The 54,966-nt window shown below is 72.6% G+C and carries 54 protein-coding genes, 1 tRNA gene and 1 pseudogene (2 of these 56 cut by a window edge); 19 read left to right on the top strand and 37 right to left on the bottom strand.

The window, feature by feature from the left end:
• The 4 genes in view from AC1UE4_RS07940 to AC1UE4_RS07925 are tightly spaced (at most 11 nt apart) and all read left to right on the top strand, a layout consistent with a single transcriptional unit that may run on beyond the window.
• Nucleotides 1–1,175, top strand: the 3' portion of a protein-coding gene (locus AC1UE4_RS07940; protein ID WP_482916681.1) for an amino acid permease. The gene continues 823 nt to the left of window position 1, outside the view; the window shows 1,175 of its 1,998 coding nt (coding positions 824–1,998); its start codon lies beyond the left edge, outside the window; it ends in the stop codon at nucleotides 1,173–1,175.
• Between the two features lie 11 nt (nucleotides 1,176–1,186).
• Nucleotides 1,187–1,621, top strand: a complete 435-nt coding sequence (locus tag AC1UE4_RS07935; RefSeq protein ID WP_482916680.1) for a potassium channel family protein — start codon at nucleotides 1,187–1,189, stop codon at nucleotides 1,619–1,621.
• On the top strand, nucleotides 1,621–2,295 hold the full coding sequence (locus AC1UE4_RS07930) for a potassium channel family protein (RefSeq protein WP_482916679.1): 675 nt from the start codon (nucleotides 1,621–1,623) through the stop codon (nucleotides 2,293–2,295). Before AC1UE4_RS07935 ends, AC1UE4_RS07930 begins: the two co-directional genes overlap by 1 nt.
• Nucleotides 2,296–2,301: 6 nt before the next feature.
• Nucleotides 2,302–3,504, top strand: coding sequence for an NAD(P)/FAD-dependent oxidoreductase (locus tag AC1UE4_RS07925; protein WP_482916678.1), 1,203 nt, complete (start codon nucleotides 2,302–2,304; stop codon nucleotides 3,502–3,504).
• 45 nt (nucleotides 3,505–3,549) lie between these two features.
• Here the strand turns inward: AC1UE4_RS07925 and AC1UE4_RS07920 are convergent, their stop codons facing one another.
• The 7 genes from AC1UE4_RS07920 to AC1UE4_RS07890 form a co-directional block, all read right to left on the bottom strand.
• The gene (locus AC1UE4_RS07920) at nucleotides 3,550–3,978 is read right to left on the bottom strand and encodes a hypothetical protein (protein ID WP_482916677.1); all 429 of its coding nucleotides are present in this window, start codon (nucleotides 3,976–3,978) and stop codon (nucleotides 3,550–3,552) included.
• Complete coding sequence (locus AC1UE4_RS07915; protein ID WP_482916676.1) at nucleotides 3,975–5,549, bottom strand: MFS transporter; 1,575 nt, start codon at nucleotides 5,547–5,549, stop codon at nucleotides 3,975–3,977. Before AC1UE4_RS07915 ends, AC1UE4_RS07920 begins: the two co-directional genes overlap by 4 nt.
• Before the next feature lie 399 nt (nucleotides 5,550–5,948).
• Nucleotides 5,949–6,245: a GlsB/YeaQ/YmgE family stress response membrane protein gene (locus AC1UE4_RS07910; protein ID WP_482916675.1), complete on the bottom strand. Its 297-nt coding sequence runs from the start codon at nucleotides 6,243–6,245 to the stop codon at nucleotides 5,949–5,951.
• Nucleotides 6,246–6,364: 119 nt separating this feature from the next.
• On the bottom strand, nucleotides 6,365–6,727 hold the full coding sequence (locus AC1UE4_RS07905) for a DoxX family protein (protein ID WP_482916674.1): 363 nt from the start codon (nucleotides 6,725–6,727) through the stop codon (nucleotides 6,365–6,367).
• Between the two features lie 141 nt (nucleotides 6,728–6,868).
• Nucleotides 6,869–6,939 (bottom strand) — tRNA-Gln (locus AC1UE4_RS07900).
• 72 nt (nucleotides 6,940–7,011) lie between these two features.
• Entirely contained in the window at nucleotides 7,012–8,820 is a 1,809-nt protein-coding gene (locus AC1UE4_RS07895) for an ABC transporter ATP-binding protein (RefSeq protein ID WP_482916673.1), read from the bottom strand.
• Nucleotides 8,821–8,866: 46 nt separating this feature from the next.
• A complete protein-coding gene (locus tag AC1UE4_RS07890) occupies nucleotides 8,867–10,636 on the bottom strand; it encodes an ABC transporter ATP-binding protein (RefSeq protein ID WP_482916672.1) in 1,770 nt (589 codons plus the stop codon).
• A gap of 25 nt (nucleotides 10,637–10,661) precedes the next feature.
• On the opposite strand from AC1UE4_RS07890, the gene AC1UE4_RS07885 reads away from it, so the two are divergent.
• On the top strand, nucleotides 10,662–10,835 hold the full coding sequence (locus AC1UE4_RS07885) for a hypothetical protein (RefSeq protein ID WP_482916671.1): 174 nt from the start codon (nucleotides 10,662–10,664) through the stop codon (nucleotides 10,833–10,835).
• Here the strand turns inward: AC1UE4_RS07885 and AC1UE4_RS07880 are convergent, their stop codons facing one another.
• The 4 genes from AC1UE4_RS07880 to AC1UE4_RS07865 all read right to left on the bottom strand — a co-directional run bounded on the left by AC1UE4_RS07880 (nucleotide 10,836) and on the right by AC1UE4_RS07865 (nucleotide 15,876).
• A complete protein-coding gene (locus AC1UE4_RS07880) occupies nucleotides 10,836–12,011 on the bottom strand; it encodes a hypothetical protein (protein WP_482916670.1) in 1,176 nt (391 codons plus the stop codon).
• A complete protein-coding gene (locus AC1UE4_RS07875; RefSeq protein WP_482916669.1) occupies nucleotides 12,008–14,401 on the bottom strand; it encodes an AAA family ATPase in 2,394 nt (797 codons plus the stop codon). The genes AC1UE4_RS07880 and AC1UE4_RS07875 overlap by 4 nt, the downstream gene beginning before the upstream one ends.
• Nucleotides 14,402–14,490: 89 nt before the next feature.
• On the bottom strand, nucleotides 14,491–14,709 hold the full coding sequence (locus tag AC1UE4_RS07870; RefSeq protein WP_482916668.1) for a hypothetical protein: 219 nt from the start codon (nucleotides 14,707–14,709) through the stop codon (nucleotides 14,491–14,493).
• Nucleotides 14,710–14,796: 87 nt separating this feature from the next.
• Entirely contained in the window at nucleotides 14,797–15,876 is a 1,080-nt protein-coding gene (locus AC1UE4_RS07865) for an SDR family oxidoreductase (protein WP_482916667.1), read from the bottom strand.
• An 83-nt stretch (nucleotides 15,877–15,959) separates the two neighbouring features.
• Here AC1UE4_RS07865 and AC1UE4_RS07860 point away from each other — a divergent pair, with 83 nt between their 5' ends.
• Entirely contained in the window at nucleotides 15,960–16,472 is a 513-nt protein-coding gene (locus AC1UE4_RS07860) for a hypothetical protein (protein ID WP_482916666.1), read from the top strand.
• A 68-nt stretch (nucleotides 16,473–16,540) separates the two neighbouring features.
• Here AC1UE4_RS07860 and AC1UE4_RS07855 read toward each other — a convergent pair whose 3' ends face one another.
• From AC1UE4_RS07855 to AC1UE4_RS07835, 5 genes are read right to left on the bottom strand one after another with little or no spacing between them, the layout of a single operon-like run.
• Entirely contained in the window at nucleotides 16,541–17,167 is a 627-nt protein-coding gene (locus AC1UE4_RS07855; protein WP_482916665.1) for a hypothetical protein, read from the bottom strand.
• Nucleotides 17,168–17,180: 13 nt separating this feature from the next.
• Nucleotides 17,181–18,584 (bottom strand): selenium-binding protein SBP56-related protein, encoded by a 1,404-nt coding sequence (locus AC1UE4_RS07850; RefSeq protein WP_482916664.1) that lies wholly within the window; start codon nucleotides 18,582–18,584, stop codon nucleotides 17,181–17,183.
• A 10-nt stretch (nucleotides 18,585–18,594) separates the two neighbouring features.
• Nucleotides 18,595–20,076 (bottom strand): DUF5005 domain-containing protein, encoded by a 1,482-nt coding sequence (locus AC1UE4_RS07845; RefSeq protein WP_482916663.1) that lies wholly within the window; start codon nucleotides 20,074–20,076, stop codon nucleotides 18,595–18,597.
• Between the two features lie 21 nt (nucleotides 20,077–20,097).
• The gene (locus tag AC1UE4_RS07840) at nucleotides 20,098–20,298 is read right to left on the bottom strand and encodes a hypothetical protein (RefSeq protein WP_482916662.1); all 201 of its coding nucleotides are present in this window, start codon (nucleotides 20,296–20,298) and stop codon (nucleotides 20,098–20,100) included.
• Between the two features lie 55 nt (nucleotides 20,299–20,353).
• Nucleotides 20,354–21,724 carry a dihydrolipoyl dehydrogenase family protein gene (locus tag AC1UE4_RS07835; RefSeq protein ID WP_482916661.1) on the bottom strand — a complete coding sequence of 457 codons (1,371 nt, stop codon included), beginning with the start codon at nucleotides 21,722–21,724 and terminating at the stop codon, nucleotides 20,354–20,356.
• 69 nt (nucleotides 21,725–21,793) lie between these two features.
• On the opposite strand from AC1UE4_RS07835, the gene AC1UE4_RS07830 reads away from it, so the two are divergent.
• Nucleotides 21,794–22,888 (top strand): SUMF1/EgtB/PvdO family nonheme iron enzyme, encoded by a 1,095-nt coding sequence (locus AC1UE4_RS07830; RefSeq protein WP_482916660.1) that lies wholly within the window; start codon nucleotides 21,794–21,796, stop codon nucleotides 22,886–22,888.
• A complete protein-coding gene (gene egtD, locus AC1UE4_RS07825; RefSeq protein WP_482916659.1) occupies nucleotides 22,885–23,862 on the top strand; it encodes an L-histidine N(alpha)-methyltransferase in 978 nt (325 codons plus the stop codon). The genes AC1UE4_RS07830 and egtD overlap by 4 nt, the downstream gene beginning before the upstream one ends.
• Here egtD and AC1UE4_RS07820 read toward each other — a convergent pair.
• From AC1UE4_RS07820 to AC1UE4_RS07810, 3 genes are read right to left on the bottom strand one after another with little or no spacing between them, the layout of a single operon-like run.
• Nucleotides 23,852–24,613 carry an SDR family NAD(P)-dependent oxidoreductase gene (locus AC1UE4_RS07820; RefSeq protein WP_482916658.1) on the bottom strand — a complete coding sequence of 254 codons (762 nt, stop codon included), beginning with the start codon at nucleotides 24,611–24,613 and terminating at the stop codon, nucleotides 23,852–23,854. The genes egtD and AC1UE4_RS07820 overlap by 11 nt on opposite strands.
• Nucleotides 24,610–25,572, bottom strand: coding sequence for a GNAT family N-acetyltransferase (locus AC1UE4_RS07815; RefSeq protein WP_482916657.1), 963 nt, complete (start codon nucleotides 25,570–25,572; stop codon nucleotides 24,610–24,612). Before AC1UE4_RS07815 ends, AC1UE4_RS07820 begins: the two co-directional genes overlap by 4 nt.
• A 26-nt stretch (nucleotides 25,573–25,598) precedes the next feature.
• Entirely contained in the window at nucleotides 25,599–27,101 is a 1,503-nt protein-coding gene (locus AC1UE4_RS07810) for a long-chain-fatty-acid--CoA ligase (RefSeq protein ID WP_482916656.1), read from the bottom strand.
• Between the two features lie 61 nt (nucleotides 27,102–27,162).
• Between AC1UE4_RS07810 and AC1UE4_RS07805 the strand changes: the two genes are divergently transcribed.
• The gene (locus AC1UE4_RS07805) at nucleotides 27,163–27,864 is read left to right on the top strand and encodes a DUF2461 domain-containing protein (protein WP_482916655.1); all 702 of its coding nucleotides are present in this window, start codon (nucleotides 27,163–27,165) and stop codon (nucleotides 27,862–27,864) included.
• Nucleotides 27,865–27,870: 6 nt separating this feature from the next.
• On the opposite strand, the gene AC1UE4_RS07800 is transcribed toward AC1UE4_RS07805, so the two are convergent.
• Entirely contained in the window at nucleotides 27,871–29,298 is a 1,428-nt protein-coding gene (locus AC1UE4_RS07800) for a pyridoxal phosphate-dependent decarboxylase family protein (RefSeq protein WP_482916654.1), read from the bottom strand.
• 75 nt (nucleotides 29,299–29,373) lie between these two features.
• On the opposite strand from AC1UE4_RS07800, the gene AC1UE4_RS07795 reads away from it, so the two are divergent.
• Nucleotides 29,374–29,853, top strand: coding sequence for an Lrp/AsnC family transcriptional regulator (locus AC1UE4_RS07795; RefSeq protein WP_482918219.1), 480 nt, complete (start codon nucleotides 29,374–29,376; stop codon nucleotides 29,851–29,853).
• A gap of 3 nt (nucleotides 29,854–29,856) precedes the next feature.
• On the opposite strand, the gene AC1UE4_RS07790 is transcribed toward AC1UE4_RS07795, so the two are convergent.
• From AC1UE4_RS07790 to AC1UE4_RS07780, 3 genes are read right to left on the bottom strand one after another with little or no spacing between them, the layout of a single operon-like run.
• A complete protein-coding gene (locus AC1UE4_RS07790; protein WP_482916653.1) occupies nucleotides 29,857–30,162 on the bottom strand; it encodes a hypothetical protein in 306 nt (101 codons plus the stop codon).
• Nucleotides 30,163–30,171: 9 nt separating this feature from the next.
• Nucleotides 30,172–30,966, bottom strand: coding sequence for a DUF2182 domain-containing protein (locus tag AC1UE4_RS07785; protein WP_482916652.1), 795 nt, complete (start codon nucleotides 30,964–30,966; stop codon nucleotides 30,172–30,174).
• On the bottom strand, nucleotides 30,954–31,556 hold the full coding sequence (locus AC1UE4_RS07780; RefSeq protein WP_482916651.1) for a DUF1326 domain-containing protein: 603 nt from the start codon (nucleotides 31,554–31,556) through the stop codon (nucleotides 30,954–30,956). The genes AC1UE4_RS07785 and AC1UE4_RS07780 overlap by 13 nt, the downstream gene beginning before the upstream one ends.
• 100 nt (nucleotides 31,557–31,656) lie before the next feature.
• Between AC1UE4_RS07780 and AC1UE4_RS07775 the strand changes: the two genes are divergently transcribed.
• Nucleotides 31,657–31,962 carry a hypothetical protein gene (locus AC1UE4_RS07775; RefSeq protein ID WP_482916650.1) on the top strand — a complete coding sequence of 102 codons (306 nt, stop codon included), beginning with the start codon at nucleotides 31,657–31,659 and terminating at the stop codon, nucleotides 31,960–31,962.
• Here the strand turns inward: AC1UE4_RS07775 and AC1UE4_RS07770 are convergent.
• The gene (locus AC1UE4_RS07770; RefSeq protein ID WP_482916649.1) at nucleotides 31,959–32,882 is read right to left on the bottom strand and encodes a glycosyltransferase family 2 protein; all 924 of its coding nucleotides are present in this window, start codon (nucleotides 32,880–32,882) and stop codon (nucleotides 31,959–31,961) included. The two genes, AC1UE4_RS07775 and AC1UE4_RS07770, sit on opposite strands and share 4 nt — an antisense overlap.
• Nucleotides 32,883–33,016: 134 nt before the next feature.
• On the opposite strand from AC1UE4_RS07770, the gene AC1UE4_RS07765 reads away from it, so the two are divergent.
• Nucleotides 33,017–33,985, top strand: coding sequence for a transglycosylase family protein (locus AC1UE4_RS07765; RefSeq protein ID WP_482916648.1), 969 nt, complete (start codon nucleotides 33,017–33,019; stop codon nucleotides 33,983–33,985).
• 6 nt (nucleotides 33,986–33,991) lie between these two features.
• Here AC1UE4_RS07765 and AC1UE4_RS07760 read toward each other — a convergent pair whose 3' ends face one another.
• From AC1UE4_RS07760 to AC1UE4_RS07725, 8 genes and pseudogenes are all read right to left on the bottom strand, one after another.
• Nucleotides 33,992–34,474 carry a hypothetical protein gene (locus AC1UE4_RS07760; RefSeq protein WP_482916647.1) on the bottom strand — a complete coding sequence of 161 codons (483 nt, stop codon included), beginning with the start codon at nucleotides 34,472–34,474 and terminating at the stop codon, nucleotides 33,992–33,994.
• 10 nt (nucleotides 34,475–34,484) lie between these two features.
• A complete protein-coding gene (locus AC1UE4_RS07755; RefSeq protein ID WP_482916646.1) occupies nucleotides 34,485–36,566 on the bottom strand; it encodes an acetyl/propionyl/methylcrotonyl-CoA carboxylase subunit alpha in 2,082 nt (693 codons plus the stop codon).
• Nucleotides 36,563–38,098, bottom strand: coding sequence for an acyl-CoA carboxylase subunit beta (locus tag AC1UE4_RS07750; protein WP_482918218.1), 1,536 nt, complete (start codon nucleotides 38,096–38,098; stop codon nucleotides 36,563–36,565). Before AC1UE4_RS07750 ends, AC1UE4_RS07755 begins: the two co-directional genes overlap by 4 nt.
• Nucleotides 38,099–38,176: 78 nt before the next feature.
• A complete protein-coding gene (locus tag AC1UE4_RS07745) occupies nucleotides 38,177–38,836 on the bottom strand; it encodes an endonuclease domain-containing protein (protein WP_482918217.1) in 660 nt (219 codons plus the stop codon).
• A gap of 54 nt (nucleotides 38,837–38,890) precedes the next feature.
• Nucleotides 38,891–39,085: pseudogene (locus AC1UE4_RS07740) on the bottom strand (type IV toxin-antitoxin system AbiEi family antitoxin domain-containing protein); the annotation flags it as partial.
• A 164-nt stretch (nucleotides 39,086–39,249) separates the two neighbouring features.
• Nucleotides 39,250–40,137, bottom strand: coding sequence for a TerC family protein (locus AC1UE4_RS07735; protein ID WP_482916645.1), 888 nt, complete (start codon nucleotides 40,135–40,137; stop codon nucleotides 39,250–39,252).
• 202 nt (nucleotides 40,138–40,339) lie between these two features.
• Entirely contained in the window at nucleotides 40,340–42,295 is a 1,956-nt protein-coding gene (locus AC1UE4_RS07730; RefSeq protein ID WP_482916644.1) for an ATP-dependent Clp protease ATP-binding subunit, read from the bottom strand.
• Between the two features lie 207 nt (nucleotides 42,296–42,502).
• Nucleotides 42,503–43,609 (bottom strand): alcohol dehydrogenase catalytic domain-containing protein, encoded by a 1,107-nt coding sequence (locus AC1UE4_RS07725; protein ID WP_482916643.1) that lies wholly within the window; start codon nucleotides 43,607–43,609, stop codon nucleotides 42,503–42,505.
• A gap of 82 nt (nucleotides 43,610–43,691) precedes the next feature.
• On the opposite strand from AC1UE4_RS07725, the gene AC1UE4_RS07720 reads away from it, so the two are divergent.
• Nucleotides 43,692–44,534, top strand: a complete 843-nt coding sequence (locus tag AC1UE4_RS07720; RefSeq protein WP_482918216.1) for a 1-acyl-sn-glycerol-3-phosphate acyltransferase — start codon at nucleotides 43,692–43,694, stop codon at nucleotides 44,532–44,534.
• Between the two features lie 82 nt (nucleotides 44,535–44,616).
• On the opposite strand, the gene nudC is transcribed toward AC1UE4_RS07720, so the two are convergent.
• Nucleotides 44,617–45,477, bottom strand: a complete 861-nt coding sequence (gene nudC, locus AC1UE4_RS07715; protein WP_482916642.1) for an NAD(+) diphosphatase — start codon at nucleotides 45,475–45,477, stop codon at nucleotides 44,617–44,619.
• 58 nt (nucleotides 45,478–45,535) lie between these two features.
• Between nudC and AC1UE4_RS07710 the strand changes: the two genes are divergently transcribed.
• Nucleotides 45,536–46,759: a saccharopine dehydrogenase family protein gene (locus tag AC1UE4_RS07710; protein ID WP_482916641.1), complete on the top strand. Its 1,224-nt coding sequence runs from the start codon at nucleotides 45,536–45,538 to the stop codon at nucleotides 46,757–46,759.
• On the opposite strand, the gene AC1UE4_RS07705 is transcribed toward AC1UE4_RS07710, so the two are convergent.
• Entirely contained in the window at nucleotides 46,674–47,282 is a 609-nt protein-coding gene (locus AC1UE4_RS07705) for a disulfide oxidoreductase (protein ID WP_482916640.1), read from the bottom strand. The two genes, AC1UE4_RS07710 and AC1UE4_RS07705, sit on opposite strands and share 86 nt — an antisense overlap.
• A 24-nt stretch (nucleotides 47,283–47,306) precedes the next feature.
• Nucleotides 47,307–47,525, bottom strand: a complete 219-nt coding sequence (locus tag AC1UE4_RS07700; protein WP_482916639.1) for an STAS domain-containing protein — start codon at nucleotides 47,523–47,525, stop codon at nucleotides 47,307–47,309.
• 94 nt (nucleotides 47,526–47,619) lie between these two features.
• Here AC1UE4_RS07700 and AC1UE4_RS07695 point away from each other — a divergent pair, with 94 nt between their 5' ends.
• The 3 genes from AC1UE4_RS07695 to AC1UE4_RS07685 all read left to right on the top strand — a co-directional run bounded on the left by AC1UE4_RS07695 (nucleotide 47,620) and on the right by AC1UE4_RS07685 (nucleotide 49,850).
• Nucleotides 47,620–48,633, top strand: a complete 1,014-nt coding sequence (locus tag AC1UE4_RS07695) for an SGNH hydrolase domain-containing protein (RefSeq protein ID WP_482916638.1) — start codon at nucleotides 47,620–47,622, stop codon at nucleotides 48,631–48,633.
• On the top strand, nucleotides 48,630–49,385 hold the full coding sequence (locus tag AC1UE4_RS07690) for a polysaccharide deacetylase family protein (RefSeq protein WP_482916637.1): 756 nt from the start codon (nucleotides 48,630–48,632) through the stop codon (nucleotides 49,383–49,385). The genes AC1UE4_RS07695 and AC1UE4_RS07690 overlap by 4 nt, the downstream gene beginning before the upstream one ends.
• 87 nt (nucleotides 49,386–49,472) lie before the next feature.
• Nucleotides 49,473–49,850: a hypothetical protein gene (locus tag AC1UE4_RS07685; protein WP_482916636.1), complete on the top strand. Its 378-nt coding sequence runs from the start codon at nucleotides 49,473–49,475 to the stop codon at nucleotides 49,848–49,850.
• Nucleotides 49,851–49,875: 25 nt separating this feature from the next.
• On the opposite strand, the gene AC1UE4_RS07680 is transcribed toward AC1UE4_RS07685, so the two are convergent.
• Together AC1UE4_RS07680 and AC1UE4_RS07675 are read right to left on the bottom strand one after the other, a co-directional pair.
• Entirely contained in the window at nucleotides 49,876–50,832 is a 957-nt protein-coding gene (locus AC1UE4_RS07680; RefSeq protein WP_482916635.1) for a phosphotriesterase family protein, read from the bottom strand.
• Nucleotides 50,829–52,358 (bottom strand): hypothetical protein, encoded by a 1,530-nt coding sequence (locus AC1UE4_RS07675; protein ID WP_482916634.1) that lies wholly within the window; start codon nucleotides 52,356–52,358, stop codon nucleotides 50,829–50,831. Before AC1UE4_RS07675 ends, AC1UE4_RS07680 begins: the two co-directional genes overlap by 4 nt.
• A gap of 198 nt (nucleotides 52,359–52,556) precedes the next feature.
• On the opposite strand from AC1UE4_RS07675, the gene AC1UE4_RS07670 reads away from it, so the two are divergent.
• Nucleotides 52,557–53,945 (top strand): hypothetical protein, encoded by a 1,389-nt coding sequence (locus AC1UE4_RS07670; protein ID WP_482916633.1) that lies wholly within the window; start codon nucleotides 52,557–52,559, stop codon nucleotides 53,943–53,945.
• Between the two features lie 11 nt (nucleotides 53,946–53,956).
• Nucleotides 53,957–54,966: the 5' portion of a COG1470 family protein gene (locus tag AC1UE4_RS07665; protein ID WP_482916632.1), read on the top strand. Its footprint extends 349 nt past the window's final position; the window shows 1,010 of its 1,359 coding nt (coding positions 1–1,010); it begins with the start codon at nucleotides 53,957–53,959; the stop codon falls past the right edge of the window.

The following is a 54,966-nucleotide window of genomic DNA, read 5'->3' as shown; positions in this document are numbered from 1 at the left end:
CGCTGCCGGTCGTGAACGGGACGACCGAGCTCGGGACGACGTACCTAGAGCGGCCGATGGTCGGCGTGGTCGAGCAGTTCGATCCCGCCTGGCTGGCGAACTCGCTCAAGTACGTCGTCGCCGTGCTCGCGACGGTGACGCTCGTGGCGGCGGCGCAGTCGGCGATGCTCGGCCTCTCGCGCCTGGCGTACTCGCTCGGCACGAACCGGCAGATCCCGTCCGCCGTCGGCCGGCTGCACCCGACGCGCGCCACGCCGTACGTCGTGATCGCGATCGCCGCGGTCCTCGCGGGCGCGCTGGCGCTGAGCAAGGACATCGAGTTCCTCGTCGGGATCTACGCATTCGGCGCACTGCTCGCGTTCACCATCGCGCACTTCTCGATCCTCAAGCTGCGCATCACCGAGCCCGACCGCCGCCGCCCGTACCGCATCCCGTTCGAGGTGCGGATCCGCGGGGTGGACTGGCCGCTGCCGGCGGTGTTCGGCGCGTTCACCTCGCTGGCGGCGTGGGTGCTGCTGCTCGTCCTCCACGAGGGCGCGCGGTACATCGGCCTCGGCTGGATGGCGTTCGGCATCGCGCTCTACGTCATCTACCGCGTGTCCGAGGACAAGCCGCTCTTCAAGCGCGTGCAGGTGTCCCAGCACGCGCTGCAGCGCGAGGCGCGCGAGGCGGAGTACGGGTCGATCCTCGTGCCGCTGATGGGCGGGCCGCTCGACGACGACATCATCCAGACGGCCGGGCGGCTGGCGAGCGACGAGCGCCTCGACGAGGCCGACTTGGGCGACGCGACGGCGACGATCGAGGCGCTGTGGGTGATCGAGGTCCCCATGGCGCTGCCGATCGACGCGCGGTTGCCCGACAAGCAGCTCGAGCAGGCCAAGGTCGCGCTGCGGCGCGCGAAGGCGGTGGGGGAGGAGTACGAGGGCGTCCAGGTCGCCACCGCGACGGTGCGCGCGCGACGGGCCGGGCAGGCGATCGTGGAAGAGGCGCGCCGGCGTGGCGTGGAGGCGATCGTCCTGGCGGCCGAGCAGCCGACGAAGATCCGCGGCGGCGGGCTGCTCGGCGGGCTCGGGGGCGGGCGCAACGAGGCGTTCGTGGGAGACGTCACGAAGTACGTCGTCACCAAGGCACCCTGCCGCGTGATCATCACCGCGCCGGCCGAAGAGCCCCGTTAGCATCCGGGCGAGTGTTCTTCTTGATCGTCGGTGCGGGCCGGGTCGGGTCCACGCTCGCGCGCATGGCGCTCGCCGCTGGCCACGAGGTGTCCGTCCTCGATGAGGACCCGCTGAGCCACGAACGGCTCGACGCCAACCAGCCCACCTCGTGGGAAGACGCGGGCGGGCGGTTCACCGTCGGGACGGCGCTCGAGGTCGACGCGCTCGTCGAGGCCGGAGTCGAGCAGGCCGAGGTCTTCATCGCCTCCACCAACGGCGACAACACGAACCTCGTCATCGCCCAGATCGCCCAGCGCCGCTTCGGCGTCGGCCGTGTCATCGCGCGCGTGCTCGATCCGGCGCGTGCCGCGTGGTACGCCGAGCAGGGGCTCGAGACCATCTGCCCGACGCAGTACGCGATCACCGCGTTCTCGGACGTGCTCGACCTCGAGGAGGCGGGCGCCTGATGTACATCGTCATCTGCGGCGGCGGCAAGGTCGGCTGGAACCTCGCTCGCGAGCTCATCGAGAAGGGCAACGAGGTCACCCTGATCGAGCAGAGCCGCCGGCGGTACCTGCAGATCGAGGAGGAGCTCGAGCACGCGGTCCAGTACGGCGACTCGACCGAGCTGTGGGTCATGGAGCGCGCGGGCATCCAGCGCGCCGACCTGGTCATCGCGGTCACCGGCGACGACGAGGACAACATCCTCATCTGCCAGATCGCGAAGGAGAAGTACCTCTGCGAGCGGACGATCGCCCGCGTCAACAACCCGCGCAACCTGCAGCACTTCGCGCTTCTCGGCATCCAGCCCGCGGTGTCGGCGACGGACCTCATCCTGCGGCTGATCGAGCACGAGGTGCCGCAGTACGGCCTGGTCCATCTGCTCGACCTGCCGGCCGAGCAGCTGGAGATCATCGAGATCGAGGTCACCGCCGATGCACCGGCGGCGTCGAAGCAGGTGCAGGAGATCGCCGTCCCCGATGGCGCGCTGATCATCTCCGTGCTGCGCAACGGGTCCGGGTTCGTGCCGAAGGCCGACACGGTGATCGAGGCCGGCGACGAGGTGCTGCTCGTGCTCGATCCGGGCCTCGAGTCCGACATCACCGAGCAGTTCGCGCCCAACGGCGCCCGGCCTCGCTGACCTCCCGTGGCCGATAGGTCGGTCGACGTCCTGCTCATCGGCGGCGGAGTCGCGTCCGCGGCCTGCTCGGTCGAGCTGCGGGCGCGGGGCTTCGACGGGTCGGTGCTGCTGGTCGGCCGCGAGCTCGACCCGCCGTACGAGCGGCCGCCGATCTCGAAGGGGCTCCTGCTCGGGGCGTCGTCGCACGAGGATGCCCTCGTCGAAGTCGGGTCCGGCGTCGAGGTGCTGAGCCGGACGTCGGTCATGAAGGCCGACTGGGACGCGCGGACGGTGACGCTGTCGTCGAAGGAGACGGTGTCGTTCTCGCGGGCGGCGCTGGTGGCCACCGGCGCGAACGTCCGGCGGCTGAACGTCGACGGGACGCAGCTCGAGGGGATCCACTACCTGCGCGCTCTGCGCAACGCGGACGCGCTGCGCGGTGACGTGTCGGAGGGCGACGAGGTCGTGCTCGTCGGCGGGTCGTTCATCGCGTGCGAGGTCGCGGCGTCGCTGACGCAGCTCGGCGTGTCGTGCAGGCTCGTGTTCCCGGAGGACGAGCCGATGGGGCTGCCGTTCGGCTCGTCGGTCGGCCGGTTCGTCCGGGGGCTGCTGACGTCCCACGGCGTCCGCGTCTGCTCGGGCGAGCAGGTCGCGTCGTTCGAGGGATCCGGTGACTCGGTGACGGCGGTGGCCTGCGCTTCGGGCGAGTCGTTCCCGTGCTCCGCGGTGGTGATCGGCGTCGGCGCGACGCCCGACGTGATGCTCGCGCGCTCGTCCGGTCTGACGCTGGGGCCGCGTGGGGGAGTCCTCTGCTCCTCGACGCTCGAGTCGTCGGCGTCCGGCGTCTTCTGCGCGGGCGACATGTGCGAGTACGAGAGCGCGATGCACGGCGGGCCGCTGCGGGTCGAGCACTTCGAGGTCGCCGTGGGCCAGGGCCGCTGCGCGGCGCGCAACATCCTCGGCGCGGGCGAGGACTACACCGACGTCCCGTACTTCTGGACCGACCTCGCCGACTGGGCGACCCTCGAGTCCGTCGGCCCCGCCGTCGAGGGCTGGGACCGCGAGGTCGTCCGCGGGTCGTTCGACGACGGCGAGTTCACGGTGTTCCACCTCAAGGGTGGCCGCCTCGTCCAGGCGACGACCTGCGGCCGCTCCGCCGACCTCGAGGAAGCCGGCTCCCTCATCGCGTCCGGCGAGACGGTCGACGCCGAAGCCCTCGCGCACGGCTGACCGCCGCGCTGCGCCCGCACGTCGCCCCCCCGCGGTCTCCGCCCCCTACCCGCCGTCTTCGAAGACGCGGTCGAGGATCGCGTCGACGGGGAGGACGACGAGGGCGCCCTTGAGGAAGAAGGCCTCGGCGTCGCCGATCCGGCCGGCTTCCTGCTCCTCGTCGATGGCCTGCCCGAGGCCGCTCTTGAAGGCCGCGTTGCGGCGGCCCTTGTCGACACCGTTGAGCTTGCGCTCGTTGGCGAGGGAGAGGAGGAGCGCCTCGCGGCTGACCTTGAGCTCGCAGGCGGCGCGGCCGAGCGCGACGATCCCGACGCGCTGGAGGGTGCCGGTCAGTCCCTCGACGCCCGCCGGGCCGCCCGCGTGGCAGGGGTTCGGCGGCTCGGTCGGCTTGTAGCCGCTTCCGCCCGCGATGAGGTAGACGCCGACCAGCGCGACGGCGGCGACGACCGAGGTGGCGAGCGCGCGGTTCCTCACGTCTGCCGCCCCTTCGGGAGCAGCAGCGGGACGAGCGCGCCGAGCGACAGGAGCGCACCGAACAGGAAGCTGCGGGTGAAGGCGGCCTTGGCTGCGCGGTCGAGCTCGTCGTCCACGCGGCCGCGCAGCTCGGCGTAGGCGGCGGCGTCCTTGGGGTCCGGGTTCGTCGACGCGAACGCCGGCGCCGTGTCGGGAACCTCGCCGTCCGCCCGGTCGAGCACGTTCGCGAGCTCGGTGCCGAGGTCGAGCTTCGTCGACGGCTGGATCGGGCTGTCGAGGATCGCGGCGACGATCGACTCCTCCGCGCGGTCCTCCTGGTGGTCGAGGTCGGCGACGAAGATCGGGGTGAGGACCGCCAGCGCCACGACGACGCCCGCGTGCCGCGCTGCGATCGCGTACGCGCCGTGGGTGACCTGCGGCGTCCGCCCGATGAGCGCCGACTCGGTCAGCGCCGCGAGCGACAGCCCGAGCCCGAGCCCGATCAGCACCTGCGGCGCGATCGTCCACGCCGGCGAGGACCCCGGCAGGATCGCCAGCGCAGCCAGCCCGCCGGCGACGAGGATCGCGCCGCACGCGCCTCGCGTCAGCGGGTCCAGCCCGCGCCCCGCCCGCGCGGCGAACAGCGACGCGACCGGCATGACCGACACGGTCAGCGCGGCCACCATCGGCGAATGCCGCCACCCGGCGATCAGCAGCAGCACGAGCAGGAACAGAGCCGCGGTCAGCCCGGCCCCCAAGAACCCGAGCGCGACCAGCGACCGCACCTCGGGGACGCGGGACAGCGTCCCCGCCGGCGCCTCGCTCACCTCCTCGCGGTCCAACGTCTCCACCGGCGACGGCTCCTCCGGCGAAGGCTGCTCCGGCGAAGGCTCCGCCGGCGAGGGCTCCTCGGAAGGCCGCTCGAACCGCGGCTCCTCGCGGACGAACCGATGCTCGGCCTCATCTCGCCAGCCGGCCGCTCGGCTCCACAGCGGCCCTCTTGCCGGGTGGGAGTCTGGGAGGGGGTCCTTGCCGAGGATCGGCGCGGCCGTCGTCTCGCGGGTCGCGCGCGACGGGACGCAGCCGAGGAGGCACACGAGGGCGACGGGGACCTGGGCGGCGAAGATCGCCTCCCACGCGAAGGCCTCCGTGAGGATGCCGCCGAGCGCGGGGCCGACGGCGGCGCCGACGGCTCCGCTCAATCCCCAGATCGCGGCTCCGGCGCCGGGCGACCGCGCGGCGGCCGACAGCAGGGGCAGAGCGGCGCAGGCGACCGCGGCGCCGCCGAGGCCCTGGATGCACCGCGCGCCGATCAGGACGCCGATCGAGGGCGCGACCGCGCAGATCAGGGAGGCCGCCGCGAAGAGGGCGAGCCCGCCGGCGGCGACGGCGGAGGGGCTCGTCCGGCGCACGAGCATCGCGGCCGGGACCGCGGCGATCGCGAGAACGAGGTTGTAGGCCGTCAGCACCCACGACACAGCCTCGGGCGTCGTGTTCAGATCGCCGAGGATGCTCGGAAGCCCGAGCGTGACCACCGACGAGTCGGCGAGCACGAGTGCGACGGCGAGAGCGAGGAGGACGACGCGCGGCACGCGCCGCATGCTGCCAGGCGAGAGGCCGGAACCGGCCCACCTCGCCCGTCGCGAAGGCACCGTCCTGGTCACCGAGTCACCTCGGCGAGGGAAGAAGACACCGCCTTCGTCACCGCGTGACCTCGGCGATGGAAGAAGACACCGTCTTCGTCACCGCGTCACCTCGGCGATGGAAGAAGACCGCTTGAAGGAGGACGCCGGGCAGGATCCTGAACAGAAGCGCTTGGGCCGAGGACCGCTCGGGCCGCCAGGGGAAGGATGGGTCCGAGAAAGGCAACGGCCCATCGCCACGAAGGCGATGGGCCGATGTTGGGGGCTGCGGCGGTGCGTCCTCCGCCGCAGCCCCGCTGGGCCGGCCGCGTCCCGTCCACGCGACCGGTCGCGTGCGCGCCGCGTGTCTCAGAGGCGCGCGCCCGCTGTGCGCCTCCCGCCGTGCGTGCCGCTGCGACGGCCCACGATGGCGCGGTAGATGCCGAGAAGGAGCATCACGCCGAGCACGGCGCCGATGAGGCCACCGATGTCGAACTTGTCGTCATCACCGATGCCGATGGCGCGGAAGAGGTAGAAGCCGAGCACTGAACCGGCGATGCCGAGCAGCGTGGTCGCGATGATGCCGCCCGGATCGTCACCGGGCATCAGCAGCTTGCCGAGTGCGCCGACAACAAGACCGAACAGCAGGATCCAGAGGATCTCCATGTGGTAACGGGTCCTTCCGAGAGTTAGAGGTCAACGGGGTGAGGCACGCATGGAGTACCCGCCCGGCGCCCCCCGGCATTCGGTCAGTGATCCGTCGTCAACGGCGCTTGGCGCCCGAGTCAGTCGTCGCGCATGGCGGCGACCACAAGCCCTATGAAGAGCGCCTGGACCGGCAGCCGCGCGTAGAGCGCCTTCCGGCCGCCGGGAACCCACTTGAAGTCACCCGGGTTGAGCGCCATGTGGAGGTTCGCCGGGAACACGGCGAGCAGCGTCGCGATGAGCCACCAACCGGCCGGCTTCCGAGTCCGGTCCGCGATCAGACCAACACCACCGACGATCTCGGCCACGCCGCTGAGCGCGACGAGCTCCCGATGAGCGGGGAGGTACGGCGGCATGATCCGCTCGTAGAACCGCGGATTGGCGAAGTGGTTGGCTCCCGCGAGCGTGTACAGGCCGGCGGCGAAGGCGGTGACGGGCTTCACGCGGCGGGAGCTTCGCAGGCGCCGCCGTCGCCGGCGCCACGCCGCCGGTTCCGCCCCGCGAAGTTCTCGGTCTGCTGTGGCAGTCCGGACACGGCATCGGCGGGTTCCCGAGCCTGCTGTGGCCTTCGGACGTACCAGCAGATCCGGGCCAGGGATTCGAACCCCGATTCACGGCTCCAGAGGCCGTTGTCTTGCCATTAGACGAGCCCGGAACAAGTGGCTCGGCCGACGGTCCTAGGACCTACGGTGCGGCGCGAAGCGACGCTCAGGATAGCGCGTCGATCTCACGCTGCGGCCTGCTCGGCCCAGTCGCGGTAGAGGCGCCAGTACGCGCCCTCGCGCTCGATGAGCTCGTCGTGCGTGCCCTCTTCGATGACGCGGCCGCCGGAGAGGACGATGATGCGGCCGGCCTGGCGGATGGTGGAGAGGCGGTGGGCGATGACGATCGCGGTGCGGCCCGCCAGCAGGCGCCGCATGCCGTGCTCGATCTTGCCCTCGGTGTGGAGGTCGACGTTCGCCGTCGCCTCGTCCAGCACGAGGATGCGCGGGTCCGCGATCAGCGCCCGCGCGAACGCCATGAGCTGGCGCTGGCCGGCGGAGAGCTGGACGCCGCGCTCGCCGATCTGGGTGTCGAGGCCCTCGGGCAGCGCCCGGACGAAGTCGTCGGCGCCGACGCCGCGCAGCGCGGTCCAGACGTCGTCGTCGGACGCACCCGGCCGCCCGAAGACGATGTTCTCGCGCACGGTCCCGCTGAACAGGAACGCCTCCTGCGGCACGATCCCCATCTGGGACCGCAGCGACTCCGTCAGCGCGACCCGCAGGTCGACGCCGTCGACCAGCACCCGTCCCGAGGTCGGGTCGTAGAACCGCGCGACGAGCTTCGCGAACGTCGACTTGCCGGCGCCCGTCGCGCCGACGAGCGCGACGGTCTGCCCCGGCGGGATCGTCAAGGACACGTCGCTCAGCGCCAGCACGTCCTCGCCATCCGACGACCGGTACTTGAACGTCACGTCGTCGAACGTGATCTCGCCCCGCAGCGGACGCGGCAGCGCGACCGCGTCGGGCGCGTCGACGAGGTCGGGCTCCTCGTCGAGCAGCTCGAAGATCTTGTCCAGCGCCGCCATGCCGGCCTGGTACTGCGTGTAGAGCTGCGACAGCTGCTGGATCGGATCGAAGAACGAGTTCAGCGCCGCGATGAACCCGACGAGCACGCCGATGGTCACGTCGCCGTCGATCACCTGGTAGCCGCCGTACAGCAGGATCCCGACCGTCGCCAGCGCGCTCACGAGCTCGACCGCGGGGAAGTAGGCCGCGTTCAGGTAGACGGTCTTCAAGTTGGCTGCGCGGTTGTCGTCGTTGAGCTCCGAGAACCGGCGCAGGTGCCGCGGCTCCTGCCCGAACGACCGCACGACCCGGATGCCCGACAGCGTCTCCTGCAGGTACGCGGTGATCGCCCCGATCGTCACGCGCGTGCGCGCGTAGGCGTCCGCCGACGCGATCCGGAACGCCAGCGACGCCGCGAACAGCAGCGGGAACGTCAGGAACGTCAGCAGCGCGAGCTCGACGTCGAGGAACGCGAGGATCGCGATCGTCCCGATCAGCGTCAGCGTCGACTGGAACAGCGTCACGACCGAGTCGGTCACGAGTGAATCGAGAGCCGACACGTCGTTCGTCAAACGCGAGATGAGCACGCCGGCCTGCCGGCGCTCGTAGAACCCGACGGGCATCTCCTGCAGGTGCCGGAAGATCTTCAGCCGCAGGTCCTGCAGCGCCCGCTGGCCGACCCACCCGACGAGGTAGGTCTGCAGGTACGACGCGCCCCAGTACACGAGCGCCGAGACGACGAACGCCACGACGATCCAGTCGAGCTTCGACAGGTCGCCCGGCACGATCCCGTCGTCGATCGCCATCTTGGCCAAGGGCGGAGGAGCAAGGGACGCGGCCGTCGCGAGCACCAGCGACAGGAACATCAGCGACAGCCGCCCGCGGTACGGGCGCAGCAGCTCGAGCAGGCCGCGCAGCTTCCGCCCGCGGCCGCCCGACCGCGCCTTCATCTCCTCGCGAGAGATCGCGACGGGGGACCAGCCGGCCATCAGCGGAGACCCTCCGCGGGCCGCGCAGGGGAGAGCGACGCGCGCGTCACAGCCCGGCCACCTTGCGCTCCGGCGAGACGCGGTTGAGGAACACCTGGTCCGGCAGGCCCTTCTCGACGATCTCGCGATAGAGCTCGGAGACCTCGAGCAGCTCGTCGTGGGTGCCGCGCGCGGCGAGCTCCCCGTCCTCCATCACGACGATCTCGTCGGCCAGCGCGATCGTCGACAGGCGGTGGGCGATGATGAACGTCGTCCGTCCCGCCATGACCTCGCGCATGGCGACCTTGATCTGCTGCTCGGTCGAGGCGTCGACCGACGAGGTCGCGTCGTCCATCACGAGGATCCGCGGATCGGCGAGGAACGCCCGCGCGATCGCGATCCGCTGGCGCTGGCCGCCCGACAGCGTCAGGCCGCGCTCGCCGACGCGCGTGTCGTAGCCGTCCGGCAGCCGCTCGATGAACCCGTGCGCCTGCGCGCGCCGGGCTGCCTCGACGACCTCCTCGCGGGAGGCGTCCTCCCGCGCGTAGGCGATGTTCTCGTGGACGGAGGCGCTGAAGAGGAACGGGTCGTCGCTGACGACCGCGATCGCCCGCCGCAGCGACCCGAGGTCGACGTCGCGCACGTCGGCGCCGTCGACCAGCACGCGTCCGGCGACCGGGTCGTACAGCCGCGGCAGCAGCTGCACGAGCGACGTCTTGCCCGACCCCGTCGCGCCCACCAGCGCGATCGTCGTGCCGGCCTCGACGTCGAGCGTCACGTCGCGCACCGCGGGCTCCTTCGCGCCCTCGTACATCAGCGTCACGTCCTCCAGCACGACCCGCCCGCTGCCCTCGGGAAGCGGCGGAGCGCCCGGCGCCGAGGCGATGTGCGCATGGCGGTCGAGCAGCTCGAACACGCGCGCGCCCGACGCCGTCGCCCGCTGCGCGAGCCCCAGCGACATGCCGAGCGACCGCATCGGCCCGAGCAGCATCAGCAGCAGCGTGTAGAAGGCGGTGAACTGGCCGAGCGTCATCTGCTCGTTCACGACGCGCCGCCCGCCGACGAGCAGGATCGCGGCGAGCCCGAGCTGGGGGAGGAACGCGATGAACGGCGTGTAGAACGCGCGCAGCCGCGTCGCGATCAGCGACTGGTCGAAGACGCCCGTCGCCGCGTTCGCGAACCGCGTCGCCTGGCGGTCCTCGCGCGCGAACGCCTTGACGACGCGCACGCCGGAGATGTTCTCCTCGGCCTCCGCGGTCAGCTCGCCGATCCGCTGCTGCACCTCCTGCAGCGCCGGCCGCGACTGGCGGCCGAACCGCGTGGCGATCGCGACGACGAACGGCACCGGGATGAGCGAGATCGCGGCGAGGAACGGATCGATGACGAACATCGCGATCGCCGCGAAGAGGATCGTCAGCGCCGACTGCAGGATGAAGACGAGCCCGTAGCCGAGGAAGAACCGCACCGACTGCAGGTCGACGGTCGCGCGCGACATGAGCTGGCCGGTCTGCTGGCGGTCGAAGAACCCGAGCTCGAGCGACTGCAGGTGCGCGTACATCCCCTGGCGCAGGTCGACCTCGACGCCGAGGGACACCTGCCCGGCCACGAGCCGCCGCCCGACCGTCAGCGCCAGCCGCACCACGCCGGCGACGATGACCGCGACCGCGATCCACTTGAGGTCCGCCTTGTCGCCCTGGCGCACCTGGTCGATCGCGCGGCCGGTCAGCCACGGGATCGCGACGGTCGCGGCCATCGCGATGGCGGCCAGGACCATGGAGACGATGACCCCGGTCCGGTAGGGGCGCAGGAAGGTCAGGAGCCGGAGGAACGTCCTCACTTCAATAAATGTAGTGTGGGGTCACGTGACCAACCTCCACGCCGGCCTGTGCGACCACTGCCGGCATCAGAAGGTCATCCGCAATACGCGCGGCAGCTCGTTCTCGATGTGCGAGCGTTCGAAGACCGACAAGCGGTACCCGAAGTACCCGCCGATTCCCGTCGCGCGCTGCCCCGGCTTCGAGCGCCGGGACCAGTAGCTACTTGCCCTTCTTCTTCTTGGCGGGCGCAGACGGCGTCGTCTGGGTCTGCGTCTGCGTCGCCTGCTGCGGCGCCGTCGATCCGGTCGTGCCGGTCGTCGTCTGCGCCGGCGCGGTGCCGAGCGGCTCGAGCACGAGGTACACCTCGGTGTCCTGCGCCTGCGCGTAGCGGAAGTTGAAGAGCCCGTGGTTCGTGATGCGGTTGACGAGCGCCGCGTCCTTCGACCGCGTCACCGTCGAGACCGTCGGCGCGGGGGCGGGGAGGGTGGCGCGCAGCTGCGACTTCAGCTCGGGCCCGACGTCGCCGCGCCGGAAGAAGAGCGCCTGGTCGGGATCGGAGCCGAGCCGCGGCGGCAGCAGCACGACGACCTGGTCGACGCCCTTCAGGTACCGGAACGAGTACAGCGCGAGCTCGAGCGCCTCGCGGCGCAGCAGCAGGTGGCGCTCGGTCGACGGCTTGCCGGACGCGATCGCGCACTTCGGCCCGAGGCCGCACATCTTGTAGAGCACGCCCTTGCCCTCGACGAGCGACAGGTCGCCGCTGTCGTTGCGCATGGCGATGGTCGTCGGGAGGTCGGCGATCTTCAGGTCGCCGCCGACGAGGAGCACCAGCTGCTCGCCCGTGTTCAGCCGGTACTGCGGCCCGACGTGGTCCGCGATCTCCTGCGCGCCGCTGATGTCGCGGTCCGACGGGCGCCACGGCGACCACGTCGAGCTGAGGTCGTCGCCGGCGCCGCTCTTCGTCAGCCCGTAGGCGAGCAGGCCGACGGCGATGATCCCGACGGCCAGCAGCGCGCCGAGCAGGAACTGGAAGCGCGCGGCGAACGGCGGCTCGCGCCCGTCGTCCGCGACGACCACCGCACCGCTGTCGCCCATCCCGCCGCCCGACGCGGCCGGCTCGGCCACGGCGTCGCGCGAGGCGAACATCGAGTCCGATGCGCTCGCGGCGCCGGCGCCGGCGGTCAGGGCGGGGCGCACGGTCGTGCGGGGGACCAGCGTCTCCTTGTCGAGGATCCGCGGCCGCGTCCCGGCGGGATCGGTCAGCCACGGCTCGTCAGCGTCGTCGGCCGACGGGCGCTGCGGCTCGTCGCGCGTCGGCGGCTCCTCGTCCGGCTTGCGGGCGGCGCCCCAGAGGGGCTCGCGCGGCTGCTCGTCTTCGGGGCGGTGGTCGCTCACAGCTTCGGCCAGATCGTCTCGTCGGTGATGTCGATGACGGGCGCCTCGACCTTGGCGGCCTCGAGGACGGCGACGACGTCGTCACCGTAGAGCTCCTTGCGCTCGTAGAGCTCGTCGGCCACCTGGAGGACGCCCTCGCGGTTGTGGCGCACCGCCTCGAGCGCGGTGATGTACGCCTGGCCGATGATCCGGGCCGCCGCGCGCTTCTTCGACGGGTCGCCGAGGACCGAGGCGATCGGGTCGCCCATCATGCCGCCGGCCTGCCCGCGGTTCATGATCTGCAGGCCGATCTTCTCGAAGCGCTCCATGAAGCGCTCCTCGGCCTCCTCGCGCTCCTCCTCGGTGCCCTGGAAGTTGCCGTTGAGGTGGATCGGCTCGGGCCCCATGCCGCAGAAGCCGACCATGTACGCGGCGATGCGCGTCGCGCTGTCGACGTCGCCGCCGACGCCCGTGGAGTTCTCGCCGTAGAAGACGTGCTCGGCGGCCATCGCGCCCAGCGACCAGACGAGGTTGCCGACCTGGTGGTGGCGCCACTCCTTGAAGCGCTCGTCCTTCGAGATCGCGGCGTGGTGGCCCAGCGAGGACCCGCGCATCCGCACCGACAGGCGCGTCGACAGCGTGTCCTGCATGTAGAGGTGCGACGTGACCGCGTGGCCGGCCTCGTGGATCGCGACCGCGCGCGTCTCGTCCGGGCCGTAGTCGACGCCGATCGCCGTGCCCGACTCGATCGTCGTCATCGCCTCGACCAGGTCGGTGCGGTCGAACGCGAGCCGCCCGTCGGAGTGCGCGTACGTCAGCGCCATCGAGCAGACCTGCTCGATCATCGCGGGGGAGTACCCGTTCGTCATGCGGGCGAGCTCCTCGCGGCGCGCCGGCGTGTCGAGCGCCTCCTCGTGCGCGACCTTGCCGAGGTAGAGGTCGAAGATGTCCTCGCGGTCCTTCTTCGTCGGCGTGCGGAACCAGATGTGGCGGCCCATGCGGCCCGGCCGGACGAGCGCCGGATCGAGGCGGTCGAGCGGGACGTTGGTCGCGCCGATGAAGTAGATCTGCTCGGACCGCGGCTTCGGGCTCGGCATCCGCAGCGACGTGCCGCCCACCTTGCGCGGGAACACGTACGACGCGTCGAGGAAGTTGTTGATGCGGTTCGTCCAGAACTTGCGCCAGAACGGCGGCTCGTCGACGCCGTCCATCTGGATCAGCAGCTGGTTGAGCGCCATGCCGCCGCCCATGCCGCCCATCGCGCCGGGGAACATGAAGTTCTGGATCCGCCCGGCCATCGCCTGGATCGCCGGCGGGTAGACGGGGTCGGGCGGGACCGCGCGCGCCGCGAAGACCTTGTCGCGCCAGTCCGCCGTCTCGAGCACGAGCTCGCCGGTGAAGTTGATCGCGCCCTGGTCGCCGAAGAAGGCGACGTCGTGGATCGAGCGCGGGATCGGGAACGGCTGCGCCATCCCGGCCACGCCGCTGCCGAGCGCCTGGCGGCGCAGGCCGACGGCGTCGATCTCGTCGATGAAGACGATGCACTGGCCGCCCCACTTGCGCGCGAGCTTGCGCGCCTTGCGGATCAGGAACATCACGACCACGACGTCCATGCCGATGAACGTCTGCGCGAAGCCGGAGCCCGGCATCGTCACGATCGGCGAGTTGAACGACGTCGCGATCGCCTTGGAGAGCATCGTCTTGCCGGTGCCCGGCGCGCCGATGAAGAGCAGGCCGCGCTCCGGCTTGCCGCCCGCCTTCCGGAAGTCGTCGCCCGACTGCCACAGCTGGATGACGCGCTCGACGTCGGCCTTCGGCTCGGCCTGGCCGCGGACGTCCTCGAGGCGCACGCCCCAGTCCGCGTCGCCCGGCTCGTAGCCCTTCATCTGCTTCAGGCCGAAGAAGAGCAGCGGCCCGAAGAGGATGAAGAAGTTGATGAAGAAGAGCAGCGGCAGCTGCAGGCCGAGGATCAGCAGCATCGGCGCCAGCGACGCCGCGGTGTCGCCGATCAGCGAGAGCGCGCCGCCGAGCGTCTCGCCCGCGATGAGCGCGATCAGCACGAGGGCGGCGAAGAGCGTCCCGCCCACCCAGAAGACGAACCGGAACTTGCCGCGCCAGAACCAGACGCGCCGGCGGTCGGTGGCGTCGTCGAGCAGCGTCTCGCGGTCCGCGCCGTAGAGGCTCGGCCGCTTGATCATGCGGTGCGCGAGCAGGTCGATCAGCCCGCGGAACGCGATGACGACGAAGAAGGTCGCGACGAACGACCAGAAGAACGACCACTCGTTCGCGCCGTAGAACACGGCGAAGACGCCGGGGCTGGTCAGGATCGCGACGAAGGTCGCAGCGCGGGAGAGCTTGCGCCACTCGCGAGCGAGAGCGGCGTTCTCCTCCGATAGGGCAGAGGGTCGCATGCGTCAGTCGCAGAGTACCGCCGCGATGGTGCCTCGGATGCATGAAGTCGGTCTGAAGCGGACCGACATCCGGTAGCGCCGCGAGGCCGCTAACGGCGGGGGATGCCGAGGACGAGATGCGGGGCGGAGACGAGGCGGCCGGCGCGCGGCACCGAGAGCAGCACGCCGCGGTCACCGGTGTCCTCCGGGCGGAACTCGAGGCCCCCGCCGCACTTGGGGCAGGACCCGAGGAGCCGGAGGCCTTCGGCCATCGCGGCGCTGTTCCAGGCGAACTCGCACGAAGAGCAGCGGACAGCGGGGACGGTCATGGTCCGAGCATCGACGGTGGACGCGATTCCTGCACTCGGATGTTCGTCCATGCACGAGGTTCCCGTGCTCAAGGTCAACAGGAGTTGCTAGGCGGGAGGGGCCGGTCTCAGCGCGGCGTTCGCCTCGTTCTGGCGGAAGAAAGCCACGATGGCGTCGCAGTAGTCCGTGAACCGGGGCACTGCGAGCCCGTGGCGGCCGAGGACCTCCTGAGCGCGCCTGGTGTCGAACCGGACCGGGTGGTTGAGGTAGCGGATCGACTCGCGCGGCGCGCCCTCGAAGAGCTCGCGCACCGCCTTGAAGCGCAGCGACTCGGCGACGAGGGTGGGCGGGATGCGCAGCGCCGGCTCCTTCCCCGCGTATGCGCGCGCGAGGAGAACGGTCAGCTCCCTCGCCGACAGCGGCTCGGGGTCGACGAGGTGGAGCGTCTCGCCGACGGCGGTCTCGTCGCCCGAGACGGCGGCGATCGCGTCGACGACGAAGTCGACCGGCACGACGTTGAACGGCGCCTCGGCGCGGCCGAACTGCGGGATCGGCGAGCCCATCTTCAGCGACCGCGAGACGGTGCGCAGGATGTAGTAGGGCCCGTCGAACTTCTGCGTCTCGCCCGTGCGCGAGTCGCCGACGACGATCGCCGGCCGATAGATCGTGGAGGGGACGCGGTGCATCCGCTCGCGCACCCACACCTCGGCCTGGAACTTCGTGGACTCGTAGTGGTTCTTGAAGTCCTGGCCGAGGACGAGCTCGTGCTCGTAGACGACCCCGCGCCGGACGCCGGCGACGTACGCGGTCGAGACGTAGTGCAGCCCCTTGAAGTCGGTGCAGGCCTCGCAGAAGTCGAGCACGTTGCCGGTGCCCTCGACGTTGACGCGCTGGGCGAGCTCGAGCGGGACGGCGAGATCGTAGATCGCGGCGAGGTGGTGGACCGTGTCGACCTCGCCGGTGAGGCGCTCGTACTCGGCGTCGCCCAGGCCGAGGCGGCGGTCGCCGATGTCGCCGGTGACGATCGCCAGCCGGTCGGCGCCGAGGTCCCGCGCGGCCGCGGCGGCCGCGTCGGCCATCCGCGCCTCGACGAGCGCGGTGACGCGCAGGGCGGGGTCGTCGGCGAGCAGCTTGGCGACGAGACGGCGTGCGATGAAGCCGGGGAACCCGGTGACCAGGGCGTGCATGACGGCGCGGGAGCATACGTCCGTCCAGCCCGGAGGGCCTCGCCGTCATGGTCCCTTGACGCGCGCCGATGAGGTCAGCACCGATGAAGCGACTCACGATCCTCCTGTCCGCCGCACTGCTCGCGCTCGCCCCGGCCGCCGCTGCCGAGGCCCGCGCCGGCGGGACCGTGCACGCGCAGGCCGCCAAGGCGTCGAAGAGCGCCAAGGCGAAGAAGCGCGCCAGCCGCGCCGCCCGCCGCGCGCACCGCAAGGGCGCTTCCGCGGTCGCCCGCCAGTGCCGTGCCGAGCGCCGCACGCTCGGCACCAAGAAGTTCCGCGCCAAGTACGGCCGCGCCGCCGCGATGGGCCGCTGCGTCAAGGCCGCGCAGAGCCGCTCCGCCGCCAAGCAGGACAAGGCGGACGACTCGGAGGACGACGGCGACGACGAGGACCTCGCGGACGACTCGGACGACCGCGCTGACGACGACGACGTCGCGGACGACGCCGACGACTTCGGCGACGACGAGGACGACGCGGACGACTCCGAGGACCTCGGTGACGACGCGGATGTCGCCGGCGACTCGGATGACGCGGGCGACGACCTCGAGCGCCGCTAGCGCACCAGCCTTCCCAAGACCCCGGAGACGAGCGAACGGCGTGCCCCACGGCACGCCGTTCGTCGTTCTCAGGTCACGAGCGTCAGCAGGCCGGCGCCGATGAAGGCGGCGGCCCAGAGGTGGTCCGTGTTGAGCCAGGCCCGCCGCAGCGCGGAGACGCCGAGCCTCTCGTAGACGAGCAGCGACAGCCCGGCCATCACCGCCAGCATCGCGCCGACGTGGACCGTCATCAGCAGGAGCGCCTCGACGATCGAGTCGATCCCCTCCATGTCGCCGCCGCTCGTCGCGATGCCCGCCCCGATGAGGACCGGCGCGACCATCAGCCCGGCTCCGTGCGCGCTCGACATGAGGAACGACCACCACGCGAGCTCGCGCGTGGAGACGCGCATCTTCGTCCAGCGGGGATGGGCCCGTGGGCGGGCGAACCGGAAGATCCCGAACGCGATCAGCAGCGCCGCGGCGCCGACCCGCACCGGGCCCTCGTGGGACGCCACGCCGAGGACGACGACGAGCGCCGCGACGACGCCTATCGCCAGCTCGTGCCCGATCGCGATCGGCGCCCAGGACCGGACGAGCGCGCCGCGGGAGCGCTCCTGCAAGCCGATGCCGACGCTGAAGAGCCAGCCCATGGCGGGGTTGAGGCCGTGGTAGGCCCCGAGCCCCGCCATCGCCAGCAGCGACCAGCCGTGGTCCACGTCGCGCCCCGCCTCAGGACGCGGGGAAGCAGTACGAGTCGCTCGACGCGTCCCCGCCCTCGAGGCGGACCTGGTGCGGGCGCTCGCCGGTGAAGGGGATGAAGAAGCGGTCGTCGACCGTCAGCGAGCCGTCCTCGCCCGCGTCGAGCTTCGTCATCCAGCCGCCGATGCCCGCGGGGTAGAACTGCGCGTCCCACGCCGCGTACAGCGAGTTCGTCAGGTACACGCGCCGCCCGTCACGGCTGACCTCGACCATCTGCGGGCCGCCGTTCAGCGGTCCCGACTGCGGGTGCGAGCCGCCGTCGACGATGCCGCCGAGCTTGACGCTCGCCGTCTCGCGCGGCGCCCGCGGGTTCGAGACGTCGAAGCGCTTGAGCTCGCCCGTGCCCCAGCACGACACGTAGAGCGACCGGTCGTCGACCGACAGCGCGATGTCGGTGATGAGCGGCGGCACGGCGCCGAACGGCTTGAGGATCTCCGGCAGCTGGTCGGCCTCGGCCGGCTGGGCGGGGATCGAGATGACCTTCTCGACGCTCACCGTCCCGTCGCCGTTGCGGTTCCACAGCCAGACGCTGGCGCTCAGGTCGGCCGTGCTCGTCACGACGCCGACGAACCCGTACGCCTTCGCCGGGTCGTGCGCCGGCCGCAGCTCGAGGACCATCTGGTGCTCGGCGCCGAGGTCGATCTCCTGGACGTGGCGGCGCTTCTCCAGGTCCCACACGTGCAGCTTGTGGCCGTACTTGTTGCCGAGCAGGAGGTCGCCCTGCAGGCCGTCCTCGACCATCTTCGGCGTGCCCCACTCGGACGTGATGACGGTGCCGAAGTTGAGGTGCCACCAGAAGTCGTACGCGAGCTCCTGCGTTCCGCGGTCGTCCTCCCACGCGCCCTTGACCGTGAAGTCCTCGTGGTCGAGCAGGAAGATCCCGCCCGGCCCGTCGCCCTCGGGGTCGCCCAGCGCGCTGACGTAGATCCCGTCGGGGCCGCAGTGGACGGTGTGCGGGCGGCTGTACCCCGCCTTGCGCGCGATCTCGCCCGCCTCGATCGTCTTGACCAGCTTCGGCTGGCGCGGGTCGGCCTTCACGTCGAGGACGTGGATGTCGGAGGAGCGCAGGCCGGGGACGAGCAGGTAGCGGCGCTCGACGTGGGGGTGCGCCGCCCATGGGCACAGCGCGCTCGAGCACGCGTTCCAGCCGAAGTGGTGCAGCTCGTCGCCGATGCGAGGCATGTCGGTCCGCCCGACGGGCGTCCCGTACGTCGACGACCGCGGGTCGAGGTCGACGACGGTGATGGTGTCCGGGCGGCGGTCGCCGTTGGTCCCGATGTTGAGCGTCGCCACGTAGGCGAGGGTCTCCGAGGCGCCGTTGATGGCGTCCTGCGGGGTTGCGTAGAAGCTGGGGTCCGGCGTGAGACGCGCCATGCGCCGGATCCTACGGGTTGTCGAGTGCGTTTGTGGGAAATATGCGGACGAACCGCGGGCGGTACAGGGACGCGTCGGCGAACACGCCGGCGAACGTGTCCGGCATGACGTTGGTCGACACCAGGAGGCCGTCCTCGGTCGTCGACTCGGGGTGGACGAGCGCGTTGTAGGTCCACGCGTTCGTCGGCCGCGGGAACGTCGTGAGCGTGGTGCGGTCGGTGTAGGGGCCGGTCGGTCCCTCGGCGCGCCAGGCGACGAGGTCGTTGGACAGCGGCGGCTGGGTGACGAGCAGCAGGTCCTCGCCGTCCGGAACGACGCTCAGCTGCGTCGCGACCGTGTCGTCGAGCAGCGGTTGCGCGTCGGCCGGATCGGCCGACCAGCCGGTGGAGGACCGGAACTCGTAGGGCCCGTCGAGGTCGCCGAGCGCGGTGCGGGCGAGCACCACGCGCTTGGCCGGGTCGTCGACGCCGAACACGTAGGTGTGGGTGGCGTCGTCGAGGAGCGCCGCGCCGAGGAAGGCGTGGGGCGGGGCGGGGATCTCGGTGATCGTCGCCGGCCTCATCGTCGTGAGGTCGAGGTCGACGAGCACCGTGCCGTCGACCTCCAGGTCGAGGGGGCCGCCGCCCGTGCGGTGGATGCGGGTGAAGAAGGCGTGCAGCACGTTCGGGTCGGCGGCGTCGGCGCGCGCGGCGCTCGGCCAGTACCAGTGGTCGTCGTCGGCGCCCTCGAGCACCGGCGCCATCGTCTTCAGGCAGTCGCCGTCCTGGATGACGAGGGCGTTGCGCTCGAGCGGCTGCGGCTCGCGCCGGCCGTCGTCGGTGACGCCGCCGACGAAGCTGTCGCCGAACAGCCACGCCGTCCGGCCGTCCGCGAGCCGCGCGGAGAACGTGCCGTCGCCGCCGGTCCAGCCGGTCCGCGCCGACGCGAACAGCTCGGTGAACGCGGTCGCGGGGGCGGTATCGGACGCCACCGGCAGCCCGCATTCCTCGATCGGCATGGTCAACGCGGGCGGCTGGTCCGGCGGCTCCGGGTCGGCCGGTGGAGGGGGCGGCTCGGGCGCCGGCGGCGGCGGCGGCTGGACGGCGGGCGGGGCGGGCGCGCTTTGCGGGACCGCCGGCGGCAGCGTGAACAGAACGGCGGGCACTGGACCGGGGAAGAGCCGGATGCGCGATCGGACGACCGTGCAGCGCGTGCCGTTGCGGCAGGCGAGGATCCGCCAGGTGCCGGGCCGCAGGCCCGCCGGGATCCGCAGCGTGTAGCGCCGCCGCACCGGTCGCCCGGTCGCCGGGGCCATCCGCCAGCCGAGCGCGACGTCCCCGACGCCCCGCCGTGCGTCCCGGGAGAGCACGAACAGCACCGGCCCCGGCTTGGCCCGGTGCGAGCTCAGTGAGACGTGCGCGGTGCGCGCGAGGCTCGTCGCGCCGGCCGCGGCGGAATCGGCGGCCGCGGTGGCGGCGACGGCGAGGGCAAGGACGAGGGCGGCGCGGGCCACACCTCAGGCTAGACCAACCGATCAGCGCGTACCGCGCGACCACGAGTGGATGTCGCGGTCGGCGGCGCCGCTCATCCGGGCGGCGCGCGCGGCGCCGGGCGCACCGCCGTGGACGTGGCGATACGGGTGCTGGTTGATCCCGCTGGAGCGGCGGCCGTAGAGCTGGATCGCGCCCACGAGCAGCATCCCGAGGACGATCAGGAGGGCGACATCGGCGAACATGGACGCGACGCTACGCCCGGCCGCGACCCCGTTCGGTGACGTTGGGCACGGATGCTCAGAGCCCGTACTCCTCGAGCAGCTTGAGCCAGATCTCGCTGCGCGTGGGGAACGAGGGGACGGCGTGCCAGAGGCGGTCGACGGAGACGTCGCCGACGATCGCGATCGTCGCCGCGTGGACGAAGTCGGCGACCTCCGCGCCGGTGAACGTCGCGCCGACGAGGACGCGGCGGTTCTCGTCGACGACGAGCCGCGCGCGCCCGGGGACGCCCTTGCCGGTGAACGACCCGCCGGCGGTGCCGTTGATGTCGGCGTCGACCGCGCGCGCCTCGATGCCGGCATCGAGCGCGCCCTGCAGGGTGTAGCCGACGGCGGCGACCTGCGGCTCGGTGAACACGACGCGGGGGGAGAGCGGGCCGCCGTAGACGAGCGACGCGTTCGCGCGGCGCAGGATGTGATCGGCGGCGATCCGGCCCTGGTACTTGCCCTGGTGGGTCAGCAGCGCGCGGCCGTTGACGTCGCCGATCGCGTAGAGCCACGGCAGCGTCTGCACGTGCATGTGCCCGTCGGTCTCGACGAAGCCGCCGGGCTCGAGGCCGACGGTCTCGAGCCCGATGTCGGCGGTGCGCGGCGTGCGGCCGAGGCCGAGCAGGACGTGCGCGCCCCGCACGGACGTGCCGTCCTCCAGCTCGACCGTCACGACGCCGTCGTCGCCGCGCGCCGCCTTCGTCGCGTGGACGCCCAGGCGGAGGTCGACGCCGCACGCCCGCAGCGCCTCCGCGACCTCGTCGGCTGCGAACGGCTCCTCGCGGCCGAGCACGTGGTCGCCGCTGTCGACGAGCGACACCGAGCTTCCGAGCGACTGCCACGCCTGCGCCATCTCGACGCCGACCGGCCCGCCGCCGAGCACCACGAGCGACGCGGGCACCTCCTTCGCGGTCGTGGCCTCGCGGTTCGTCCATGGCTCGATCTGCTCGAGGCCGTCCACGGGCGGCCGGCGCGCGTCGCTGCCGGTGGCGATCACGACGGCACGGCGGGCCTCCAGCTCCTCGCCGTCGACCACCAAGCGCTTCTCGCCGTCCAGGCGCCCGTGCCCGCGCCGCAGCGTGATGCCCTTGTCCTCGAGCCACGGCAGCTGCCCCGAGTCGTCGAGGTCGTGGATCACCTCGTCGCGGCGCGCCAGCGCGGCGGCTGCGTCGATCGTCCCATCCACCGCCTGCGCGGCACCGGGGATGCGCCGGGCCTCCGCCAGCGCCTGGAACGGGCGCAGCAGCGCCTTGGACGGCATGCACGCGTAGAAGGAGCACTCGCCGCCGACGAGGTGCTCCTCGACGACGGCGACCTCCAGCCCCGCGTCCGCGAGCCGCCCCGCGCACACCTCGCCGGCCGGACCGGCACCCAGTACGACCACGTCGAAGACCCGAGCCATGGAGCGGCAGTCTGCCCGATCGTGTGAACGCCGTTGTAACGCGGCCGGGCGACCTGTGACCATCATCGGATGAGGACAACCGACCTCGCCGCCGAGCCTGTCGCCCAGACGCTCGCGCGGGCACGCGACAACACGCTCGCGCTCGTCGACCACCTCGACGAGCGCACGTTGCACGTGCCGCTCACGCCGATCCTCAGCCCGCTGGTCTGGGATCTCGGCCACATCGCCGCCTACGAGGACCTCTGGGCGGTGCACCGTCTCGGAGGCGAGCCGCTGCTGCGGCCCGACCTCGCGGAGGCGTACGACGCCTTCGAGACGCCACGCGCCGTCCGCGGCGACATCCGGATCCTCGACTACGCCGAGGCGCTCGACTACCTCGTCGCGGTGCGCGAGCGGACGCTCGCCGTGCTCGACCGCACCGGCCCCGACGATCTGCACGAGCTCGTCGTCCGGCACGAGCTGCAGCACGCCGAGACGATGCGCCAGGCGCTCTTCATCGGCGGCCATCCGAGCGGCCGGCCCCCGCTGAAGCCGCGCTACGCCGGCGACGTCGAGTGGATCGAGATCGACGGCGGCGCGGCCGAGATCGGCGCCTGCGACGGCGACTGGGCCTACGACAACGAGCGGCCGCGCCACGTCGTCGAGCTCGAGCCGTTCCGCATCACTCGCGCCCCGATCACCAACGCGACGTTCCTGCGCTTCGTCGAGGGTGGCGGGTACGAGCGTCGAGAGTGGTGGAGCGACGAGGGTTGGGCGTGGAAGGAGGAGTACGACATCACGCACCCCGAGGGCTGGACCGGGCCGGACGACACGCCCGTCCAGCACGTCTCGTGGTTCGAGGCCGACGCCTTCGCGCGCAGCCTCGGGGCCAGGCTCCCCTCGGAGGAGGAGTGGGAGCGAGCGGCGACCTCGAACCACGGAACGCGCCTGGAGGGCGTGGGGTTCGGCTGGGAGTGGACGTCGACGGAGTTCGACGGGTACCCGGGCTTCGTCGCGCACCCGTACCGCGAGTACAGCGAGGTCTTCTTCCGCCGCGGCTACCGCGTGCTGCGCGGCGGCTCGTGGGCGACGGCCGCGCGCGTCGCGACGCCGACGTTCCGCAACTGGGACCTGCCGCAGCGGCGGCAGATCTTCACCGGCCTGCGGCTGGCGGCGGACGCATGAGCCTCTTCGTCGACTTCCGCCTCGACGGCACCGAGGAGCGGACGCTGGCCGAGGACGTCCTGGATGGCCTGACGCGGCCGTTCAAGGAGCTGCCGCCGAAGCACTTCTACGACGAGCGCGGATCCGAGCTCTTCGAGGAGATCTGCGCGCTGCCCGAGTACTACCCGACGCGCACCGAGCGGGCGATCCTCGAGGCCGAGTCGGCCCGGATCGCCGAGGTGACGAAGGCGGCGGAGGTCGTCGAGCTCGGCGCCGGCTACGCGACGAAGACGCGCGTGCTGCTCGACGCCCTGCGCGACGCCGGGACGCTGCGCCGCTACCTGCCCGTCGACGTCTCCGAGGCGACGGTCCGGGCTTGCGCGGAGCAGCTCGTCGAGGAGTACCCCGGCCTCGACGTGCACGGCCTCGTGGGCGACTTCGAGCGCCACCTCCACGTGCTCCCCGATGCGTCGGGGCCGCGGCTCGTCGCGTTCCTCGGCGGGACGATCGGCAACTTCCCGCCGGGCGCGCGGCGCCGGTTCCTGCGCACGATCGCCGCCGGGCTCGGGCCGGAGGACCACCTGCTGCTCGGCACGGACCTCGTGAAGGACCCGGCGATCATCGAGGCCGCCTACGACGACGCGGCGGGCGTGACGGCGGAGTTCAACCGCAACGTCCTGCGCGTCGTCAACCGCGAGCTCGACGCGAACTTCGACGTCTCGGAGTTCGACCACGTCGCGTTCTTCGATCCCGACCACGAGTGGATCGAGATGCGGCTGCGCGCGCGGACCCGGCAGGAGGTGCGGATCGCCGCGCTCGACCTCGTCGTGCACTTCGAGCCGCGCGAGGAGCTGCGTACGGAGATCAGCGCGAAGTTCACCGCCGAGCGGCTGACGGCCGACCTCGCCGCCGCGGGCCTCAGGCCCATCACCTGGATGACCGACCCGGAGGACCTCTTCGCGCTGACGCTGTCGAAGCCGGCGCCTACGTCGTGAGCATGCCGCCGTCGACCGGCACGAGGATGCCCGTGATGAACGAGGCGGCGTCGCTCGCCAGGAAGACGGCGGTGGTCGCCAGCTCGACCGGCTCGCCCTTCCGGCCGGCGGGGACGCGCATCATCATCATGTCGAGGTAGCCCTCGGGGTACTGCTCGGTCATCTCGGACTCGAAGAAGCCGGGCGCGATCGCGTTGACGCGGATCCCCTTGCGGCCCGTCCACTGCTGCGCGAGGTCGCGCGTGAGGCCGATGATCGCCGCCTTCGAGGCCGAGTAGGCGGCCTGGGGGAGGGCGGCGGTGGTGGACCCGAGGACGCTGCCGATGTTGATGATCGAGGAGCCCTCGCCCATCACGCGGCCGCACGCCTGCGCCATCCAGTACGAGCCGTTGAGGTTGATGTCGATGACCTCGCGGAACTGCTCGGGCGTCTCGCGCGTCGCGGGGTGCGCCGTGCCGATGCCCGCGTTGTTGATGAGCACGTCGACCTTGCCGAGCTGCGCGACGGTCTCCTCGACGACGCGGGTGCAGTCCTCGGGGCTCTTGACGTCGGCCTCGACGGCGATGCAGCGGCGGCCGAGTGCCTCGACCTTCTCGCGGGTCTGCTGGAGGCGGTCGGCGCGGCGGGCGCAGATGGCGATGTCGGCGCCGGCCTCGGCGAGGCCGGTGGCGAAGGCGACGCCGAGACCGGACGACGCTCCGGTGACGATCGCGACCTTGCCGTCGAGCTTGAAGAGGTCGAGGATGCTCATTGGGGCGCGACCCTATCCATTGGCCGCACCACGAGGACGTTGCACGGCGCTCGCTCACTGACGAGATCTGCAACGCTCCCCATGAGCCGTCGCGCCGCCTTGCTCCGCTCGCCGGCTCCGACGACGATCAGCCTCGCGTCCTGCTCGGTCGCGACGTCGGTGAGCACGAGCGCGGGGTCGCCGCGGCGGACCTCGTCGTGGACGTGCAGGCGCCGGGCCCGAAGGCTCTTCTTGGCGTCCTCGACGGCGGCGGCGACGTCGGCCCGTTCGGGGACGAGGAACCGGTGGGCGCCGACGACGTGCAGCACGGCGCCGAGCGCCTGCGCCAGCTCGGCCGCCGTCTCGATCGCGGCGCGCGCGTGATCGGACCCGTCGGTGCCGACGACGATGACGTTGCGGCGCGGGGCGTCGGGCGCGCCCCGGCGCCGGCGCCGGAAGCGGTCCTGGAACGCGCGGACCGGCTCGAGCAGGAGGCGCAGGCGGTCGCGGCGGCCCAGGGCGCCCGGCAGCTCAATGTGCAGCTCCACCTCGCGGCCGGCGCGCTCGATCGTCGTGGGGCCGAGCTTCTCGAAGAGCCGGATCGCGGGCGTGTTCCCGGCGAGGATCGGCGCCTCGAAGCGCCTGATCCCCTCCGCCTGCGCGCGCTCCACCAGCGCGTCCAGGAGCGGCTTGGCGACGCCACGGCCCTGCCACTCGTCGGCGACCGCGATCGCCGGCTCCGCCACGCGGTCGCCGATGCGCACGTACCGCGCGACGCCGATCCCGTGCCCGCTGTCCTCGTCGACCGCCACGAGCGCCTCGTGGTCGTGGTGGTCGACGTTCGTGAGGTAGTCGAGGTCGCGCTCGCGCAGCTTGGGCATCGGCCCGAAGAAGCGGCGGTAGCGCGACTCGGGGCTCAGCCTGTCGAACGCCCGGCGCAGCGCCTCGCGGTCGTCGGGCTCGATGGGACGGATCGCCATCCGCGACCCGTCCCGCAGCTCGATGCTCACCCCGTGCCGTCGGTCTCCGGCACGTCGATCTCGCGCTTGAGGACCTTGCCGGTCGGCCCCTTCGGGAGCTCGTCGACGATCCAGACGCGGCGCGGGTACTTGTACGCCGCGACGCGGTCCTTCATGAACCTCTGCAGCTCCTCGGGCGAGGCGTCCTCGCCCTCCTTGAGCGCGACCGCGGCGCCGACCTCCTCGCCGAGCGACTCGCGCGGCATCCCGATCACCGCCGCCTCGCGCACCGCGGGGTGCTCGTAGAAGGCCTCCTCGAGCTCGCGCGGGTAGACGTTGTAGCCGCCGCGGATGATGAGGTCCTTCTTGCGGTCGACGATGAAGAAGTAGCCCTCCTCGTCGACGGTCGCGATGTCGCCGGTGTGGAACCAGCCGCCCCTCATGACCTCCTCGGTGGCGTCGTCCCGGCCCCAGTAGCCCTTCATGACGAACGGGCCGCGGGTGACGATCTCGCCGGGCTCGCCCTGCGGGACCTCGTTGCCGTCGTCGTCGACGCACTTCATCTCCGTGCCGCCGACCGGCAGGCCGATCGAGCCGGGCTTGCGCTCGCGGTCGGGGAGGTTGAACGAGGACATCCCCGTCGTCTCGCTCAGGCCGTAGCCCTCGAGCACCTTCGCTCCGAACGCCTCGTCGAACCCGCGCAGCACCTCGACCGGCAGCGCCGAGCCGCCCGACACGCAGAGCTTCAGCGACGTGACGTCGTAGTCCTCGCGCTTGGGGTGATGCAGCAGCGCCGCGTACATCGTCGGCACGCCGGCGAACGTCGTCGCCTTGTCGCGCTGGATGACCTCGAGCGCCTTCTCGGGGTCGAACCGCGGGATGAGCGTGATGCAGCCGCCGGCCTTGATGCTCGAGTTCATGACCGAGTTCATGCCGAAGACGTGGAAGAGCGGCAGCGTCGCGACGCCGACGTCGTCGGGGCCGGCGTCGACGAGGTCGCGCGCCACCTCCGCTCCCGCGACGATGTTGCGGTGCATGAGCGTCGCGCCCTTCGGCGTGCCGGTCGTGCCCGACGTGTAGATGATCACCGCGGGGTCGTCGTCCGCGCAGTCGGTGATCTCGTCGACAGGGTCGGCGCCGCCGAGCAGCTGCTCGAACTCGCCCGGCGTCACGAGGACCGTCTCGATGCCCGCCTCCTCGCCGCCCTTCACCGCGGCCTCCTCGAACCCGTGCCAGGCGAGCAGCACCTTCGCCCCGCTGTCGGAGAGGTGGTACGCGACCTCCTTGGCCTTCAGCAGCGGGTTCATCGGGACGACCACCGCTCCGAGCCGCAGCGCGCCGTAGTACACGACCGGGAAGTAGGGGACGTTCGGCAGCTGCATCCCGACGCGGTCGCCCTTGCCGACGCCCTTCGCGCGCAGCAGACCGGCGGCGCGGGCGACGCCCATGTCGAGCGTCCGGTAGTCGAGGACGAGGTCGTCGAGCTTGACCGCGGGGCGCTCGGGGACCTTGGCCACGGCGTCGGCAAGCAGGTGGGCGGCGTTGGGCATGGGGGGGAGGCTACCCCCGGTTCCGTGGCGTCACCGCTGCCGATCGGCGAGACTCGCGGCGATGACGGAACCGACCTCGTTCTCCGGCTTCCCGGCCGCCACCTTCGCCTGGTTCGAGGGGTTGGAGAGCGACAACTCGAGGGAGTGGTTCGGGGCGAACCGCGACGTCTACGACCGCGACGTCCGCGGTCAGCTCGAGCTCCTGCTGGAGGAGCTGTGCGACGAGCACGGCGGGCGCGTGAAGCTGTTCCGCCAGCACCGCGACGTCCGGTTCTCGCGCGACAAGTCGCCCTACAAGACGACGACCTACGGCCTCATCATGGACCGCCCGGCGAGCCTCGCCGGCCTGTACGCGCAGCTGTCGTCGACGGGGTTCTTCGCCGGCACCGGCTACCACATGCTCGAGGCCGACCAGCTCGCCCGCTTCCGCGACGCGATCGCTTCCGACGCCACGGGTCCTTCGCTCGAGTCGATCGTCGCCGACGTCCGCGCGGCCGGCCTCGAGACGTTCGGGGAGGCGCTCAAGAGCGCGCCGCGCGGCTTCCCCCGCGACCATCCCCGAGCCGGCCTCCTCCGTCACAAGTCCCTCGTCGCCGGCGCCCGGCTGGCACCCCGCCGCGGCCGCGGCTTGTCCCGCGACGCCGTCCTCGACCACTGCCGCTCCACCTGGTCCGCCCTCGCCCCGATGAACGCCTGGCTCGACGAGAACGTCGGCCCGGCCACCACACCGGCCCACACCGGCCGCGGCGGCCGCCCCCGCTAGCCGGCCTCAGTACCGCGCGCCCGCGGCGGCGCCGAGGTCGGGCGCGAGGTCGCGGGCGACTCGTTCGATCGCGTCGAGGAGGGCTACGAAGGTGTCCTCGTTCGTCGCCGGCGACATGATCGAGACGCGGAGGTGGCGTTCTCCTGCGACGTCGGCGCTGGAGAGGTGGAAGGAGCCTTCTTCGAGGAGCGCCGTGCGGATGCGGGACTGGGTCTCGCCGGCGGCCCCGTAGCGGAAGCAGAGGATGTTGGCCTCGGGTTCGTAGGGCACGGAGAAGCCGTCGCGCTCGAGGAGCATCGCGTGCAAGGACGAGGCGAGGTCGTACTGGCGCTCGACATGGTTCGCGAGGGCCCGGCGCCCGCGGAAGGCGAGGGTGAGGAGGACCTTCAGGCCGAGCTCGGCCTTCGTGCACTCGATCTGGCGGTCGAGGACGTCGAGCTCGTCGGGGTGGTCGAAGTCGAGGTACGACGCCTCCTGGCGGAACGCGGCCGGGAGCCGGTGGCGATCGCGGACGAGGACGGCCGCGCACAAGGCCGACGTGCGGAGCATCTTGTGGGCGTCCCAGATGACCGAGTCGGCGAGCTCGATCCCCTCGAGCAGCGGGCGCAGGCGGTCCGACAGCAGCGCCGACGCTCCGTGCGCTCCGTCGACGTGGAACCAGATGCCGTGCGCTCGGCAGAACTCGCCGATCGAGCGGAGGTCGTCGTGGAGGCCGGTCGACGTCGCGCACGCGGCGGCGACCAGCGCCAGCGGCCGGCGGCCCCGGGCGTGCACGCGTTCCAGGGCGTCGCCGAGGCGGTCGACGCGGATGCGGTCGAGCGAGTCGACCTCGAGTGGGACGAGCGCGTCGGCGCCGAGCCCCATGATCCCCGCCGCCCGGCTGACGGAGTAGTGCGCCGACGCCGGGACGAGCAGCGCGAGGTCGGTCGGGACGCCGCGCTCCCACGCCGACGGCGCGGCGGCGGCACGCGCGGCGAGCAGCGCCGTGAGGTTCGCGAGCGAGCCGCCGTGCGTCAGCACGCCGCCGGCGGACGCCGGATCCCAGCCGACCTCGGCGACCATCCAGTCGACGACCGCCCGCTCGGCGGCCGCGGCTCCCGAGCCCATCTCGTAGATCGACATCGGCTGGTTCGCGACGCCGTGGACGAGGTCGGCGAGCGCGCCGCCGACGTCGGGCGCGGCGACCTGGTGGGCGAGCTCCCGCGGGCTGTGCAGGCGGACGCTGTCGTCGAGGTACCGCGTGAGCCAGTCAGGGAACGACGCGGCGTCCAGCCCACCCTCGCGCAGCAGCTCTGAGAAGCGAAGATCGCGGGCCACCTCAGCCGGGGGCCGGCGGACGACCGGCGGCTCCGTGCCGGCGGCGCTGCGGTCCACGTAGTCGGCGAGCGCCGCGATCGCCGCGGTCGCGGTGGTGCGAAGCTCCGTGGTATCCATGACGGCCACGCTCGCACACCCCCGGGGGCAGATGGTGTCGAATCGTTGCCGTCCACGCTCGCGGATTGGCATGATCTGCCAATGGACGCCATGGACCGCCGGATCCTGACCGAGCTGCAGGCCGACGGGCGCGTCACGAACGCGACGCTCGCCGAGCGCGTCCACCTCTCGCCGTCACCGTGCCTGCGCCGCCTCAAGCGTCTCGAGACCGACGGCGTCATCCGCGGCTACCGGCCGGTGCTCGACCGGACGCAGGTCGGGCTCGGGCTCACCGTCTTCATCGAGCTGAAGGTGACCGGCCCGCGCGAGGAGGCGATCGGCGGCACGCTGCAGACCGCGCTGCTGAACATGGACGAGGTCGTCGCCTGCCACATCGTCTCGGGCGACGCCGACATGCTGATCGAGGCAGTCGTCCCCGACCTGCGCGCCTACGAGACGTTCCTGATGGAGAAGGTCCTGCCGCTGCCCGGCGCCGGCGACGTGCGCAGCAACTTCGTCATCCGCACGGTCAAGGCCGACGGCCCGCTCCCGCTCGGGCACCTCGGCGTCGGCTGATCACTACGCGACGGCGAAGTCCTCCACCACTTCGAACAGCCCGTCCGTCCCGACCGACGTGACGTACGGCGCGATGCGCTCCTGCTGCGCGTTGCGGTCCATGTCGTCCGAGCTGGCTCGCAGCTCGTCCACCGTTCCGTCGAAGAACCCGAAGCAGATGACCTCGTCGGGGTTCGACGTGTTGCGGAGCATGTCGAAGCGGACCCAGCCGGGCGGCGGCGCGTCCTCGATCACATCCGCCATGAACGCCTCGCGGAACTGATCGAACGTCCCGGGCTTGAGCGTGCGGACCGTCAGTGCGCAGAGCATGAAGCGACCCTACATCCCGTCCATCTCGTCCATCGACATCTGGGCGGACGGCTCGCCGAGCCACGGCACGGCGTCCGGCGCGACGGCGACCGCGACGCCGAGCACGACCAGCGCCACCGCGACGGCGCGCGTGACGGCGCGCGGGTGGGGGAGGACCTTCTCCGCGAGGATCACGAGCGCGACGGCGACCATCCACGAGAGACTCATCACGCCCAGCGCGAAGAGCGCGACCATGAGCGCCGCGCAGCACCCCGCGCACCAGCCGCCGTGCTCGGCGCCCATGCGCAGCGCGCCGCGGTCGCCGGGCCGCCAGCGGGCGAGCAGGAAGTGCAGCGGCGAGCGGCAGTGGCGCAGGCACAGGTCCTTCAGCGGCGTGACCTCGTACAGGCCCGCGATCACGATCGCCGGGCCCGCGACGTACGGGCCTCCGCGGTCCCACTCGAGCCACCCGAGGTCGAGCGCGGCGACCGCCTCGTGCACGCCGTACGCGGCGACGCCGAACGCGGCCCAGACGGCGAGGTAGCCGCCCGCGAACGGCGCGGTGGCGCGCGTGCCGTAGGTGCGCGCGAACAAGCCGATCACCGGCGCCGCGGACGGCAGCATCATCGCGGCCATCATCGTCGTCCACGCGCCGACGAACCACAGCGGCGCGCCGAGGTCGGTCGCGGGGCCCTCGTCCATGCCCGCCATGCGGTCGGCCGTGACGAGCCACGCGACGAGCGCGACCGCCAGCAGGGCGGCCGGCACGCCGATGGTGGTCGCGCGACGCGTCGTGGGCCGCGCCGGCGCGGTCAGGCCTGCCATGCGAACGGCGCCGAGTGCCCGTTCTTGCCCGTGTTGTCGACCGAGAGGCCGAACGCGTCGATCCTCGCGCGCAGGCCCTGCGCGAGCGCGAGCGTCGTGTTCGCCGGATGCCCGATGCCGACGAGCTGCATCACCGTGCCCTCCTCGGCGGCGGTGAAGTCCTCGACCTCGATGTCGACCATGTCGCCGATCCTGATGGTGTGCCGGCGCCCGTCGTCGACGAGCTCGATGTCGGTGACCTCGGCGCCCAGCTGCTCGCCCGCGAGGCCCGCGAACAGCGCGGGTGGACCGCCGAGCTCGCCCGTGAACACGGCGACGAGCTTGCCGCGCTGCTCCTCGGTCGCCTTCGCGTCGAGGAACAGCCCCACGCGCCAGCCGCCATCGATCATCTGCGCCGGCGTGTCGGCGAGCATCGCGGTCGTCGTGCCCGCGACGTCGACGCCCTCGATCTCGCCCTCGTCCACGCGGAACGCCGCGAGGAACCGGCACCGGTCGTACGTCGCCGGGAGCGCGAGGTTGCTCGCACCGCAAGGACACGCCACTTCGCAGCTGCAGCTCTCCGCGTAGGTCCCCCGGATCGCGTACGCCATGACCGCTCCTTCCGTTGGCCGTCAACACGATCAGACACAAGAAGGCGGGTGGCGTCAAGGGCGCGTCGTCCGACGGCATCCGAGCGGGTAGGCAGACCGGATGCGACTGCGCAGACGCTCCCGCCGCAGGACAGCTCGCGCCCTCGCGGTGGGGTTCATCGGCCTCGCCGCGGCCGCCGTCGCCGGCGGCTTCGCCCGCGCCCACCGCCGCGGCGCGACCAGCGGCGCTTCGGCCGGGGCGCGCACCCGCGACGACACGTTCACGTGCGAGTGCGGGCAGAAGCTGCGGTTCACGGGCGAGGGGCGCCACCGCGTCTTCTGGCTGCCCGACGCGGCGGCGGACGACCCGCTGCTCGAGGACAAGTGCCCGAGCTGCGAGCGCGAGCTCTCGACCCAGCCCGGCTAGGACTCGAGCAGCCGGACCGCGCGCTCGAGGTGCGGCGGGACGACCCGCCGCTCGCGCAGGACCCAGTGCAGGCCGCCGAGCGCGTCGAGGGCGCCGCGCCGCTCCTCCGCGCGGTTGCTCGTCAGCCGGGCGAGCGTGCCGGCCGCCGCCCGCGCAACGGGACGGCGGAGCCACAGCGACCAGACGTGGTTGCGGCTCTCGCGCCGGAGCCGTCCGGGGCGTGGGCCGGTCGCCCCCGGATGGTGATGCGCGACGACGTCGTCGACGTACGCGAGCGCCCAGCCGTCGCTGGCGAGCGCGAGCGCGAGCGCGGCCTCCTCGCCGCCGACGCCGAAGCGCGCGTCGAAGCCGCCCGCGGCGAGGAACGCCTCGCGGCGGACCGCGGCGCCGCAGGCGACGAACCCGAGGATCGGTGTGCCCGGCATGCCGTCGGCACGGGGCAGCGGGCCACGCGCCATCGCCGCGCACACCGGGTCGAGCCGCTCGGCGGGACCGACGAGGATCCGCGCCTGCACGAGACCCAGCCGCGGGTGGTCGTCGAAGAGCCGCGCGACCTCGGTCAGCGCGCCGGGCGCCCACCAGGAGTCGTCGTCGGCGAACGCGACGTACGGCGTGCCGATCACCCGCGCGCCGCGGGTTCGGGCGGCGGCGCCGAGGTTCTCCCGGGCGTCGATGACGTGGACGGAGGGGAAGCTCGCCCGCACCGCGTCCGCCGTCCCGTCGCTGGACCCGTTGTCCACTACGACGACGGGCGGAGCCTCGGGCAGCGCAACGAGACGCCCGAGCGTCGCAAGGAGGCCGTCGCGGCGGTCCCGCGTTGCCACGACCACGCCGACAAGATGTTGCCTCGACACGCCCTCGGCGTTCCCGCAGCACCCGAGCACCGACGCGGCGTCGAGCAGCGTTCCGTCGAAGAGCAACCCGTTGCAGCGGCGCGCTTTGCAAGGTTCCTTGCAGTTTGCAGGGAAATCGCCGATACCGTCGCGCGCCGTCCTTGCGCGTCCGTCGCCGTCTTCCCCTGGTCGCATGCATCGCGGTGGTCTGCGCCGTGTGCGTGAGCCTGCCGGTGCTCGCCGCGGACCCCGGTCGGCTGCGTGACCAGATCGCCGGCGCCGAGCGCCAGGAGCAGTCGCTGAGCGCGCAGGTCGCCCGGCTCGGCGGGCTCGCGGAGCGCACGCAGCGCCAGCTCACCGTGCTCGAGCGAAGGGTGGCCGAGGTCCAGTCCGACCTCGCCCGCGACGAGGCGCAGCTCGGCCGCCTGCAGGCCGACCTGGATGCCGAGCGCCGGCGGCTCGCCCGGCTCCGTTCCCGCCTGGCGGAGGTGCGCCGCGTGCTCGCGGGGCGGCTCGTCACGCGGTACAAGGCATCGGACATCGATGCGCTCAGCGTCGTGCTCGGGGCGCACAGCTTCTCCGACCTGCTCGAGCGCGCGAACTTCCTGCGGCGCATCCAGCACGCCGACGAGAACATCCTCATCGTCGTGCGGAACGCCCGCGGCGACGCGGCGCGCGAGACGAAGCGCCTGACGGTCGCCGAAACGCGCCAGCGCCGCATCGTCGAAGGGCTCCGCGCGCGGCGCAACGCGCTGGCGAGCATGCGCGCCGCCGTCGCATCGCGCAAGGCGATGCTCGACCGCATCCGCGCCGCGCGGGCCGCCGCGCTGTCGTCGGTGCGCGGCCGCAAGAGCCGGCTGAGGTCGAAGCTGCGCGAGGTCGAGCGCGCGATCGCACGCGCCGCGAGCGTCCCCGCCGCGGGCGGCGGGGCGGGTGGGGGCGCATCAAGCGGGCCGTGGGCGATCCCGTGGGAGATCGTGCAGTGCGAGTCCGGCGGGCAGAACCTGCCGCCGAACTGGGCGGGGGCGTCGGGCTACTACCAGATCATCCCGGAGACCTGGCAGCGCTCCGGCGGCAAGGGCCCCGCGGCCTACCTGCGCCCGAAGGCCGAGCAGGACGCGGTCGCCGCGCGCATCTGGGCGAACGACGGCGCCGACTCCTGGGACTGCACCGCGATCGTCAACGGCTAGACGGTCCTAGTCGATCACGCGGCCGACGACGACGCGCGTCACGCGGTTGCGGCTCGACAGCCGGAAGTCGGTGACGATCCGGCCCGCGAGGAACCTGCCGACCCAGCAGTGGCGGAAGCCCGACTCGTTCTCGCACTTGACGCCCTTGACCTTCGCCTTCACCGCGGCGCGCGTCGAGCCGATGCCGATGCCGGCCGCGGTCCGCTCCATCGGGCTCGTCGTCGAGAGCGTGATGACGCGCGCGTCGCTCGTGCGCCCGTTGAACGTCACCGTCGTCTTGCCGTAGGACCACTCGAGCACGCGGCCCATGATCGGGTGGTCGATCGTGCGGATCCGCGTCGGCTTGCCGGCTGCCGAGCGGACGCCGGTCTGCGTGAGGCCGAGCCGGATGCCCTTGATGCTCTGCTGCGGGACGATGACGGCGCCGGCGGGCGCGGCGGTGAGGGCGAAGGCCGCCGTCGTCACGGCGACCAGGGGGCGGGAGCGCATGGGCGCGACGCTACTCGTCGCCCTGGACGACGGCGAGCACCGCGCCCGCCTCGACCTGGGTGCCCTCGCCGACCCGCAGCTCGGCGAGCGTCCCGTCGGCGGGCGCGACGATCTCGTGCTCCATCTTCATCGCCTCGAGCACGAGCAGCGGCTGGCCGGCGGAGACGTCCGCGCCCTCCTCGACGAGCACGCGCACGACCGAACCGGGCATGGGGGAGGCGAGCGAGCCCGCCTGCGCGGCGGCCGACGGATCGGTGAAGCGCGGCTGCTCCGCGAGATCGGCCTGGCCTTCGTCGGTGTTGACCCACCACGCGACGCTGCCAGCGGGCGACGAGCTTCCGGATGGGGCGGTTGCGATGCGGTAGCGGCGGCGCACGCCGCCCACCTCGAGGTCGACCTCATCCGGCGTGCACGCGTGCAGCCGGGCGTCGTCGACCCGCTCGCCATCGATCTCGAGCACCGCGAGCGACCCGTCGCGCGCGAAGCGGTAGCCGACCTCGACGCCCTCGAACGCCACGCGCTGCAGCTGGGAGGGGACGTTGCGCCAGCCGCTCGGCAGCGACGCCTGCGCGGTCGCCCCGGCGCGGCGCGCGGCCTGCCCGGCGAGCGCGGCGGCCGCGGCGGCGAGGCGCCGGGCGTCCTCGCCGACGAGCGGCGCGGCGAGTTCCGCCGGGTCATGGCGCTCGAGGAACGACGTGTCGGCCGCGCCGCCGAGGAACTCCTCATGGCGCAGCACCCGGACGAGGAAGTCGCGGTTGGTGACCGTGCCGTGCAGCTCGGCCCGCGCGAGCGCGTCGGCGAGCCGCCGCGCCGCTTCGGCGCGCGTCGCCCCGTGCGCGACGACCTTCGCGATCATCGGGTCGTAGTACGGGCTGATGACCGAGCCGTCCTCGACGCCCGTGTCGACGCGCACGCCCTCGCCGAGCCGGAAGCGGGTCAGCGTGCCGGTCTGCGGCAGGAAGTCGTTCGCGGCGTCCTCGGCGTAGAGCCGCGCCTCGATCGCGTGTCCGTTCAACTGCGGCGGGTCCGGCAGCGCGCCGCCCTCCGCGACGCGCAGCTGCAGCTCGAGGAGGTCGACGCCACAGACGAGCTCGGTCACCGGATGCTCGACCTGCAGGCGCGTGTTGACCTCGAGGAAGAAGAACTCCCCCTCGGCGGTGAGCAGGAACTCGACCGTACCCGCGCCGACGTAGCGGAGCGCCTCGCCCGCCGCGACGGCCGCCTCGCTCATCCGCGCGCGCAGGTCGGCGTCGACCGCGGGCGACGGCGCCTCCTCGATGACCTTCTGGTGGCGGCGCTGCACCGAGCAGTCGCGCTCGTGCAGCGCGATGACGCGGCCGTGCGTGTCGCCGACGATCTGGATCTCGACGTGCCGCGCGCGCGGGGCGAACCGCTCGAGGAACACGGTGTCGTCGCCGAACGCGGACGCCGCCTCCCGCCGCGCCGACTCGACGGCGGCAGCGAGATCGCCGGGCGATTCGACGAGGCGCATCCCCTTGCCCCCGCCGCCGGCGGAGGCCTTGACGAGGAGGGGGAAGCCGACCTCCTGGCCGGCCTCCTCGAGGCCGGAGGGGTCCGGTGGGGCGGAGGCCGAGGGATCCGGTGGTGAGGAGGCGGATGAAGGGGGTGCGGCGGAGGCGGAGGGAGACGGTGGTGAGGAGGCGGATGGAAGGCGTGGGGCGGAGAGGTGCCGGCCGGGGAGCACGGGGACGCCGGCGCGCTCCATCCGGTCGCGCGCCTCGGTCTTCGATCCCATCGCCGCGATCGCCTCGGGAGACGGACCGATCCACGTCAGCCCGGCGTCGATCACGGCCTGCGCGAACGCCGCGTTCTCCGCGAGGAACCCGTAGCCGGGGTGGATCGCGTCGGCGCCGCAGCGCTTCGCCGCCTCGATCACCGCGTCGCCGCGCAGGTACGACTCCGCGGGCGTCGCGCCGCCGAGCGCGACCGCCACGTCGGCCTCGCGCACGAAGGGCGCGCCGGCGTCCGGCTCGGAGTACACGGCGGCGGTCGCGATGCCGAGCCGGCGGCACGTCGAGAAGACGCGCCGCGCGATCTCCCCGCGGTTGGCGACGAGGACGCGCCGGATCACATCCGGAACACGCCGAAGCCCTCGGCGCCCTCCACCTCGGAGGTGTGCACGACCGACAGCGCGAGCCCCAGCACGGTCCGCGAGTCGCGCGGGTCGATGATCCCGTCGTCGTAGCCGCGCGACGAGTTCGCGATCGCCGTCGCCTCGCTCTCGATCTGCGTCTCGACGGCGGTGCGCATCTGCTCGCCCGCCGCCTCGTCGAACTCCTGCCCGCGCGCCGCGGCGGCCGCGCGCGCGACGATGTCGAGCACGCCCGCGAGCTGCTGCGGGCCCATCACGGCGGACGTCGCGCTCGGCCACGAGAAGAGGAAGCGCGGCGCGTACGCGCGGCCGGCCATCGCGTAGTTCGCGGCGCCGTACGAGCCGCCGATGATCAGCCCGAGGTGCGGCACCCGCGAGTTCGAGACCGCGTTGATCATCTTCGCGCCGTCCTTGATGATCCCGCCCTGCTCGTAGTCCTTGCCGACCATGAACCCGGTCGTGTTGTGGACGAAGAGCAGCGGCACGTCCTTCTGGTTGGCGAGCTGGATGAACTGCGCCGCCTTCTGCGCCTCCTCGCTGAAGAGGATCCCGCGAACGTTGGCGAGCACGCCCACGGGGAAGCCGTGGATCGATCCCCAGCCGGTCGACAGCGCCGTGCCGTACAGCGGCTTGAACTCGTCGTAGACCGACCCGTCGAGGATCCGCGCGAGCACCTCGCGCGTGTCGAACGGGACCTTGAGGTCGGCGCTGGCGATCGCGACGAGCTCCTCGGGGTCGGCGAGCGGCGGCACGGCCGGCTCGGTCGGACCGGGGCCACGCTTGCGCCAGTTCAGGCGGCGGACGATCTCGCGCCCGCGCCGCAGCGCGTCCTCCTCGTCGACGGCCAGCTCGTCGCTGAGTCCGGAGACGCGCGAGTGCATCTCCGCGCCGCCGAGCTCCTCCTCGTCGGACTCCTCGCCCGTCGCCATCTTCACGAGCGGCGGGCCGCCGAGGAACACCTTCGCGCGGTCCTGCACGAAGACCGTGTAGTCGCACATGCCCGGGATGTACGCCCCGCCGGCGGTCGAGTTGCCGAACACGAGCGCGATCGTCGGGATGTCCGCCGCCGACATCCGCGTGAGGTCGCGGAACATCTGGCCGCCGGGGATGAACAGCTCGGCCTGCGTCGGGAGGTCCGCGCCGCCGGACTCGACGAGGTTGATGAACGGCAGCCGGTTCTCGAGCGCGATCTGCATCGCCCGCAGCGCCTTGCGCAGCGTGTACGGGTTGCTCGTCCCGCCGCGGACCGTCGGGTCGTTCGCGCTGACCATGCACTCGACGCCCTCGACGACGCCGATGCCGCAGACCATCGAGCCGCCGACGTGGTAGCTCGTGCCGGCGCCGACGAACGGCATCAGCTCGAGGAACGCCGAGTCGCGGTCGAGCAGCAGCTCGATCCGCTCGCGGGGGAGCAGCTTGCCGCGCTTGCGATGCCGCTCGACGTACCGCTCGCCGCCGCCGCCGCGCGCCTGGTCGAGCAGCTCCTCGAGCTCGCGCAGGCGCTGCTCCATCGCCTCCGCGTTCGCGCGGGCGGCATCGGATGACGGGTCGAACGTGGTCCGCAGGGTCGGCACGGGCCGCGCATGCAATCACGCGGCGCGGGCGAGCACCTGCGCGAGCGTCACCAGCACCGTGTGCGGCTCCTCGACGAGCTGCCGCCAGCTGATGCGGATCACCACGTAGCCGCGGGTCTGCAGCCAGGCGTCCTTCCTGCGGTCCCGTTCGAACGCCTGGCGCGTGCTGTGGAACGCGAACCCGTCGACCTTGACGATCGTGCGTTCCTCTCGCCACAGGACGTCGACTTCGTAGTTGCCCATCGTCACGTTCGTCTCCGGCCGCGGGAGGCCGCTGCTCTTGATGAGGTCTATGAGCCGGCGTTCGGCTTCGCTGCGGGTGATCCTCGGCCCGTCGTCGACGAGGTGCTTCAGCCGCGGCCTTGTTCTCAGCTCCTGCTCGGTGACCTTCTTGAGCACCAGCGCCTCGTTCACCGCGCGCTCGAGGTCGCGCGGAGGGAGGAACAGCGCCGCGTCGTCGAGGGCTCGGCCAGGGGCAACGAGGGGGAGGACTCGTTCCAGGGTGCGGACGTCCGCGGCGGGGATGGATCCGGTTCGGTGGACGACGATGCCCGGGCGGGATCGGCGCCCCCGTCCCTCGATGATCACCTCGACGGGGCCGTCGTAGCGGAGGAGGCCCCACGTCTTGAGGGCGGAGCGATGGGAGACGACCGCGCCGTCCCCGGTCGCGAGCACCGCCGCCAGCTCACGTGCGAGAGGCGCGAGAACGGGGTGCCCCACGGCGTAGACGCCGCGATGAACCGGGTGGAGCCGTCCCGCTTGGACTCGCCGAGTGACCGCGGGGTAGGCGAATCCGATGGCGACGAGCTGCGGCGTGGTGACGAGACCGCGTTGCCGAGCGGCGATCCAGGCGGCTCCCTCAACACCGAAAGGAACGTGCACCGCGACCCCCGCGACGACGACGCGTGCACGTTCCTTTCGCATATCGAAAGGAACGTGCACCGACCCCGCGGCGGAAGGAGACGGTGCACGAAACGATCGGTCCGGGGACACCACGCGAGCGAACCAGAGAACCTCCCCCTCGTCGCGCAGTAGACGTCACAGAACTGCGCCGAGACGCCGCGGCAGACCGCGAACGAACGACGTACTCAGGACACAGCCGGCGCATGGCGAGCCGGGGGCGCCCGCAACACGGACCAAGCCACCGACCCACCGAGGATCGCGACCATGATCGGAAGCGAGTACTCGGGGCCGACCTTGCCGAAGATCTCGGCCCACGCCATCTTCAGCCCGATGAAGATCAGCAGGACGGCGAGCCCCGCCTTCAACGCCCAGAACCGCTCGACCAGGTCCGAGACGAAGAAGAACAGCGGCCGCATGCCCAGCAGAGCGAACGCGTTCGCCGCCCAGACGACGTAGGTGTCGGTGGTGATCGCGAGGATCGCGGGCACGGAGTCGACGGCGAACAGCAGATCCGCGACGGCGACGGCGACCAGCGCCAACGCGATGCCGCTCAGCGGCAGCCACTTCTGCAGCTTCGTGACGAGCGCCTTGCCGTCGTCGTGCTCGTTGCGCGACGTCCACAGGCGCCAGCCGGTCCAGATCAACACCGCGGCGAACACCCACGCGAGCCACGCGAAGCGCTCGAGCGCGGCGGCGCCGATGACGATCGCGATCGCGCGCAGAACCAGGGCGAGGATCACGCCGAACGCCAGCGCCGGCCCGCGCTGGTGGTCGGGCAGCGCGAGGGCGCCGAAGATCACGAAGAAGACGAAGACGTTGTCGAGGGAGAGCGACTTCTCGACGAGGAAGCCCGCGAGGTAGTCGGCGCCGTCGCCCGAGCCCTGGACCGCCCAGACGTACGCGGTGAACGCGAGGCCGACGGCGAACCAGCCGACGCTCCAGATGACCGCGTTGCGGGTCGATGGCGGCGTGCGCACCCGGAACGACCGCCACAGGTCGAACAGGAACAACGCGAGGACGATGGCGATGAGGACGAGCCATGCGCTGGCTCCGGACTCCATGAACGACGGCAACGGACGATCTCCCTTCGGCTGGTCGGACCACGATCAGTCGAAGGTTTCTCCGCGCCGCAAGCGACGCCGCCGGACCCGGGCGCCAAGAGGCGCCGTGCTGACGGGAACCGGCCGTCGGGGTACTTCCCTTCGCCGCGAAGCTTAGCGGGCGAAGACGACGCCGCGCCCCTCCGCCGGACGGGCGGAGAGGCGCGGGTTGGGGCTAGGCGGCGAGGGCGAGGTGGGCGGGCTCGGCGACCTCGAGGGCGATCGCGCCGTCGGCGTCGGTCGCCCGGACGGTCGTGCCCTCGGCGAGCCGGCCGTCGAGGATCGCCCGCGTCAGCTCCTTCTCTAGCGTGCGGCGGAGGTGGCGCTGCAGCGGGCGGGCGCCGTACTCCTCGTCGAAGCCCTCCCGTGCGAGCCGGCTGACGAGCGCGTCGTCGACCTCGAGCGTCACGCCGCGCTCGACGAGCAGCCGCGCGCCGACGCGGTTGACCATCAGCCGGGCGATCCGCTCGACCTCCGCGGGCGCGAGCGCGCGGAACGTGACGATCTCGTCGATCCGGTTGAGGAACTCGGGGAGGAACGCGCTCTTCGCCGCCGCGAGCATGCGCTCGCCGTCCGGCGACGCGCCCTGCTCCGGGGCCGTGAAGCCCACCGACCGCTTCGCATTGCCGGCGCCGAGGTTCGACGTCATGACGATCACCGCGTTGGTGAAGTCGACCGTGCGGCCCTCGCCGTCGGTCAGCCGCCCGTCGTCCATGACCTGCAGCAGCACGTTCCACACCTCGGGGTGCGCCTTCTCGATCTCGTCGAGCAGCACGACGCTGTACGGGCGGCGCCGGACCGGCTCGGTGAGCTGGCCGCCGTCGCCGTATCCGACGTAGCCGGGCGGCGAGCCGATGAGCCGCGCGACCGTGTGCGGCTCGCGGTACTCGGACATGTCGATGCGGACCAGCGCCTTCTCCGTGGCGAACAGCCGCTCCGCCAGCGCCTTGACGAGCTCGGTCTTGCCGACGCCCGTTGGGCCGAGGAAGAGGAACGAGCCGAGCGGGCGGTCGCCCTCCGACAGGCCCACGCGGGCGCGCCGGATGGTGTCGGCGACGACCTCGACGGCCTCGTCCTGGCCGACGAGCCGCTCGTGCAGCGCGTCCTCCAGGGCGGCGAGCCGCTCGAGCTCGCCGGCCACCAGCTCACCCACCGGGATCCCGGTGCGCGTGGCGATGACCGCGGCGACGTCGCGCTCGGTCACCTCGGTCGCGGCCGGAGCCTCATCCGCACCCAGCGCGTCGATCCGCGCCTTGATCCGTGCGGCGGCCTCGTAGTCCTCCGCGTCGATCGCGGCCTGCTTCTCCGCCTCGAGCTGCTCGACCGCGCCGGCGCCGCGCAGGCGCAGCTTGGCCGCCGCCTGGTCGATCAGGTCGATCGCCTTGTCGGGCAGGTGGTACTCGGTGACGTAGCGGTCGCTGAGGCGCGCCGCGGCGACGAGCGCCTCGTCGGTGATCGCGATGCCGTGGTGGTCCTCGTAGCCGGCACGGAGGCCGCGGAGGATCTCGACGGTGTCCTCGACGCTCGGCTCCTCCACCGTCACGGGGGAGAAGCGCCGCGCCAGGGCGCCGTCGCGCTCGACGCGCCGGTACTCGGCCAGCGTCGTCGCGCCGATCATCCGCAGCTCGCCGCGGGCGAGCAGCGGCTTGAGCATGTTCGCAGCGTCCATCGCGCCCTCGGCGTTGCCCGCGCCGAGGATCGTGTGGAGCTCGTCGACGAAGAGCACGATGCGGCCCTCGGAGTCGGCGACCTCCTGCAGCGCCGCCTTGAGGCGCTGCTCGAACTGCCCGCGGTACTGGGCGCCGGCGACCATGCCGGCCAAGTCGAGGGCGACGAGCCGGGCGCCCTGGAGCGCGTCGGGCACCTCGCCATTCGCGATGCGCAGGGCGAGGCCCTCCGCGATCGCGGTCTTGCCGACGCCGGCCTCGCCGATGAGGACGGCGTTGTTCTTGCGCCGGCGGGCGAGGATCTCGATCGTCTGCTCGATCTCGAGCTCGCGCCCGATCACGGGGTCGATGCGGCCCTCGAGGGCCTCGGAGGTGAGGTCACGGCCGAACTCGTCGAGCGCCGGCGTCTTCGAAGAGGACGACGGCTGCTGCTCGGCGGCCACGCCGCCGCGCTGCTGGGCCATGAGGCGGCGCGCGCAGGGCTCGCAGACCGCGCCGGCACGGCCGCCGGGTCCCACGACCTGCACCGCGCCGGGCCGTTGCCCGCACACCGCGCAGGGCGGGGCGTCGAAGGAGTCGTAGGGAGTCAAGATGGGTCCTCGGTCGGGAAGAAAGATCTCAGTGAGACGGACTGAGATAATAGCGTCCCGCGAAGGTACCCGGTGGGGGTACTACGTGAACTCGATCACACTGCGGATGCCGTCCTGGGCCTCCATCAGCTCAAACCCGCGGTTGACCTCGTCGAGCGTGATCCGGTGCGAGATGAACGGGTCGACGTCGATGTCGCCGTCGAGGTAGCGCTGCACGAGCTGGGGCACCTGGTCGCGGCCCTTCACGCCGCCGAACGACGACCCGCAGACGCGGCGGCCGGTGATGAGGAAGCGGGGGACGATGTCGAGCGTCTCGCCCTTGCCGGCCACACCGGCGACGGTGCAGAGGCCCCAGCCCATGCGGGCCGCCTCGACGGCCTGGCGCATGACGTCGACGAGGCCGGTGGCCTCGAACGTGTAGTCCGCGCCGAAGCCGCCCGTCTCGTCGAGCACGCGCTGCACGGTGTCCGCGCCGGCGACCCACGTGTCGGTCGCCCCCTGCCCGCGCGCGAGCTCCAGCCGCTCCTCCGACAGGTCGACGCAGATGACGCGCTCGGCGCCCGACAGGCGGCAGCCGGCGACGGCGCCGAGGCCGACCATGCCCGCGCCGAAGACGACGCACGTCGACCCCGGCTGGACCTTCGCGGTGAACATCGCCGCGCCGAGCCCGGTCGACAGGCCGCAGGCGAACAGGCACGCCCGGTCGAGCGGCGCGTCGGGCGACACCTTCGCCAGCGCGATCTCCGGCATGACCGTGTACTCCGCGAACGTGCTCGTCCCCATGAAGTGCCGGATGTCCTCGCCGCCGCGCGACAGCCTGACCGTGCCGTCGGGGAGGTGGCCGAGGTTCTGCTCGGCGCGGATCGCCATGCAGAGGTTCGTCCGGTCGTCGCGGCAGTGCACGCACTCGCGGCACTGCGGCGAGAAGAGCGTCACCACGTGGTCGCCGACCGCGACGTCGCGCACGCCCTCGCCGATCTTCTCGACGACGCCCGCGCCCTCGTGGCCGAGCACCGCGGGGGCGTAGCCGGACGGGTCCGCGCCGGACGCCGTGTACATGTCGGTGTGGCAGACGCCGCAGGCGACCAACCGCACGAGGACCTCGCCCGGCCGGGGATCCTGGAGCTCGACGTCCTGGACGACGAGCGGCTGACCGAACTCCTCGAGCACTGCGGCGCGCATCTGCATGCGCGCGATCCTGTCAGACCGTTTCCACCGAACTTCCGCCGGGGAAGCGAGTGGCATGCAGCCACTCGACGCGCTGCTCGCGATGGGTCGCAACACGCTCGGCGACTGGACCTCGCTGGCGACCGACGGCATCCCGGGCGGCGACGACCTCGACGCCTGGGACCCCGACTACATCCGCGCGACGCTGCCGCTGCTGCGGCCCGCGTTCTCGGCGTACTTCCGCAGCGAGGTGCGCGGGCTCGAACGGCTGCCCGACGGCCCCGCGCTGCTCGTCGGCAACCACTCGGGCGGCACGGTCATCGTCGACACGTTCATCTTCGCGTGCGAGTTCTACGCGCGCTTCGGGCCGGACCGGCGCTTCCACCAGCTGGCCCACGACGTCGCGGTGCGGGTGCCGGGCACGGGCATCCGCCGATACGGCACGCTGGCCGCCAACCACGACAACGCGCGCGCGGCGTTCAAGCGCGGAGCGCCCGTGCTCGTCTACCCCGGCGGCGACTACGAGACGTTCCGCCCCACCTGGCACTCGGACCGCATCGACTTCGGCGGGCGCAAGGGCTGGGTCCGGCTGGCGCTCGAGGAGCGCGTCCCGATCGTCCCCGTCGTCTCGATCGGCGGCCAGGAGACGGCGCTCTTCCTCACGCGCGGCCAGCGCGCCGCGCGGGCGTTCGGTCTCGATCGCTTCGCGCGGATCAAGGTGCTGCCCGTCAGCGTCGCGCCGCCGTTCGGCCTGACCGTGCTCGACCTGCCGGGCCGGCTGCCGCTGCCGGCGAAGATCACGCTCGAGGTGATGGACCCGATCGACCCCGTCGAGCGCTTCGGCGAGGACGCCGACCACGACGAGGTCTACGAGGCGATCACCGGCGAGATGCAAGGCACGCTGTCGGACCTCGCCGACGAGCGCACCCTGCCGCTCGTCGGCTAGCCGGTCACGGGCTGCGCGCCGAGCAGCTCCCGCTCCTCGTCGCTGATGAGCCGGGAGGTCCTCGCGTGCCTCCCGTGCGTGGTCATCGCGGCGGCGTACCCAGCCAGTGCTCGATCAGATGCCGCGCGATCGCCAGCCGCGGCGGCACGCCGACCTCGCCGCGCTCGGCGACGGCGTCCTCGAGCTCGGCGCGGGTGAACCACCGCACCTCCTCCATCTCCTCGTCGACGGCGCGGGCCTCGCCGCTCGCGTGGCGGGCGATGAACCCCAGCATGAGCTGCGCCGGGAACGGCCACGGCTGCGAGGCGAGGTAGCGCACGTCCGTGACCTCGACGCCGGCCTCCTCGCGCACCTCGCGTGCGACCGCCTCCTCGAGCGACTCGCCCTGCTCGACGAACCCGGCGAGCGCCGACCAGCGGTTCGCCGGCCACGACGGCTGGCGGCCGAGCAGCACGCGGTCGTCGCCGTCCTCGACGAGCATGATCACGACGGGGTCGGTGCGCGGGTAGTGGTGCGCGCCGCAGTTCGGGCACGCGCGGATGTGGCCGGCCTGCTCGGGCGCCGTCCGCGTGCCGCACCGCGCGCAGTGCTGGTGGGAGCGGTGCCAGTTGCGCAGCGCCGACGCGTACGCGGCCAGGCCGCCCTCGTCCTGCGCGAGGCCGGCCGCGGCGGTGCGCAGGTCGGTGAGCTCGGCGTCGTCCGCCGCCTCGATCGCGAAGAGCGCGCCGCCGTCCTCGATGCCGAGCAGCACGGGCTCGACCGCCTCGGGATCCATCGGTACGCGCGCCAGCCTGCTCCCGTCGTCTGCGTCGAGCAGCACGCCGCGGCGCCCCGCGACGACCGCGCGGCTGGCCGGGTCCCGCACCCGCTCGGCCACCCACGCATCGTCGGTCCGGCGGTCGCTGATGCGGTCGACGACGGCTCCGGCGAAGGTCTGCAGCACCAGCGGAGCATGGCAAGTGGGCGCCGCACGAACGCGCCCGGAGCGCGATGATCCTTGGATGTCCGACCAGCGCGAGCACGACATCGTCCTCTTCGGCGCGACCGGCTTCACCGGCGGGCTGACGGCCGAGTACCTGGCGGCGAACGCCCCCGAGGGGGTGCGGTGGGCCTTCGCGGGGCGCAGCATGCAGAAGCTCGAGCGCCTCCGCGACCGGCTCGGCGCCGACGTCCCGCTGCTGCGCGCGGACGTCACCGACGAGGCGTCGCTGCGCGACGTCGCGTCCTCGTCGCGTGTCGTCGCGACGACGGTCGGCCCCTACCTGCAGCACGGTGCGCCGCTCGTCGCGGCCTGCGCGGCGGAGGGAACCGACTACGCCGACATCACGGGGGAGCCGGAGTTCGTCGATCGCATGTACGTCGAGCACCACGACACCGCCGTGCGGACCGGCGCGCGCATCGTCCACGCGTGCGGGTTCGACTCGATCCCGCATGACCTCGGCGCGTACTTCACGGTGCAGCAGCTGCCGGAGGGCGTCCCGCTCACGGTCAAGGGCTTCGTGCGCGCGGGCGGCAAGCCGTCGGCGGGCACGTTCCACTCCGCGATCGGCGCGTTCTCGCGCGTGCGCCAGGGCGCCGCCGCGGCGAAGGAGCGCAAGGGCCGCGAGCAGCGCCCCGCGGACCGCAGGATCCGCTCGGTCAAGGCGACGCCGTACCACGAGGAAGCGGTCGACGCGTGGGCTCTGCCGATGCCGACGATCGACCCGCAGGTGATCAAGCGCTCCGCCGCCGCGCTGGACCGCTACGGCCCCGACTTCTCCTACGGCCACTACGTCGCGATCAAGCACCTGCCCGCCGCCGTCGGGCTCGTCGGCGGCGTCTCGACGCTGTTCGCGCTCGCCCAGCTGCCGCCGACGCGCAACCTGCTCCTCGGCCGCATGACCTCGGGCGACGGCCCGTCGCCGGAGCAGCGCGAGAAGAGCTGGTTCAAGGTCCGCTTCGTCGGCGAGGGCGGGGGAGAGCGCGTCGTGACGGAGGTCGCGGGCGGCGACCCCGGCTATGGCGAGACGTCGAAGATGCTCGCCGAGTCCGCGCTCTGCCTGGCGACCGACGACCTGCCGGCGACGGCGGGGCAGGTCACGACGGCGCACGCGATGGGCGACGCGCTGCTCGCGCGGCTGCAGGCCGCCGGGATCACGTTCACCGTGCTGGAAGGGGCTCGCCCGCAGGGGGCGTCGCCGAGCGGGAACGGGTCCGGGAGAGCACCATCACCGACAGCGCGATGATCGCCGCGAACGCGGTCAGCGCGAGGACGGGGATCGTCACGTAGCCGAACTCGTCGATCCACTTGACTGCGCAGGACCCGCCGCCGACCTTGCAGCCGGCCGACTCCGCCTCGGGGTGGTACTCGATGTAGATGTGGTAGATCGAGACGCAGCCGCCGATCACGGCGATCGGCAGCGCGTAGAGCGCGCCGCCGCGGGCGTCGCGCCGGACCGCCGCCATCAGCAGCAGCACGGCGAGCGGGTACATCGCGATCCGCTGGAACCAGCACAGCCGGCACGGGATGAAGTCGGCGTACTCGGAGAAGAAGAGGCTGCCGGCGGTGGCGACCGCCGCGACGGCCCAGGCGACCCACAGCTCGGATCCGAGCAGCGTGTCGCGCGCCTCCGCGAGCAACGCGCGGGCGCGCGCGGAGAACAGCGCCGCGATCGCGACGACCAGCAGGACGGCGAGCACGACCTGCAGCAGGATCGCCAGCACCGCGAGGATCGTCGAGACCGTGTCGGTGACGTCCGCCTTGCTCACGGCGCGACACCGTAGTGATGGGACCTAAGGGAACGGCACGCCGTGCGCGGCGAGGACGGGCCGGACGGCGTCCTCGTCGATGCTCTCGACGGCGCTGAAGTCCAGGCGCGCGGTCGCTCCGCGCTCGACCAGGTCCTCGAGGATGTCGTCGAGCAGCGGGGCCGTCGCGCCGTCCAGCTCGCCGGTCGGCTTGACGACGACCACGCCGTCTCGGTGCTCCACGTCGATGTCGAAAGGGGTCATCGCGATCTCCGCTACCCGATCGCCGACACCGCAACCTCGGGCCTTCGCGCGTGTCTGGACGGTCCGTCGCCCTCCCTACACTCGTGCCCGCGTCATGGCCCGTCACCGTCTGAAACTCCTGATCGCCGCGCTCACCGCGCTCCTCGTCCTCTGCGCCGCCGCGTTCGCCCAGGGCTACGGCCGCTCGTCCGAGATCCCCGACGAGCCGTGCTTCGGCGCCGCCGCGCGGGACCCGCAGAACCCCTGCAACAACAAGAAGCTGCGGATGAAGGTCATTCCGCAGCCCGAGGATGCGGTGCTCGAGCCGAACTCGCCGTGCAAGCTCGAGAAGGCCGGCAAGTACCTCTACGCGTGCGGGTTCGGCGTCGATCCCGCCGAGGCGACGCGCACGGTCGCGCTCATCGGCGACAGCCACGCCGCCCATCTGCGCGCCACGCTCGAGACCGTGGTGCAGCAGCGCAAGTGGGCCGGCGTCTCGATGACGCGCGCGGGCTGCCCGTTCACGAAGTCGGTCACGAACATCCCGAAGCCGCTCGACAAGCAGTGCGCGGCGTGGAAGCCCGAGGTCGAGCGCTACCTCCGCGCCCATCCGGAGATCTCGACCATCTTCACCTCGGCGAGCGCCGGGGTGCGGGTCAAGGTCCGCAAGGGCAAGGACCCGTGGAAGGAGAAGATCGCCGGCTACGCGCGGGAGTGGAAGTCGCTGCCGGACTCGGTCAAGCACGTGGTCGTCATCCACGACACGCCGCGGGCGACGGCGAACACGATGCCGTGCGTCGAGAACGCGATCCGCGCGAAGAAGCGCGCCGCCACGGCCTGCGCGGTCCCGCGCAGCTTCGCGGCCAAGCGCGACGCCCAGGTGCTCGCGGCCAAGACCGTGAACGACCCGCAGGTGCAGGTCGTCGACCTCACCGACTTCTTCTGCAGCGACCGGATGTGCTTCCCCGTCATCGGCGGCGCCCTCGTCCACAAGGACATCGACCACATGACGCAGGTCTACGCCACGACGCTGGGGCCGTACCTGCTGCGCGACGTCGAGGGTCTGCTGCAGAGCTGGACCGATCCGGACACGTCGCCCGGCGGCGACCCCGGCACACCGGCGGGATGATCCGGGCGGCCCTCCTCGCCGCGGCGCTCGGCGCCGCGCTCGCGGGGGCGCCCTCCACCGCGACGGCGGCATCGCCGCGCGACGCCCGTGTCCCGATCCTGCTCTACCACCACATCGCCGAGGCTCCGGCCGACGCGAGCAGCCCCGCGCTGTGGGTGCGGCCGTCGGTCTTCGCCGGGCAGATGCGCGGCCTCGAGGAGGCCGGCTACCACGCCGTGACGCTCGAGCGGGCGTGGGCCGCGTGGACGCGCGGGCGCGCGCTGCCGCCCAAGCCGGTGATCGTCAGCTTCGACGACGGCTACGCGGAGCAGGTCACCGAGGCGCTGCCCGTCCTGCGCGAGCAGCGCTGGCCGGGCGTGCTGAACCTCCAGACGAACCGGATCGGCGTCGAGGGCGGCGTCAGCCGCGCGGACGTGCGGACGCTCATCCGCGCCGGCTGGGAGATCGACCCGCACAGCGTCACCCACCCGGACCTGACGAAGGTGAGCGCGCGCCAGCTGCGCGAGGAGGTGGCCGGCTCGCGCCGCGTGCTGCGCCGCGCGTTCGGCGTCGCCGCCCGGTTCTTCTGCTACCCGTTCGGCCACTACGACCGCCGGGTCGTGCGGGCCGTCGAGGCCGCGGGCTACCTCGGCGCGACGACCACGAAGCGGGCCGCCGCGTCCCGCCGCTCGGGCCGGTTCGCCCTGCCGCGCGTCATCGTCACCGAGCGCCTGCGCGGCAGCGACCTCGTCCGCCGCCTGCAGTCGCTGTGAAACGCCGCACCGGACCGGAACTTCGAGCCCCCGGACGTGTCTCAGGGCCTTGTTAGCCTCGTCCGCCGTCCCCGACCGGAGAGAACGATGACTCGTTTCCGCCTGATCTTCCTGGCCGCCCTGGCCTCCCTGGCCGCCGTCGCCGCCATCGCTTCCGCGACCGCTGGTGCTTCGAGCCCGAAGGCCTTCGCCGCGACGAAGTCCTGCACCCCGCCGAAGTACCCCGGCAACGGCTACTTCACCTCGCTGAAGGTCACGGGCGTCGGCTGCACGACCGGCAAGCGCGTCACGCTCGCGCACTACCGCTGCCGCGTGAAGAACGGCAAGAAGGGCTACTGCCGCTCGCGCGTCCTCGGCTACAAGTGCAGCGAGAACCGCAACTCGATCCCCACCGAGATCAACTCGCGCGTCACCTGCCGCAACGGCAGCAAGAAGGTCGTCTACACGTACCAGCAGAACATCTGAGCGCCGGGGAGGCCGGCTCGGGCGCTCAGCGCCCGAGCCACCTCGCCGCGTTGTCCTCGAAGACCGTCTTGAACGACGCGTCGTCGAGGACGCCCTGCTCCCGCAGGAAGGGCACGACCTCGTCGAACACGAGCGTCATGCTCCAGTTGTAGATCGCGCCCGACGCCTCGATCTGGGCCACCGCCTCCTCGGGGAACCAGTCGATGGTCGCGCAGTAGTCCTGGCCGAGGAAGATGCGCTCGGCGTGGCCGCGGCGCAGCAGCTCGGCCGTGACCTCGTTGCGCTGCGCGAACGGCAGGTACATGTCGAGCCCGTACCGGTCGAGCCCGACGTAGACCCCGCGGTCGAGCAGCGCCTGCGCGTACTCGACGTCCGGGCTGTCGCCCGTGTGCGCGATCTGGATCTTCTCCGGCGCGACGCCCTCCTCGAGGAAGAGGTCGACCTGCTTCGGGCCCGTTCCCACCGCGGGCATCGAGTGGGCCATGATCGGCGCGCCGGTCTGCAGCGACGCGCGCGCGCACGCGCGATGGACCTTCTCGACGTTCTCCGTCAGGCCGGGCGCGTCGGCCGCGCACTTGAGGAACGCCGCCTTGATGTCCGTCCCCTGGATGCCCTGCTCGATGTCGTCGACGAAGTGCTGGGCGATGAGGTCGGCGTCGCGGTTCTCGAAGTAGTGGGGGAGGTAGTCGTACGTGTAGATGCCGGTGCAGGGGACGATCTGCACGCCGGTGCGCTCCGCCACGCCGCGCATGAAGGTCACGTCGCGGCCGCCGAACATCGCGGTCGGGTCGACGATGGTCCGCACCCCGCGCTCCTTCGCCGCCTCGACGGCCTCGACCGCGGTCGCCATCTCGCCTTCGGCGTCGTAGCGGCCGGGCCAGTTCTCGGCGACGGCCTCGTCGCGGAAGCGGACGTGCTCGTGGATGAGCGTGGTGCCGAGGTCTCCGGCGTCGATCGGACCCTGAACGGTGTTGACCCTCATGCGGCGCGATCGTACGCACCGCGCGTCAGCGACACCGCCGTGGCCGCGACGCCGTCGAAGTCCGCGGGGCCGCGACGCGCCGGATCGACCTCGACGGCGACGACGAGCAGCCCGCCGGTGATCGCGGCCACGTAGGGCGCGGCGACCTCGCCGAGCTTCGCCGGGGCGGCGACGATCGCGATCGCCCACAGCGTCGAGGTGCCGTCCTCGCGCGGCTCGGTCCAGTAGGCGAGGTGGCCGGGGACGCCGGCGTCGAGCAGGCCGTGCATCGCGGTCGTCGCGCGGCCGCGGATCGGGCTGACGAACCGGCGGCGCAGCGCGTCCTGGTCCTCGAGCTCGAGCCCGCGCGTCGACGCGTACCCGCGCACGTAGGCGGTGAGCGCCCACGGGTACGCGCGCTGGTCGCGCTCGTCCGCGCTCATCTCGCCGCCCGCGCGGACCATGCCCCACAGGAGCTTCCACGCGCACCACAGTCCGAAGACCGCGGTGATCACGCCGCCGTAGACGAGGCCGAGCCGGTCCGCGACGTACAGCCCGCCCGCCAGCCCGGCGAGCAGGACGAGGAACGTGACGAAGGCGATCGTCCAGCCGACGCGGCGGCCGCGGCCGCGGTTGACCTTGCGGTACGCCTCGACGGCGGCCGGGAAGTCGGCGGGCGGCTCCTTCCACTCGACCGTCGCGACGCCGTCGTCGATCCAGCGGCGGCGCGCGGTCGGCTCGGGCGGGCCGGCGGTGACGGCCGGGTCGAGCAGCGGGAACCGGGCGGCCGACGTCTGCATGGCCGCGACGATCGCCGAGGCGAGGCGGCAGAGCGCGTCGAGCTGCGCGGGGTCGGCGAGCGCGCCGGGCACCGCGACGCAGAGGAAGCCGTGCTCGATCTCGATGTCGACGTCGGGGTGGACCGCCGGCAGCAGCGGCGTGGCGGCATCGACGATCGCCGCGACGGTCCGCTCGTCCTCGGCCGGGGTGAAGCGCCAGCGGAAGCCGTCGCGCTCCTCCACCGTGACCGGCGGAGCGACCATCGTCACGCGCGGGTCGCTCGACTCCTTCTGACGGCCGATGGTCATCAGCGCCTTCGTCTCGCCCGCCTTGCCGGCGCGCAGCTCGGACACCGCGCGGCCGGCGTCCATCAGGTCGGCCACCGTGACGGTCTCCGGGTACGCGGACCAGTGGACGTGGCCGTCGGAGTCGGTGCTCTGGCGCAGGTGGACGTGGTGCGCGACCAGGCCGACCGCGCCGCCGGGCAGCGTGCCGTGGCAGATGTGGGCCGTGCGGCGCTCGGGGCGCTTGCGCGGCCGCTCGAGCGTGAGGCTGTCGAAGAAGCCCGCGCCCGGCGTGTCGCGCGTCGAGCGGTGCGCGCCGAGGCCGAGCCCGCTGCGCAGCGTCGGCGTCCACGCCGGCAGCAGCGCCTCGTGCGTGTGCGTCAGCCCCCGCTCCCGCGCGTAGGCCGCGAGGTCCGGCGTGTCGTCGGCGGGCAGGTCGAAGTCGCCGGGGACGGGCGGGAGGTCGAGCGTGCGCGGCTGCATGGGGGCGACCATCGCCGATCCGCGGCCCGTTGTCAGTCTCAACGCGGTCTCGCCGGGCGCACTCTGGAGGAGCCCGTCCCGGCCCTGGCGGAAGCCCGGCTCGAAGTGGCGGAGAACCGTCCTTGTTCCGGCCCATCGGAGCCCGCATGCTCGACGCCCAGTCAGTCACCTGCTCCCGCTCCCACTCACCGCCCCCTCATGCGCAAGCTCATCCTCCTCGCCGTCCTCGCCGCAGTCGTCGTCGGCTCGACCGGCTGCGTCGGCATCCAGTCCGCCACGACCGAGCAGACGGCGTCGCTCGGCTCGGTCAAGTACAGCGTCACCGTGTGCGCCAACGGCTCGGCCAACTGCCAGCCGCCGACGAACACGACGAGCGCCTACGCGCAGCTCAACCAGGACACGTCGGTGCCGACCCAGCTGCTCTTCGCCGTGCGGCTGCCGGAGGGCTCACCGGTTCCCGACCTCATCAACGGGGTCTGGGCCGGCAAGGGCACGCTGCTGAGCTTCCAGCGCTGGGCCAGCTACGAGGCCGAGCTGGAGCGGCTCGCGCCGGCCCCGCCCGGTGAGCGCTGGTCCGGGTACGTCTCGAGCTCGTTCGCGTACGGCCTCGCGCAGGCGCAGGCCATGACGATCACCTTCTACGCGCCCCTGCCGCGCGGGGCCGACGGCCCGGCGCTCGAGTCGGTGCCGTGGCGGCCGGTCATCGGGACGCGGCTCGTCGATGCGGCGAACGGCCTCCCCGCCAACCGCCCCGTGAGCTGCGAGGCCTCGCTGACCAAGCCGGTCTACGAGAACAAGACGGCGCAGAAGACGAGCATCTGCATCGACGGCCCGACGCCGGACGCGATCTCCGGCCACCTGGACGCGCCCGTCACGGACTTCGGCATCACCGGCACCCCCGCGAAGGTCGCGGCCGGTTCGCAGGTCACGATGCCGTTCCTCGCCAAGCGGACCGGCCAGCCGGACTTCAAGACGACGTTCGACCTCGCCTTCGCCGGTGGCCCGCCCGGCGCGAGGGTGACCCTCGACCGGACGACGGCGTCGCTCGGAGGCGAGGCCGTGCAGCCGGTCGTCGCGACGGTCGACGTCCCGGCCGGGACGCCCGCGGGCGACTACCCCGTGACCATCACCGGCACCGCGGCCGGCAAGCCGAAGCGCACCGGCACCGCGGTCGTCACCGTGGTCGCGCCGGCGGCCGAGCAGCCGCCCGTCGTGCAGACCCCCGTGGAGTCGCCGCCGGTGCAGCAGCCGAACGCGGCCGACACGATCGCACCGGTCATCCGGGCGGCGAAGCTGAGCCGGTCGTCGTTCAAGGCGGGCGCGAAGGGCGTCGCGCTGAAGGTGTCGCTGAGCGAGGCCGCCTCGCTGACGCTGAAGGTGGAGCGCGTGGTCGCGAAGCGCCGCGCGAAGGCGGCCGGGACGCTGCGCCGGACGGTGCGCTCGGGCGCGTCGAGCGTCGCCTTCGGCGGACGGATCGGCGGGCGCCGGTTGGCTGCCGGCGCGTACCGGATGAGGATCTCGGCGCGGGACGCTGCGGGCAACGCGTCGCCCGCGCGGACGCTGCGCTTCAGGATCGTGCGCGGCTGAGAGGACGTTCGATGAGCACGACGAGGAGCATCGCGTCGATCGCCGTCATGGCCGTCGTCGCGCTCGCGGCCACCGGATGCGTCGGCATCACGCAGACCGCCACGGAGCAGCAGGGCTCGCTCGGCCCGATCCGGTTCACCGTGCAGGCGTGCGCGGACGGCTCGCCCGGCTGCGCCGCGACGTCGAGCTACGGGTCGCTGTGGGACGCGATCGGCGACCAGTCGATCCAGACGCAGATGCTCTTCGCCGTCCGGCTGCCCGACGGCGCGGTGCCGCCGGTGTCGGCGATCGCCGCCACCGTCCCGGGCTCGCCGCTGCTGCTCGTCTTCTCGCGCAGCACGAGCTACGAGGCGGAGCTGCAGCGGTTGGAGCCGGCGCCGGCGGGCGAGCGGTGGTGGGGCTACCTGTCGACGCCGTTCGCGTACACCCGGCTCGGCAAGCAGGCGCTGACGCTGACGTTCGACGCGTCGCTGCCGCGCCCGGCCGACGGCTCGCCGCTGCCGTCGCCGCTGCACTGGCGGCCCGTGGTCGGCGGGCGCGGCGTCGATGCGGGCGCGGGGCTGCCGGCGAACCGGCCGGTGACGTGCGGCGACAGCCTCTACGAGGGCTTCTCCGAGCAGCAGGGCCAGGCGGGGTCGACGGCGATCTGCGTCGACTCGCCGGGCAAGGACGCGGCGCGCGGGTTCCTCGACGCGCCGCTGACCGATTTCGGGCTCGCCGGCGCGGACACGAAGGCGCCCGCCGGGTCGACGGTCTCGATCCCGTTCGTCGCCCGGCGCACCGGGACGGCGGATGCCGTGACGAGCTTCGACCTCGATGTCGCGGGCGGGCCGCCCGGCGGGACGGTGAGCCTGGACCGCACGAGCGTGCCGCTCGGCGGCGACGCGCAGCAGACGGTCCTCGCGCGCGTCGACGTCCCCGCGGGAACGCCGGCGGGCGACTACCCGGTGACGGTGACCGCGACGTCGCTCGGCAAGCCCGCGCGAACCGGGACGGCGGTGCTGTCCGTCACCGGCGCGTC

The organism is Parviterribacter kavangonensis (genome assembly GCF_056863335.1).
The sequence above is the reverse complement of the archived record's forward strand: the minus strand, read 5'-3'. Positions and strand labels throughout refer to the sequence as shown.

What these genes read in the sequence shown, in the direction of transcription:
- AC1UE4_RS07710 (WP_482916641.1), top strand. Translation starts at nt 45,536, where the DNA reads ATGTCCGACCAGCGCGAGCACGACATCGTCCTCTTCGGCGCGACCGGC.
- AC1UE4_RS07750 (WP_482918218.1), bottom strand. Translation starts at nt 38,098, where the DNA reads ATGGAGCAGCGCCTGCGCGAGCTCGAGGAGCTGCTCGACCAGGCGCGC.
- AC1UE4_RS07780 (WP_482916651.1), bottom strand. Translation starts at nt 31,556, where the DNA reads ATGGCGTACGCGATCCGGGGGACCTACGCGGAGAGCTGCAGCTGCGAA.
- egtD (WP_482916659.1), top strand. Translation starts at nt 22,885, where the DNA reads ATGAGCCTCTTCGTCGACTTCCGCCTCGACGGCACCGAGGAGCGGACG.
- AC1UE4_RS07790 (WP_482916653.1), bottom strand. Translation starts at nt 30,162, where the DNA reads ATGCTCTGCGCACTGACGGTCCGCACGCTCAAGCCCGGGACGTTCGAT.
- AC1UE4_RS07910 (WP_482916675.1), bottom strand. Translation starts at nt 6,245, where the DNA reads ATGGAGATCCTCTGGATCCTGCTGTTCGGTCTTGTTGTCGGCGCACTC.
- AC1UE4_RS07695 (WP_482916638.1), top strand. Translation starts at nt 47,620, where the DNA reads ATGGCCCGTCACCGTCTGAAACTCCTGATCGCCGCGCTCACCGCGCTC.
- AC1UE4_RS07895 (WP_482916673.1), bottom strand. Translation starts at nt 8,820, where the DNA reads ATGGCCGGCTGGTCCCCCGTCGCGATCTCTCGCGAGGAGATGAAGGCG.
- AC1UE4_RS07785 (WP_482916652.1), bottom strand. Translation starts at nt 30,966, where the DNA reads ATGGCAGGCCTGACCGCGCCGGCGCGGCCCACGACGCGTCGCGCGACC.
- AC1UE4_RS07835 (WP_482916661.1), bottom strand. Translation starts at nt 21,724, where the DNA reads ATGGCTCGGGTCTTCGACGTGGTCGTACTGGGTGCCGGTCCGGCCGGC.
- AC1UE4_RS07800 (WP_482916654.1), bottom strand. Translation starts at nt 29,298, where the DNA reads ATGGATACCACGGAGCTTCGCACCACCGCGACCGCGGCGATCGCGGCG.
- AC1UE4_RS07690 (WP_482916637.1), top strand. Translation starts at nt 48,630, where the DNA reads ATGATCCGGGCGGCCCTCCTCGCCGCGGCGCTCGGCGCCGCGCTCGCG.
- AC1UE4_RS07860 (WP_482916666.1), top strand. Translation starts at nt 15,960, where the DNA reads ATGAAGCGACTCACGATCCTCCTGTCCGCCGCACTGCTCGCGCTCGCC.
- AC1UE4_RS07685 (WP_482916636.1), top strand. Translation starts at nt 49,473, where the DNA reads ATGACTCGTTTCCGCCTGATCTTCCTGGCCGCCCTGGCCTCCCTGGCC.
- AC1UE4_RS07725 (WP_482916643.1), bottom strand. Translation starts at nt 43,609, where the DNA reads ATGCAGATGCGCGCCGCAGTGCTCGAGGAGTTCGGTCAGCCGCTCGTC.
- AC1UE4_RS07830 (WP_482916660.1), top strand. Translation starts at nt 21,794, where the DNA reads ATGAGGACAACCGACCTCGCCGCCGAGCCTGTCGCCCAGACGCTCGCG.
- AC1UE4_RS07930 (WP_482916679.1), top strand. Translation starts at nt 1,621, where the DNA reads ATGTACATCGTCATCTGCGGCGGCGGCAAGGTCGGCTGGAACCTCGCT.
- AC1UE4_RS07875 (WP_482916669.1), bottom strand. Translation starts at nt 14,401, where the DNA reads ATGCGACCCTCTGCCCTATCGGAGGAGAACGCCGCTCTCGCTCGCGAG.
- AC1UE4_RS07810 (WP_482916656.1), bottom strand. Translation starts at nt 27,101, where the DNA reads ATGCCCAACGCCGCCCACCTGCTTGCCGACGCCGTGGCCAAGGTCCCC.
- AC1UE4_RS07720 (WP_482918216.1), top strand. Translation starts at nt 43,692, where the DNA reads ATGGGTCGCAACACGCTCGGCGACTGGACCTCGCTGGCGACCGACGGC.
- AC1UE4_RS07730 (WP_482916644.1), bottom strand. Translation starts at nt 42,295, where the DNA reads ATGGCCCAGCAGCGCGGCGGCGTGGCCGCCGAGCAGCAGCCGTCGTCC.
- AC1UE4_RS07760 (WP_482916647.1), bottom strand. Translation starts at nt 34,474, where the DNA reads ATGCGCTCCCGCCCCCTGGTCGCCGTGACGACGGCGGCCTTCGCCCTC.
- AC1UE4_RS07680 (WP_482916635.1), bottom strand. Translation starts at nt 50,832, where the DNA reads ATGAGGGTCAACACCGTTCAGGGTCCGATCGACGCCGGAGACCTCGGC.
- AC1UE4_RS07865 (WP_482916667.1), bottom strand. Translation starts at nt 15,876, where the DNA reads ATGCACGCCCTGGTCACCGGGTTCCCCGGCTTCATCGCACGCCGTCTC.
- AC1UE4_RS07870 (WP_482916668.1), bottom strand. Translation starts at nt 14,709, where the DNA reads ATGACCGTCCCCGCTGTCCGCTGCTCTTCGTGCGAGTTCGCCTGGAAC.
- AC1UE4_RS07805 (WP_482916655.1), top strand. Translation starts at nt 27,163, where the DNA reads ATGACGGAACCGACCTCGTTCTCCGGCTTCCCGGCCGCCACCTTCGCC.
- AC1UE4_RS07670 (WP_482916633.1), top strand. Translation starts at nt 52,557, where the DNA reads ATGCGCAAGCTCATCCTCCTCGCCGTCCTCGCCGCAGTCGTCGTCGGC.
- AC1UE4_RS07840 (WP_482916662.1), bottom strand. Translation starts at nt 20,298, where the DNA reads ATGTTCGCCGATGTCGCCCTCCTGATCGTCCTCGGGATGCTGCTCGTG.
- AC1UE4_RS07700 (WP_482916639.1), bottom strand. Translation starts at nt 47,525, where the DNA reads ATGACCCCTTTCGACATCGACGTGGAGCACCGAGACGGCGTGGTCGTC.
- AC1UE4_RS07820 (WP_482916658.1), bottom strand. Translation starts at nt 24,613, where the DNA reads ATGAGCATCCTCGACCTCTTCAAGCTCGACGGCAAGGTCGCGATCGTC.
- AC1UE4_RS07815 (WP_482916657.1), bottom strand. Translation starts at nt 25,572, where the DNA reads ATGGCGATCCGTCCCATCGAGCCCGACGACCGCGAGGCGCTGCGCCGG.
- AC1UE4_RS07850 (WP_482916664.1), bottom strand. Translation starts at nt 18,584, where the DNA reads ATGGCGCGTCTCACGCCGGACCCCAGCTTCTACGCAACCCCGCAGGAC.
- AC1UE4_RS07775 (WP_482916650.1), top strand. Translation starts at nt 31,657, where the DNA reads ATGCGACTGCGCAGACGCTCCCGCCGCAGGACAGCTCGCGCCCTCGCG.
- AC1UE4_RS07675 (WP_482916634.1), bottom strand. Translation starts at nt 52,358, where the DNA reads ATGCAGCCGCGCACGCTCGACCTCCCGCCCGTCCCCGGCGACTTCGAC.